This is a genomic window from Gordonia sp. DT218, assembly GCF_049847105.1.
Taxonomy (GTDB): Bacteria; Actinomycetota; Actinomycetes; order Mycobacteriales; family Mycobacteriaceae; genus Gordonia.
This window is the reverse complement of the sequence record NZ_JBNCNS010000007.1, coordinates 57,672-115,342: the sequence shown is the minus strand read 5'-3', so window position 1 is coordinate 115,342 and position 57,671 is coordinate 57,672. Positions and strand designations below refer to the sequence as shown.

General features: G+C 66.9%; 53 protein-coding genes (2 of these 53 cut by a window edge). 35 read left to right on the top strand and 18 right to left on the bottom strand.

Annotated elements, in window-relative coordinates; genetic code table 11:
- Nucleotides 1-634 carry the 5' portion of a precorrin-3B synthase gene (locus ACPXCG_RS22060; RefSeq protein ID WP_425794407.1) on the bottom strand. Its footprint begins 572 nt before the window's first position, so the window shows 634 of its 1,206 coding nt (coding positions 1-634); the start codon lies at nt 632-634; the stop codon falls past the left edge of the window.
- A gap of 235 nt (nt 635-869) precedes the next feature.
- On the opposite strand from ACPXCG_RS22060, the gene cobN reads away from it, so the two are divergent.
- The 5 genes from cobN (at nt 870) to ACPXCG_RS22035 (ending at nt 9,348) form a co-directional block, all read left to right on the top strand.
- Nucleotides 870-4,496: a cobaltochelatase subunit CobN gene (cobN, locus tag ACPXCG_RS22055; protein WP_425794406.1), complete on the top strand. Its 3,627-nt coding sequence runs from the start codon at nt 870-872 to the stop codon at nt 4,494-4,496.
- A gap of 145 nt (nt 4,497-4,641) precedes the next feature.
- Nucleotides 4,642-5,142 (top strand): FxsA family protein, encoded by a 501-nt coding sequence (locus ACPXCG_RS22050; RefSeq protein ID WP_425794526.1) that lies wholly within the window; start codon nt 4,642-4,644, stop codon nt 5,140-5,142.
- 36 nt (nt 5,143-5,178) lie between these two features.
- Nucleotides 5,179-6,819, top strand: coding sequence for an amidohydrolase (locus tag ACPXCG_RS22045; RefSeq protein ID WP_425794405.1), 1,641 nt, complete (start codon nt 5,179-5,181; stop codon nt 6,817-6,819).
- The gene (gene lnt, locus ACPXCG_RS22040) at nt 6,816-8,519 is read left to right on the top strand and encodes an apolipoprotein N-acyltransferase (RefSeq protein WP_425794404.1); all 1,704 of its coding nucleotides are present in this window, start codon (nt 6,816-6,818) and stop codon (nt 8,517-8,519) included. Before ACPXCG_RS22045 ends, lnt begins: the two co-directional genes overlap by 4 nt.
- A gap of 64 nt (nt 8,520-8,583) precedes the next feature.
- Nucleotides 8,584-9,348, top strand: coding sequence for a polyprenol monophosphomannose synthase (locus ACPXCG_RS22035; RefSeq protein WP_425794525.1), 765 nt, complete (start codon nt 8,584-8,586; stop codon nt 9,346-9,348).
- A gap of 88 nt (nt 9,349-9,436) precedes the next feature.
- Here the strand turns inward: ACPXCG_RS22035 and ACPXCG_RS22030 are convergent, their stop codons facing one another.
- Nucleotides 9,437-9,781, bottom strand: coding sequence for an RNA polymerase-binding protein RbpA (locus ACPXCG_RS22030; protein ID WP_124707309.1), 345 nt, complete (start codon nt 9,779-9,781; stop codon nt 9,437-9,439).
- A 231-nt stretch (nt 9,782-10,012) separates the two neighbouring features.
- Between ACPXCG_RS22030 and ACPXCG_RS22025 the strand changes: the two genes are divergently transcribed.
- The 8 genes from ACPXCG_RS22025 (at nt 10,013) to ACPXCG_RS21990 (ending at nt 16,898) form a co-directional block, all read left to right on the top strand.
- Nucleotides 10,013-10,294 carry a hypothetical protein gene (locus ACPXCG_RS22025; RefSeq protein WP_425794403.1) on the top strand — a complete coding sequence of 94 codons (282 nt, stop codon included), beginning with the start codon at nt 10,013-10,015 and terminating at the stop codon, nt 10,292-10,294.
- A complete protein-coding gene (locus tag ACPXCG_RS22020) occupies nt 10,291-11,439 on the top strand; it encodes a DUF475 domain-containing protein (RefSeq protein ID WP_425794402.1) in 1,149 nt (382 codons plus the stop codon). The genes ACPXCG_RS22025 and ACPXCG_RS22020 overlap by 4 nt, the downstream gene beginning before the upstream one ends.
- 80 nt (nt 11,440-11,519) lie before the next feature.
- Complete coding sequence (locus tag ACPXCG_RS22015) at nt 11,520-12,350, top strand: adenylate/guanylate cyclase domain-containing protein (RefSeq protein WP_425794400.1); 831 nt, start codon at nt 11,520-11,522, stop codon at nt 12,348-12,350.
- 210 nt (nt 12,351-12,560) lie between these two features.
- Complete coding sequence (locus ACPXCG_RS22010; RefSeq protein ID WP_425794399.1) at nt 12,561-12,782, top strand: DUF3263 domain-containing protein; 222 nt, start codon at nt 12,561-12,563, stop codon at nt 12,780-12,782.
- Between the two features lie 126 nt (nt 12,783-12,908).
- Nucleotides 12,909-13,910 (top strand): oxygenase MpaB family protein, encoded by a 1,002-nt coding sequence (locus ACPXCG_RS22005; protein ID WP_425794398.1) that lies wholly within the window; start codon nt 12,909-12,911, stop codon nt 13,908-13,910.
- Nucleotides 13,911-13,919: 9 nt separating this feature from the next.
- Nucleotides 13,920-14,189 (top strand): hypothetical protein, encoded by a 270-nt coding sequence (locus tag ACPXCG_RS22000; RefSeq protein ID WP_425794396.1) that lies wholly within the window; start codon nt 13,920-13,922, stop codon nt 14,187-14,189.
- Nucleotides 14,159-14,917, top strand: coding sequence for a VOC family protein (locus ACPXCG_RS21995; protein ID WP_425794395.1), 759 nt, complete (start codon nt 14,159-14,161; stop codon nt 14,915-14,917). The genes ACPXCG_RS22000 and ACPXCG_RS21995 overlap by 31 nt, the downstream gene beginning before the upstream one ends.
- A 142-nt stretch (nt 14,918-15,059) precedes the next feature.
- Nucleotides 15,060-16,898 (top strand): FAD-dependent oxidoreductase, encoded by a 1,839-nt coding sequence (locus tag ACPXCG_RS21990; protein WP_425794393.1) that lies wholly within the window; start codon nt 15,060-15,062, stop codon nt 16,896-16,898.
- A gap of 130 nt (nt 16,899-17,028) precedes the next feature.
- Here the strand turns inward: ACPXCG_RS21990 and ACPXCG_RS21985 are convergent, their stop codons facing one another.
- The 4 genes from ACPXCG_RS21985 to ACPXCG_RS21970 are packed head-to-tail and all read right to left on the bottom strand — an operon-like array spanning nt 17,029 to nt 21,258.
- The gene (locus tag ACPXCG_RS21985; protein WP_425794391.1) at nt 17,029-18,150 is read right to left on the bottom strand and encodes an FAD-dependent oxidoreductase; all 1,122 of its coding nucleotides are present in this window, start codon (nt 18,148-18,150) and stop codon (nt 17,029-17,031) included.
- Nucleotides 18,143-19,045 (bottom strand): DUF1295 domain-containing protein, encoded by a 903-nt coding sequence (locus ACPXCG_RS21980; protein WP_425794390.1) that lies wholly within the window; start codon nt 19,043-19,045, stop codon nt 18,143-18,145. Before ACPXCG_RS21980 ends, ACPXCG_RS21985 begins: the two co-directional genes overlap by 8 nt.
- A 17-nt stretch (nt 19,046-19,062) precedes the next feature.
- On the bottom strand, nt 19,063-20,094 hold the full coding sequence (locus ACPXCG_RS21975) for an LLM class F420-dependent oxidoreductase (protein WP_425794388.1): 1,032 nt from the start codon (nt 20,092-20,094) through the stop codon (nt 19,063-19,065).
- Between the two features lie 45 nt (nt 20,095-20,139).
- Nucleotides 20,140-21,258 carry an NAD(P)/FAD-dependent oxidoreductase gene (locus ACPXCG_RS21970; protein ID WP_425794386.1) on the bottom strand — a complete coding sequence of 373 codons (1,119 nt, stop codon included), beginning with the start codon at nt 21,256-21,258 and terminating at the stop codon, nt 20,140-20,142.
- An 81-nt stretch (nt 21,259-21,339) separates the two neighbouring features.
- Between ACPXCG_RS21970 and ACPXCG_RS21965 the strand changes: the two genes are divergently transcribed.
- Genes ACPXCG_RS21965 through ACPXCG_RS21955 form a run of 3 tightly spaced genes read left to right on the top strand, consistent with a single transcriptional unit; the run spans nt 21,340 to nt 24,148 of the window.
- Nucleotides 21,340-21,705, top strand: a complete 366-nt coding sequence (locus tag ACPXCG_RS21965; protein ID WP_425794384.1) for a nitroreductase/quinone reductase family protein — start codon at nt 21,340-21,342, stop codon at nt 21,703-21,705.
- 28 nt (nt 21,706-21,733) lie between these two features.
- Nucleotides 21,734-22,504 (top strand): cyclase family protein, encoded by a 771-nt coding sequence (locus ACPXCG_RS21960; RefSeq protein WP_425794383.1) that lies wholly within the window; start codon nt 21,734-21,736, stop codon nt 22,502-22,504.
- 21 nt (nt 22,505-22,525) lie between these two features.
- Nucleotides 22,526-24,148 (top strand): thiamine pyrophosphate-binding protein, encoded by a 1,623-nt coding sequence (locus ACPXCG_RS21955; protein ID WP_425794382.1) that lies wholly within the window; start codon nt 22,526-22,528, stop codon nt 24,146-24,148.
- Here the strand turns inward: ACPXCG_RS21955 and ACPXCG_RS21950 are convergent.
- The 4 genes from ACPXCG_RS21950 to ACPXCG_RS21935 all read right to left on the bottom strand — a co-directional run bounded on the left by ACPXCG_RS21950 (nt 24,135) and on the right by ACPXCG_RS21935 (nt 31,147).
- On the bottom strand, nt 24,135-25,412 hold the full coding sequence (locus tag ACPXCG_RS21950) for an esterase/lipase family protein (protein WP_425794381.1): 1,278 nt from the start codon (nt 25,410-25,412) through the stop codon (nt 24,135-24,137). The two genes, ACPXCG_RS21955 and ACPXCG_RS21950, sit on opposite strands and share 14 nt — an antisense overlap.
- 55 nt (nt 25,413-25,467) lie before the next feature.
- Nucleotides 25,468-28,059 (bottom strand): LuxR C-terminal-related transcriptional regulator, encoded by a 2,592-nt coding sequence (locus ACPXCG_RS21945; protein ID WP_425794380.1) that lies wholly within the window; start codon nt 28,057-28,059, stop codon nt 25,468-25,470.
- Between the two features lie 86 nt (nt 28,060-28,145).
- Nucleotides 28,146-29,255 (bottom strand): catalase family protein, encoded by a 1,110-nt coding sequence (locus ACPXCG_RS21940; RefSeq protein ID WP_425794379.1) that lies wholly within the window; start codon nt 29,253-29,255, stop codon nt 28,146-28,148.
- Nucleotides 29,256-29,275: 20 nt separating this feature from the next.
- Complete coding sequence (locus ACPXCG_RS21935) at nt 29,276-31,147, bottom strand: peroxidase family protein (RefSeq protein WP_425794378.1); 1,872 nt, start codon at nt 31,145-31,147, stop codon at nt 29,276-29,278.
- A 247-nt stretch (nt 31,148-31,394) separates the two neighbouring features.
- Here ACPXCG_RS21935 and ACPXCG_RS21930 point away from each other — a divergent pair, with 247 nt between their 5' ends.
- Nucleotides 31,395-32,129, top strand: coding sequence for a hypothetical protein (locus ACPXCG_RS21930; RefSeq protein ID WP_425794377.1), 735 nt, complete (start codon nt 31,395-31,397; stop codon nt 32,127-32,129).
- A gap of 36 nt (nt 32,130-32,165) precedes the next feature.
- Here ACPXCG_RS21930 and ACPXCG_RS21925 read toward each other — a convergent pair whose 3' ends face one another.
- Nucleotides 32,166-33,695: a catalase gene (locus tag ACPXCG_RS21925; RefSeq protein ID WP_425794376.1), complete on the bottom strand. Its 1,530-nt coding sequence runs from the start codon at nt 33,693-33,695 to the stop codon at nt 32,166-32,168.
- A 204-nt stretch (nt 33,696-33,899) separates the two neighbouring features.
- Nucleotides 33,900-34,862 carry a TIGR03557 family F420-dependent LLM class oxidoreductase gene (locus tag ACPXCG_RS21920; protein WP_425794523.1) on the bottom strand — a complete coding sequence of 321 codons (963 nt, stop codon included), beginning with the start codon at nt 34,860-34,862 and terminating at the stop codon, nt 33,900-33,902.
- Nucleotides 34,863-34,993: 131 nt separating this feature from the next.
- On the opposite strand from ACPXCG_RS21920, the gene ACPXCG_RS21915 reads away from it, so the two are divergent.
- The 6 genes from ACPXCG_RS21915 to ACPXCG_RS21890 all read left to right on the top strand — a co-directional run bounded on the left by ACPXCG_RS21915 (nt 34,994) and on the right by ACPXCG_RS21890 (nt 42,089).
- Entirely contained in the window at nt 34,994-35,680 is a 687-nt protein-coding gene (locus ACPXCG_RS21915; protein WP_425794375.1) for an HAD family hydrolase, read from the top strand.
- Between the two features lie 111 nt (nt 35,681-35,791).
- Entirely contained in the window at nt 35,792-36,241 is a 450-nt protein-coding gene (locus ACPXCG_RS21910) for a helix-turn-helix transcriptional regulator (protein ID WP_425794374.1), read from the top strand.
- 5 nt (nt 36,242-36,246) lie between these two features.
- Entirely contained in the window at nt 36,247-36,657 is a 411-nt protein-coding gene (locus ACPXCG_RS21905; RefSeq protein WP_425794373.1) for a VOC family protein, read from the top strand.
- 162 nt (nt 36,658-36,819) lie between these two features.
- Nucleotides 36,820-39,216, top strand: coding sequence for an ATP-binding cassette domain-containing protein (locus ACPXCG_RS21900; RefSeq protein ID WP_425794372.1), 2,397 nt, complete (start codon nt 36,820-36,822; stop codon nt 39,214-39,216).
- A 145-nt stretch (nt 39,217-39,361) separates the two neighbouring features.
- The gene (locus tag ACPXCG_RS21895) at nt 39,362-40,780 is read left to right on the top strand and encodes a cytochrome P450 (RefSeq protein ID WP_425794371.1); all 1,419 of its coding nucleotides are present in this window, start codon (nt 39,362-39,364) and stop codon (nt 40,778-40,780) included.
- Nucleotides 40,781-40,811: 31 nt separating this feature from the next.
- The gene (locus ACPXCG_RS21890; protein WP_425794370.1) at nt 40,812-42,089 is read left to right on the top strand and encodes an acyl-CoA dehydrogenase family protein; all 1,278 of its coding nucleotides are present in this window, start codon (nt 40,812-40,814) and stop codon (nt 42,087-42,089) included.
- Nucleotides 42,090-42,344: 255 nt separating this feature from the next.
- Here the strand turns inward: ACPXCG_RS21890 and ACPXCG_RS21885 are convergent, their stop codons facing one another.
- The gene (locus ACPXCG_RS21885; RefSeq protein WP_425794369.1) at nt 42,345-42,929 is read right to left on the bottom strand and encodes a universal stress protein; all 585 of its coding nucleotides are present in this window, start codon (nt 42,927-42,929) and stop codon (nt 42,345-42,347) included.
- 171 nt (nt 42,930-43,100) lie between these two features.
- On the opposite strand from ACPXCG_RS21885, the gene ACPXCG_RS21880 reads away from it, so the two are divergent.
- The 4 genes from ACPXCG_RS21880 (at nt 43,101) to ACPXCG_RS21865 (ending at nt 46,193) form a co-directional block, all read left to right on the top strand.
- A complete protein-coding gene (locus ACPXCG_RS21880; protein WP_425794367.1) occupies nt 43,101-44,261 on the top strand; it encodes a sensor histidine kinase in 1,161 nt (386 codons plus the stop codon).
- Nucleotides 44,261-44,953 carry a response regulator gene (locus tag ACPXCG_RS21875; protein WP_425794366.1) on the top strand — a complete coding sequence of 231 codons (693 nt, stop codon included), beginning with the start codon at nt 44,261-44,263 and terminating at the stop codon, nt 44,951-44,953. Before ACPXCG_RS21880 ends, ACPXCG_RS21875 begins: the two co-directional genes overlap by 1 nt.
- Nucleotides 44,954-45,346: 393 nt before the next feature.
- Entirely contained in the window at nt 45,347-45,709 is a 363-nt protein-coding gene (locus ACPXCG_RS21870) for a hypothetical protein (RefSeq protein ID WP_425794365.1), read from the top strand.
- Between the two features lie 13 nt (nt 45,710-45,722).
- A complete protein-coding gene (locus ACPXCG_RS21865; protein ID WP_425794364.1) occupies nt 45,723-46,193 on the top strand; it encodes a MaoC family dehydratase in 471 nt (156 codons plus the stop codon).
- Here the strand turns inward: ACPXCG_RS21865 and ACPXCG_RS21860 are convergent.
- Nucleotides 46,178-47,017, bottom strand: a complete 840-nt coding sequence (locus tag ACPXCG_RS21860; protein WP_425794363.1) for an alpha/beta fold hydrolase — start codon at nt 47,015-47,017, stop codon at nt 46,178-46,180. The two genes, ACPXCG_RS21865 and ACPXCG_RS21860, sit on opposite strands and share 16 nt — an antisense overlap.
- A 69-nt stretch (nt 47,018-47,086) precedes the next feature.
- On the opposite strand from ACPXCG_RS21860, the gene ACPXCG_RS21855 reads away from it, so the two are divergent.
- Entirely contained in the window at nt 47,087-47,725 is a 639-nt protein-coding gene (locus ACPXCG_RS21855; RefSeq protein ID WP_425794362.1) for a TetR/AcrR family transcriptional regulator, read from the top strand.
- Here ACPXCG_RS21855 and ACPXCG_RS21850 read toward each other — a convergent pair.
- The gene (locus tag ACPXCG_RS21850) at nt 47,719-48,177 is read right to left on the bottom strand and encodes an SRPBCC family protein (RefSeq protein WP_425794360.1); all 459 of its coding nucleotides are present in this window, start codon (nt 48,175-48,177) and stop codon (nt 47,719-47,721) included. The two genes, ACPXCG_RS21855 and ACPXCG_RS21850, sit on opposite strands and share 7 nt — an antisense overlap.
- Nucleotides 48,178-48,272: 95 nt before the next feature.
- On the opposite strand from ACPXCG_RS21850, the gene ACPXCG_RS21845 reads away from it, so the two are divergent.
- The 4 genes from ACPXCG_RS21845 to ACPXCG_RS21830 all read left to right on the top strand — a co-directional run bounded on the left by ACPXCG_RS21845 (nt 48,273) and on the right by ACPXCG_RS21830 (nt 52,244).
- Entirely contained in the window at nt 48,273-49,034 is a 762-nt protein-coding gene (locus ACPXCG_RS21845) for an IclR family transcriptional regulator (protein ID WP_425794358.1), read from the top strand.
- A 99-nt stretch (nt 49,035-49,133) separates the two neighbouring features.
- The gene (locus ACPXCG_RS21840) at nt 49,134-50,087 is read left to right on the top strand and encodes a PDR/VanB family oxidoreductase (protein ID WP_425794356.1); all 954 of its coding nucleotides are present in this window, start codon (nt 49,134-49,136) and stop codon (nt 50,085-50,087) included.
- 20 nt (nt 50,088-50,107) lie between these two features.
- Nucleotides 50,108-51,322 carry a cytochrome P450 gene (locus ACPXCG_RS21835; protein WP_425794355.1) on the top strand — a complete coding sequence of 405 codons (1,215 nt, stop codon included), beginning with the start codon at nt 50,108-50,110 and terminating at the stop codon, nt 51,320-51,322.
- 67 nt (nt 51,323-51,389) lie between these two features.
- Entirely contained in the window at nt 51,390-52,244 is an 855-nt protein-coding gene (locus ACPXCG_RS21830) for an SDR family oxidoreductase (protein ID WP_425794521.1), read from the top strand.
- 11 nt (nt 52,245-52,255) lie between these two features.
- Here ACPXCG_RS21830 and ACPXCG_RS21825 read toward each other — a convergent pair whose 3' ends face one another.
- From ACPXCG_RS21825 to ACPXCG_RS21815, 3 genes are all read right to left on the bottom strand, one after another.
- Complete coding sequence (locus ACPXCG_RS21825) at nt 52,256-52,585, bottom strand: rhodanese-like domain-containing protein (protein ID WP_425794519.1); 330 nt, start codon at nt 52,583-52,585, stop codon at nt 52,256-52,258.
- Nucleotides 52,586-52,687: 102 nt separating this feature from the next.
- Nucleotides 52,688-54,112, bottom strand: coding sequence for an MFS transporter (locus tag ACPXCG_RS21820; RefSeq protein WP_425794354.1), 1,425 nt, complete (start codon nt 54,110-54,112; stop codon nt 52,688-52,690).
- A 55-nt stretch (nt 54,113-54,167) separates the two neighbouring features.
- Nucleotides 54,168-55,283 (bottom strand): alpha/beta hydrolase, encoded by a 1,116-nt coding sequence (locus ACPXCG_RS21815; protein ID WP_425794352.1) that lies wholly within the window; start codon nt 55,281-55,283, stop codon nt 54,168-54,170.
- Nucleotides 55,284-55,378: 95 nt separating this feature from the next.
- Here ACPXCG_RS21815 and ACPXCG_RS21810 point away from each other — a divergent pair, with 95 nt between their 5' ends.
- The 3 genes from ACPXCG_RS21810 to ACPXCG_RS21800 all read left to right on the top strand — a co-directional run.
- A complete protein-coding gene (locus tag ACPXCG_RS21810; protein ID WP_425794350.1) occupies nt 55,379-55,663 on the top strand; it encodes an ArsR/SmtB family transcription factor in 285 nt (94 codons plus the stop codon).
- Nucleotides 55,660-56,067, top strand: a complete 408-nt coding sequence (locus ACPXCG_RS21805) for a VOC family protein (protein WP_425794348.1) — start codon at nt 55,660-55,662, stop codon at nt 56,065-56,067. The genes ACPXCG_RS21810 and ACPXCG_RS21805 overlap by 4 nt, the downstream gene beginning before the upstream one ends.
- A gap of 204 nt (nt 56,068-56,271) precedes the next feature.
- Nucleotides 56,272-57,671, top strand: the 5' portion of a protein-coding gene (locus ACPXCG_RS21800; protein ID WP_425794347.1) for a DUF3375 domain-containing protein. It continues 61 nt past the right edge of the window; the window shows 1,400 of its 1,461 coding nt (coding positions 1-1,400); its start codon is at nt 56,272-56,274; its stop codon lies off the right edge, out of view.

Below are 57,671 nucleotides of genomic sequence, written 5' to 3'. Positions count from 1 at the left end.
CGAGATCGGCGACCCGCCACGCACCGTGGCAGATATCGATCATGTCCGCCGCGACGGCCAGGAGCTCCGTGGCGACCGTCTCGTCGCCGCGGGCCGAACCGAGCACTGCGCCGCCCACCAGCACATCGGCGACGATCTCGCCCGGCACAGCGGCCGATCGGACGATTGCACAGACATCGGGTTCGCGGCGCGCGATGTCGCCGCGGCCGTCGTCGAGGCCGAACAGGAAACGGCCGGAGAGCGACGCCGACACGTCGGCGGCCTGCAGTCGGTCGTCGAGCAGATCCGCGAGCGGGCGCACGTCGGCGATACCGCCGATCCGGCCGGTCAGCGGGCTGACCTCGATGTTGCGTACCTTGTCGTGGGTCGAGCTCGGAGCGAGGCCCGCCTTGATGACCGCGTCGGCCACCGCATCGACGTCGGTGAGCCCGCGCAGCTGGAGATTGGCCCGCGCGGTCAACTCGAGATATCCGTCCCCGTGCGCGGCCGCGGCCTGCGCGAGGGTCTCGAGCTGATCGGGTCGAATCCGGCCGCCCGGGAGCCGCACCCGGGCAACCGCGCCGTCGGCCGCAACATGTGTCGTGAACACGCCGGGACAGCGGTCGGTGGCATCGCGACGTACGGGTTCGGTCACCTGTTCCAGGGTAGGCCCCCACCGCAGGCCCGCGATGCCCGCGCTGACTAGGCTGAACGCACCGAGGAGCGGCAGAAGCCGGTGCAAATCCGACGCGGTCGCGCCACTGTGACGGTGTTCGACGGTCGACGACCGAGGACATCGAAGCCAGACCTGCGCTCCGGTAACCGCGATACGGCACGACAGACGTCACCACCGACCACACACCGGGCGCGCCATCCCGGCGAGGAGAACCATGATCCTGCTGCTCTCGACTTCAGACACCGACCTCATCACGGCAGCGGCCTCCGACGCGGAGTTCTCCGGCGCCAACCCGTCGCGCATCCTCGTCGACGACATCGGATCGCTGGCCGCAGCCGCCGACATCGTCGTCGTGCGCATCCTGGGTGGCACGCGCGCCTGGGAGGACGGGCTCGCCGCGGTGGCGGCGACCGGCAAACCGCTGGTGGTCTGTTCCGGCGAGCAGCAGCCCGACCCGGACCTGATGGCGCATTCGACCGTGCCGGCCGGTGTCGTCGCCGAGGCGCACAACTATCTCGCGGCGGGCGGCGTGGAGAACCTCGTCAATCTCTACAACTTCCTGTCCGACACGGTCCTGCTCACCGGTCACGGCTTCGATCCGCCGCAGCAGACCCCTGCCTGGGGTGTGCTCGATCGCCCGGCACGGGTCGCCGCCACCTCGGCGCCCACCATCGCCGTCCTCTATTACCGCGCGCAGCACCTGGCCGGCAACACCCGCTACATCGAAGCGCTCTGCGCGGCGATCGAAGAACGCGGCGGGCGCGCCCTGCCGATCTACTGCGCGTCGCTGCGTACCGCGCCCGACGATCTCATCGAACTCCTGGGTACCACTGACGCGCTGGTGGTGACCGTCCTGGCCGCCGGCGGCGCGACGCCGGCGACCGCCTCGGCAGGCGGCGACGACGACGCGTGGAACATCGAACGTCTCGCGGCGCTCGACGTCCCGATCCTGCAGGGCTTGTGTCTCACCGGTTCCCGCGCCGACTGGGCGGCCACCGACGACGGACTCTCGCCCCTGGACGTGGCGACGCAGGTGGCCGTCCCCGAGTTCGACGGGCGCATCATCACGGTGCCGTTCTCGTTCAAGGAGTTCGACGAGAACGGCCTGCCTTGGTACCAGCCGGATCCGGAACGCTGCGCCCGGGTGGCCGGGATCGCGGTGGCACACGCGCGATTACGGCGTACACCTCCGGCGGATCGTCGTGTCGCACTGATGCTGTCGGCGTACCCGACCAAACACGCTCGGATCGGCAACGCCGTCGGGCTCGACACCCCGCGAAGTCTGCTCCACCTCCTCGTCGCGTTGCGGGCGGCCGGCTACGACATCGGACCCGATGCCGGCCCGGACGCGATACCCGGACTGGCCGAGGACGATTCCGATGCCCTCATCCACGCCATCGTCGAGACGGGTGGGCAGGACCCGGACTGGCTGACCGAGGACACACTGGCGGCCAGCCCGATCCGCGTCGCCGCCGAGGACTACCGCCGATGGTTCACCACCCTGCCGGACGATCTCCGGAGCTCCGTGGAAGAACATTGGGGGCCCGCGCCGGGTGACCTGTTCGTCGACAGGTCGTCGCGCCCCGACGGCGAGATAGTGGTGTCCGCCATGCGCTTCGGCAACATCACCCTCATGGTGCAGCCGCCGCGCGGGTTCGGCGAGAACCCGGTGGCGATCTACCACGATCCCGATCTCCCTCCGTCGCACCATTATCTGGCGTCCTATCGCTGGCTGACCGGTCGCGGTGACGGTGCCGCCGACATCGACGGGTTCGGCGCCGATGCGATCGTGCATGTCGGCAAACACGGCAACCTCGAGTGGCTGCCGGGCAAGACCCTCGGCATGTCGGCCGCATGCGGTACCGACGCCGCCCTCGGCGACGTCCCGTTGATCTACCCGTTCCTGGTGAACGATCCGGGAGAGGGCACGCAGGCCAAACGACGTGCCCACGCGGTGCTCGTCGACCATCTCATCCCGCCGATGGCGCGCGCCGAGTCCTATGGCGACATCGCCCGGCTCGAGCAGCTGCTCGACGAACACGCCAACATCTCCGCCCTCGACCCGGCCAAGCTGCCCGCGATCCGTCAGCAGATCTGGACTTTGCTGACCGCCGCCAAGATGGACCACGACCTCGGTCTGTCCGAACGTCCCGACGAGGACGTCTTCGACGACATGCTGCTACACGTCGACGGCTGGCTGTGCGAGATCAAGGACGTCCAGATCCGGGACGGACTCCACGTCCTCGGCCAGGCACCAGAAGACGAGAGCGAGATCGACCTCGTCCTGGCGATGCTGCGAGCACGTCAGCTGTGGGGCGGCACGCAGGCGCTGCCGGGCCTGCGCGAGGCTCTCGGTCTCATCGAGGACGGCAGTGCGGCCCGCATCTCGGTCGATGACGTGGAGACCACTGCCCGCGAGCTCGTCGCCGCCTGCGCAAAGGAGGGCTGGACCCCCGAGGCCGTCGCCGCGACGGCCGTCGGCCATCCGCCCGCCGTGGCCGACGTCCTCGGGTTCGCGGCGCGCGAGGTGGTGCCGCGCCTGCGGCAGACCGGCCGCGAGATCGACCAGATCCTGCACGCTCTCGACGGCGGATTCATCGAGGCCGGCCCCAGTGGGTCGCCCCTGCGCGGGCTGATCAACGTGCTGCCGACCGGACGAAACTTCTACTCCGTGGATCCCAAGGCGGTCCCGTCGCGTCTTGCCTGGGAAACCGGTCGCGCCCTGGCCGATTCGCTGGTGGAAAGGTATGTCGGCGAGCACGGCCGCCATCCGGCGTCGGTCGGCCTGTCGGTGTGGGGAACCAGCGCGATGCGCACCTCCGGCGATGACATCGCCGAGGTCCTCGCGCTTCTCGGCGTGATGCCGGTGTGGGACGAGGCGTCCCGACGGGTCGTCGATCTGGAGTTGATCGACCTCGCCGAGCTCGGACGCCCGCGCATCGACGTCACGGTGCGCATCTCCGGGTTCTTCCGCGATGCGTTCCCGCACGTGGTGACGATGCTGGACGATGCCGTCGCGCTGGCCGCCGCGGCCGACGAGCCCGACGACCAGAATTACGTCGCCGCCCATGTGCGTTCCGCGATGGCCGATCACGGTGATCGTCGCCGCGCGTCGACGCGGATCTTCGGTTCCAAGCCGGGCACCTACGGGGCCGGGCTGTTGCAACTGATCGACTCGCGCGAGTGGCGCAGCGACGCCGATCTGGCGCAGGTCTACACCGAATGGGGCGGCTATGCGTACGGCCGCGACCTCGGCGGCATCCCGGCGGTCGACGATATGCGGACGGCCTACCGACGCATCGCCGTCGCGGCGAAGAACACCGACACCCGTGAGCACGACATCGCCGATTCGGACGACTACTTCCAGTACCACGGCGGCATGGTGGCGACCGTGCGTGCCCTGACGGGGTCGTCGCCGGATGCCTACATCGGTGACAGCACCCGACCGGACTCGGTGCGTACCCGCACCTTGTCGGAGGAGACCAGCCGTGTGTTCCGGGCGCGCGTGGTCAATCCGCGCTGGATCTCCGCCATGCAGCGGCACGGTTACAAGGGCGCATTCGAGATGGCGGCCACCGTCGACTATCTGTTCGGTTACGACGCGACGACCAACGTGGTGGCCGACTGGATGTACGAGAAGCTCACCGAGTCCTACGTCCTCGACGAGGACAATCAGCGATTCATGCAGCAGTCGAATCCGTGGGCGTTGCACGGCATCGCCGAGCGCCTGCTCGAGGCGGTCGATCGGGAGATGTGGGAGGAACCGCCGGCCGACATGCTCGACCGGCTGCGGCAGGTCTATCTGCAGGCCGAAGGAGATATCGAGGGGCGCGCCGAGTGATGTGATCACGGCGACCGTGTGGTCGGAAAGAAATCCTGCGGATTCGGGAGAAAACCGGCACGCTCGATCGTTGGACTGGGCAGAGACCAGGGCGACACCGACCAGCTCGGCCGGTGGACGAGGTCTCGGAAAGGCGGAGATCCTCATGCGGATGATCTACCTTATCGCCTACTTTGCGGTCGAGATCGGTGCTTTCGTCGCGATGGCGCACTTCCTCGGATTCGGCTGGGCGGTGTTGATCACCCTCGCCGCGGTGGTGGCGGGATTCGTGCTGCTCCAGCAACAGGGTCGCAAGGTCTTCGCCGAGCTCCGACGTGCCTCGCGCAACGAAGTCGACCCGCGCGGTCCGCTCACCGACACCGCACTTCTCGCCGCGTCGAGTCTTCTGCTCGTCATCCCCGGGATCGTGTCCACGGTCGTCGGCCTGGTGCTGCTGGCGCCGCCGGTGCGTCGGATGATGCGTCCGGTGGTCGCCGCCGCCGGTGCGCGCCGGTTCGCCGCGACCATGGACCGCGCAGGCATCTATGCCAGCGGCATGTACGTCGGCCGCGGCACCGTCGTCGACGGCACGGTGGTCGATGTCGACGGGTCCGTCGTCGATCCGACACCCGGGCCTGCAGATCGCGGGTTGCCTCGGGGGCGATAGTCCGAGCGCCCGCTCGTCAGGGCACACTGGACCATCGTGACCACGGAACTGCTAGTCGGCGGCGTCGTCTATTCACCGGCCGCCCCGGATGCCACCGCCATGGCCGTGACCGACGGCACCATCGTCTGGGTGGGCAGCGACGACGTCGGCCGGGCGCTGCACCCGGATGCCCGGGTCACCGACCTGCAGGGCCGCTTCGTCGGACCGGGATTCGTCGACTCGCACGTCCATCTCACCTCTACCGGCCTGGGACTCGCAGGGCTCACCCTCAACGAGGCCACGGACCGGTCGGATTGTCTGCGCCGAGTGGCCGCGTTCGCTTCCGTCACCGACGAGGGTGAGCTGATCTGGGGTCTCGGCTGGGACGACTCCGGCTGGCAGGGCGTCGATCCCGATGACCGCCGGTTCCCGACAACTGCGGAGATCGACGCGGTGGTCGGCAATCTGCCGGTCTACCTGGCCCGTATCGACGAGCATTCCGCCGTCGCGTCGACCGCGCTGCGGCGTCTGGTGCCCGACCTCGAAGCCGCCGTCGGTCACCACCCCGATGAACCGTTGGTCGCGGAGGCGCATCACCTAGTGCGCGGGGCGGCCCGCCAACTCGTGACCGCGGCACAGCGCACCCGCGCGCAGCGCCGCGCCCTCGACACCGCGGCCGCACATGGCGTGATCGCCGTCCACGAGAACGGCGGCCCGGACATCAGCGGTCTGGACGACTTCCTCGCCCTCGCCGACCTCGATCACCCGGTCGAGGTGCGTCGCTACTGGGGTCAGGCCGTGCAGAGCGCCGAGCATGCGCGTGAACTCCTGGCGATCAGCCACGCCGACGCCCTGGCCGGCGATCTCTTCATCGACGGGGCGATCGGCTCGCACACCGCCTGGCTGACCGAGCCGTACACCGACCATCCCGGTCACACCGGCATAAGCTACCTCGACTACGAGACCATCCGCGACCACATCCGGGCTTGTACCGAGGTCGGGATCCAGGCCGGATTCCATGTGATCGGCGACGCGGCAACCGCTTCGGTGGTAGCCGCGTTCCAGGAACTCGCCGCCGAACTCGGCACACCGGCCCTGGCCCGGTGCGCCCATCGACTCGAACACGCGGAGATGGTGTCGACCGAGCAGGCCGTGACCTTGGCACGCTGCGGTGTCGTCGCGAGCATGCAGCCGCTTTTCGACGCGGAGTGGGGCGGTCCGGGTGACCTCTACGAGCAACGTCTCGGAGTCGCGCGCACCGCCGGGTTGAACAACTTCGCCGGACATGCCCGCGAGGGGGTGATCCTGGCCTTCTCGTCCGATGCGCCGGTGACACCGATCGATCCATGGTCGTCGATCCGGGCGGCCGTGCATCACCACCAACCGCGCAACGCGATCTCCGCCCGCGGCGCCTTCGCCGCGTCCACGCGCGGCGGCTGGCGGGCCGCCGGCGTCAACGACGGGCTCACCGGAACCCTCGTCCCCGGCGCTCCCGCGAGCTACGCGGTCTGGGACATCGACGATCTCGTGGTCGCCGGATCCCACGCCGGGGTGCAGCGCTGGTCCACCGACCCTCGGTCGCGGGTACCGGCCCTCCCGGACATCACCCCGGGGGCACGACTGCCCAGATGCGTCCGTACCGTCCACCGCGACACCGTCCTGTTCGACAGCGGGGCGCTCGACGGCGGCCCCGCGTGAGTTCGCCTCGGTCCGCGTGGACCGTCCTGGTGGCCCAGACGATCGTCGCCGTGGTCGCGGGCATCGCGATGTGGGCGGCCTTCCCGCCCCGCAACCTCTGGTTCCTCGCGGTCGTCGGCCTCGGCCTGATGGCGATTCTGCTGGGTGCCGGTCGCCCACGGGTTCGCACCGGGGCGTGGCTCGGCTTCGTCTTCGGGCTGGCGTTCTTCGTGCCGCTGCTCCCATGGATCGGTGTCTACGTCGGGCCGCTGCCGTGGCTGGCGCTCGCCGCGGTGCTGTCGGTGTATCTCGCGCTGTTCGGGGTGATCGCGGTGCTCACCATGCGGCTGCCGGTCCCACCCGTCTGGTTCACCCTGTCCTGGGTGGCGGTCGAGGGTTTGCGATCAGCCTTCCCGTTCGGCGGGTTTCCCTGGGGGAGGGCGGCATTCAGCCAGGTCGACGGACCGTTGCTGCCCATGGCGTCGGTGTTGGGCGCGCCCGGGCTCTCGGCGGCGGTGGCGCTCCTGGGCGCGTCGATCGCCTGGTTGTGCCAGATCGTCTTCCGTGCCGTCCGCGACGGCGAGCACCACGGTCGATCGGTGGTCCGCGGAGCCGCACTGGCTGTGGTGCTGGCCCTGATCGGCCCGGTCTCCGCCATCGCGCTGACCCCAGGCACCGTCGACCGCAACGTCGCGTCGTCGTCGGCGCAGGTGTCGGCGGTCCAGGGCAATGTGCCCCGGCTCGGACTGGAATTCAACGCACAGCGCCGCGCAGTCCTCGACAATCACGTCCGGCAGACCGAACGACTCGCCGATGCCGTTCGCAGCGGCAACGCCGTGCAACCCGACTTCGTGGCGTGGCCGGAGAACGCGTCGGACATCTCGCCGCTCACCAACCCGGACGCCGCGCAGGAGATCACCGCGGCGTCAGTCTCGGTCGGCGCGCCGATCCTGGTGGGCACCCTCGTGATGAATCCCGACGGTCGGCCGACCAACACGGTTCTGGTCTGGGATCAGGAACGCGGCCCCGTCGATCGCTACGACAAGCACATCATCCAGCCGTTCGGCGAGTATCTGCCGTGGCGCGGATTCTTCCGGAAGTTCTCGTCGTATGCGGACATGGCAGGCAATTTCCGGCCCGGCTCCGGACCGTCGACGCTGACGGTGCCCGGCCGGTCGGGATCCGTGCAGGTCGGTGTGTCGACGTGCTGGGAGGTGGCCTTCGACAGATCGGCCCGCGCGGCAGTGGACGATGGCGCCCAGATTCTCTATGTGCCGACGAACAACGCGACGTTCGGTCGTACCGAGATGAGCTATCAGCAGCTCGCGATGTCACAGGTGCGAGCAGTCGAACACGGACGCGCCGTTGTGGTCGCCGCCACCAGCGGTGTCAGCGCGATCATCGATCCCGACGGGATGATCACCGCTCAGAGCGGCATCTTCACCCCTGCAGTGCTGTCGAGCCGGTTGCCCTTGCGCAGCGACACCACGCTGGCGACCCGGCTGGGAAGCTGGCCGCAGACCGTGGCGATGATCATCGCGGCGGTGGGGCTTTTGTTCGCGGTGGGACGGCATACTAGGTTCTCACTCAGGCAACGCAGCCCACATCGCCGAGTCACAGACCGCGCCTCCGCGGACCTGGCAGAGCCCGTCGGCCAGGGAGTGGCAAAGGATCACGCGGGGCCCGACGATCAAGCGAAGGAGCTCGGTGGCATTGGGTAGTCCGACACCCGGGAATGAGCAACCGGGGAACAATCAGCCGGCGAGCAGCGACCCGCACGACGAACTGCAGGCAGTCGTCGGAGCACAGGGGGAGCGCGCCCTGGTCGTGATCCCGACGTTCAACGAGCGCGAGAACCTGCCCACGATCGTCACCCGCCTGCAAGCGGCCCTTCCGGGGACGCATGTCCTCGTCGTCGACGACTCCAGCCCGGACGGCACCGGCGACGTGGCGGACAGTATCGCCGCGCAGGACCCGGCCCAGCGCGTCCACGTCCTGCACCGCACGGACAAGGACGGTCTGGGCAAGGCCTATCTGGCCGGATTCGCCTGGGGGCTCGCCCGCGAGTACGCGGTCATCATCGAGATGGATGCGGACGGCAGTCACGCGCCCGAGCAGCTCGGACGATTGCTCGAGGCGGTCAATGCCGGTGCCGACCTGGTGATCGGGTCACGCTACGTGTCCGGCGGGAAGCTGGTGAACTGGCCGAAACGTCGGGAGTTCCTGTCCCGTGGGGCCAACACGTATGCACGACTCGCGCTCGGCGCGAAGGTGCACGACATCACCGCCGGGTTCCGCGCGTATCGACGAACCGTCCTGGAGAAGATCGATCTCGGGTCGGTCGAATCGGCCGGCTACTGCTTCCAGATCGACTTGGCGTGGCGGGCAGTCCGGGCCGGGTTCGACGTCCGTGAGGTCCCGATCACCTTCACCGAACGCGAGGTCGGCGAATCCAAGATGAGCGGCGGCGTGATGACCGAGGCGTTCCTGATGGTGGCGCGATGGGGACTCGAGAGTCGGATGGAACGGTTCGGACTCCGTAAGAACTGACGTCGGGGCATCCCCCATACCGTGCAACCCTCGCAGACGCCAAACGGCCGGACGAGACGAGGTCTCATCCGGCCGTTGTCGACAGCAATCAGTTCGTGACGCCCTTGCGGCGCTGCTTGAGCAGGTCGAGACGCTCGTTCAGGAGCACCTCGAGCTCCTCCTCGGAGCGGCGTTCGAGCAGCATGTCCCAGTGGGTGCGCGGCGGCTTGGTCTTCTTCTCCTCGGGCTCGGCGCCCTCGAGCAGAGTGCCCTCCATGCCGTTCTTGCACGGCCACTTCGACGGCACCTCGGCGTCGTCGGCGAACGGAACGTCGAAGATCTCGCCGTTGTCGGTGCGGTACTGGACGATCCGTCGTGGTGCGAGGTCGTGATCGCGATCGGTCTCGTAGCTCACCGCACCGAGGCGGCTACCCCGAAGTACTCGATCTGCCATGGACAATTCCTCTCAAACATTTCGTCGGGCGCCGGCACGTTCAAGCGGGCCCATCGCTATCGGGCACCGGGAGTGCGTGCGGCACCTCGGCACTGAACAGATTCATTCTACGCGTCAATCGCGGCTCGCCGGGCGAGCCACGAGGGGCGACCTCCTGTGGCCCCAGGTACGGTCATAGCCGTGGACGACCCTCGCCGACGCCCGTACTCGTGCGCATGGTGTGGGCGGAGCATGGTCGACTCGGATCACGGCCGGCGACGCAAATACTGCAAGCAGTCCTGCCGCCAACGCGCCTACGAACAGAGAGCGCTCACGCAGGGCACTTCTATTCCCGTCGACGCGGTGATTCTGACGGCCGCGGAGGCCGACGCCTTCGGCGACCGGATGTTCGCGCTCCGATGCGCCGCCGAGGATCTGGTCACCGCGGTCTCCGAACGGGCGGACGTGGCCACTCTCCACTCACTCGGCGACGATCTGCTGTCACTGGCTCGTGAAGCCGAGCGACTACGGTGATCCTCCGGACCTTCGGACTGTCCGCTCTGGTCACCCTCGCGGCGCTGCTGGTCGCGTTCCTCTATCAGGGTTGGACCGGTCTGGCGCTGTGCGCGATCCTCGGCATCCTCGAGGTGTCGCTCTCCTTCGACAACGCGGTCATCAACGCGACCGTGCTCGAGCGGATGAGCCGGTTCTGGCAACAGATGTTCCTGACCGTCGGGGTGATCATCGCGGTCTTCGGGATGCGACTGTTGTTCCCGTTGGCGATCGTGTGGATCACCGGTGGCCTCAATCCCGTCGAGGCCCTTCGCCTGGCCATGAACCCGCCTGCAGATGACGCCGGGTATTTCCCCGACGGCAGCCCGAGTTACGAGACGATCCTGCTCGAGGCGCATCCCCAGATCGCGGCCTTCGGAGGCATGTTCCTCCTGCTGCTGTTCCTGAATTTCGTCCTGAGCAATCGCGACATCACCTGGTTGTCGTGGATCGAGAAGCCGTTGGGCCGGCTGGGCCGGCTCGATCAGCTGTCGATCGTTCTCGCCGCCATAACGCTCGTCGTCGTCGGGGAGTACCTGGTGCCCGACGACGGTCGGTCCACTGTGCTCATCTCCGGGCTGCTGGGCATGATCACCTACATTCTCGTCGACGGCCTGAGTTCGCTGTTCCAGAGTGAACAACCGGGCAGCGACGATCACCTGCCGTCCGCGGAGGCCACCATGGCCGAGGCGGGCTCGGTGCGACGACCGAGCCCGGTGACCGTGGCCGTCGGCAAGGCGGGTTTCTTCCTGTTCCTCTATCTCGAGGTGCTCGATGCGTCGTTCTCCTTCGACGGGGTGATCGGTGCCTTCGCGATCACGCCCGACCCGATCATCATCGCCCTCGGACTCGGTTTCATCGGTGCCATGTTCGTCAGGTCCATCACGATCTATCTGGTCCGTCAGGGCACGCTCGGTCAGTACCGCTACCTCGAGCACGGGGCACACTGGGCGATCGGCGCGCTCGCGGTGATCCTGCTGCTGAGCGTGCACATCCACATCAACGAGGTCATCACCGGCCTGGTGGGCGTCGCGTTCATCGGTGCGGCGCTGGCCAGCAGTATCGGGGCCAACCGCCGTGATCGACGCCGCAGGGAACACCGGGCGCAGACCCGGGTCGCGCATTGAATCGACCGTGATGGCGTCACGCGCCGGCCGGGACGTCCGCATCCGCGATGACCGTCGGGTACCCGGCTAGACTTGCCCTCGTGACCGGTACGGACGGAGACGCGGTGGCATCGGGGGAGCAGCAGGACGATCGACCCGCGGTCGCGCGCCCGACCCGGCGGGCCGCCGACGCTCTCGCGAGATCCGATGCGAACGCCGGAGCGGTGCGTGCCGCTCGAGCCGCACGCAGCCTCATCCCGGACACCCGGTCCGCGCCACTTGGCGGCCGCGCGTCGGATCGTGTCGCCCGCCTGATCGGTGAATCCCGTCCGGACCGCCCCAGTGTGCTGCGGGAACTGGGCCTCGGCGCGGTCCAGGTGTGGCAGGCGCTCGTCTCGCGCCGCACTTTCCGCGACGACGACCCGGTGCCGGCCACGATCCTGTTCACCGACCTGGTCGGGTTCTCCACGTGGGCTCTCGATGCCGGCGACGACCAGGTCCTGCGACTGCTCGCCCAGGTGAACGACGTGACCGAATCCGTGATCACCGCTCGTGCCGGCAGCGTCGTCAAACAACTGGGCGACGGTTCGATGGCGGTCTTCCTCGACGGGACCGAGGCCATCGAGGCCGGTTACGAGGCCATCTGCGCGGTGAGCGCATTGACCATCGACGGTTATCGTCCACAGTTGCGGGCGGGCCTGCACACCGGGACACCGCGCGCCGTCGGCGACGACTTCCTCGGCGTGGACGTCAACATCGCGGCGCGGGTGGCCGACGCCGCCGGCCCCGGCGAACTCCTGGTCAGCGACGCCACCCTCGCATCCGCGGACGCCGAGAAGTACCACCGGCGCAGGCGCAGGTTCAAGGCGAAGGGCGTGCCTCGCGACCTGGAGGTCTTCGCCGTGGTACCCCGCTACGAGACCGAAGCCTGACGCCGCGGCATCGCAGCGGGCAACGAGTTGGTCATCCCGAGGTCGGGGAGCATTCGATTTCAGGTCATGTCGACGTCTGCTCATGTGGTGACACTGGTCGGTGACCCGGCGCACAATGGGGTCATCTCTGTCGGGCGACCGCGTCGAGTCGGCGGCGCAGGTCGCCGCGGGTGGCAGTGTCCGGAAGACAAATCACGGGGTGTGATGAAAATGGACAACAAGCAGCAGCAGATGCTGGCGTTCGAAACGGATTGGTACCAACTCGGCGGTGGTTCGTCGCGTGTGATCACCGAGCGGTTCGGCCTGACCGATCGAGACTTCTTCAGCGAGGTCGATCGGATCGTCGCGTCAGATCCGCCTCCCTCGCTGACGCATTCGGAGTTGGGCAGGATGCGCAGCGTGATCCGCAGCCGACTGTGGATGGCCCGCTGAACCTGCCATCGGCCCGCGTGCCGGACGGAAAAGCTCGACAAGACGCTCGACTCCTGACCTCTCGGACGCTAATCTGACAACAGCAGTCCTCAGAATGCCTGTCGTCTGAATGCGTGGAGGTCCGACATGACGATCACACAGCCGTCCCCGACCGAGTCCGCTGATGCGGTGATCTCGCACGCCGACGACGAGATCGAGCTCGTCCCGCCGGACTCGCTGACCGCCGAGCTCACCGGGCGGTTCACCTTCCTGCCGGTGAACGGCGCGGCCTTCGTGATGCAGGTGATGCACCCGACCATCGGTGACATCGTCGGGGAGTACTCGGTGTTCCGGACGGATCCGCTCGGCCGGGCCGTCCGCTCGATCGACTCCGTGCTGCGCTGGGTCTACGGTGGCACCGAGGCGATCGAAGAGGGCAAGCGACTGCGGCGGATGCACCAACCGCTCCAGATGCGGAATGCGCAGGGCGATCACATCAGTGCCCTGAATCCCGAGGCCTACCAGTGGGTCATCGCGACCGCCTTTCCCACCTCGTGCAGCGCCGCGCCACTGATCCTCGGGCGGGAGTTCACTGCGGCGGAGCGCGACGAGGTCTTCCGGGACAACCGGCGGATCGCGAAGATCGTGCAGGTACCGATGCGCGGCTATCCCGAATCGATCGAGGAGTTCGGGCCGTATTACGACGACATGGTCGAGAACACCTTGATCGCGCATCCGGTGGCCCTCGACCTGATCGCCCAGATGAAGGCGGCGCCGAGACTCGACGGTGCGGTCCCGCCTGCCGTGCTCCGGCTGGCCAACACGGTCGCGCGGGTCGCCGCCGTACCGGTCCAGAAGCTGAACTACCTGACCACCGTCGGCGTCATGGAGCCTCGCGTGCGCGAGATCCTCGGCTTGTCGTGGAGCGCCGACGAGCAGCGTGAATTGGAGCGGATCCACTCGGCCATCCGGTTGTCGTATCGGGTCCTTCCCGAGCGGCTCACCTACTTCCCGTTGGCCTACCACGCGCGCCGCCACCACGCCGCGCTGCAGGCGATGAAGCGCCGCGAGGGCGCCGGTGCCGCCTACCAAGTCGCAGACCGCGCAGGTGCCCCTGCCGCACCCCTGGGGCCGACCGCGAAGTTCTAAACTGGGCTGGTGCCGTTCTCCGACGATGACCTCGACGCTTTCTATCGGGACATCGAGGCGCGCACCGCCGCGTCACCTCCCCGGCGCCGCCGACGAATCGGTGTCGACCGGCGTGGTGTGCCCGCGTGCCCGACCCCGGAGAAAGACGCGTTTGCCGCGGAGATGCCCGCACGCGACAGCATTGCGCGGATTCGCCACCGGATCCCTCCCGACGTCACGCTGCGTTGTTATGAATGTGTCTGCGGCGCATGGCATATCACGAGCCGGTCACCGCGATGACCGGTCTCGTGCCGGCCGGCGCGATGATCGACCTGGCCACCGTCGACACGGTGGCCACTGCCGATGCATATGCGCGCCTGCTGGACAGCGTGGTGGCGACGTCGGTATCTGTGGGCAACGGGTCGGTGCGGTGGCATCCGGTGAACCCGAACGCCGAGGACGCACGGGCCACCGAGGGGGATGTGCATGACGATGATCCGGCCGGCACCCACCAGGTGTCGTTCGGCGTCACCGACAGCGTCTCGGCCAGGAGGCTGCTCGATCGTCGTGGACTGCCGCACGACGAGCCGGTCGGCGTCACCGACCACACCGGTCTCATCGAGATCGGCGACGTCGACGTCGAGGCCATCGATCATCTCGTCTTCACCGCGCCATGCCGGGATCACGCGCTGGCGATCTTCGGGGCCTGCCTGGACCTCGACTTCCGGCTCGATCGCGAGATCGGCAAGGGCGCACGCCAACTGTTCTTCCGGGCAGCGGATCTCGTGGTGGAGGTGGTGACCGGCCGCACGTCGGCGACCGGTGACCCACAGCCCTGCGCCCTGTGGGGTGTCGCCTGGCGATCGCGAGATGCCGCGGTGACACACCGTCGCCTCGGCGATCTCGGAGTGCCGACGAGCGAGGTCAGGATCGGACGAAAGCCGGGCACGCGGGTGTTCACCGTGCATGATCGCGCACTGGCCACCCGGACCGTGGTGATCGATACGGAGACGCGTCATGCGGACTAGGCACGGATGTGTGGAAGTCGGTGGATGCCCCGCCCGTGCCGCCCCGAGCCCGACAGGGTCACCCGAGGTGGACAGGGCCGAGAGAGCCACGGTGTCGTCGCCGAGCACAGACCTGTGCGAGATCTGATGGAAGACTGGCCCCATGACAACTCCGTCCGCCGAAGCGGGGCCGCGTCCCGTCGTCGTCGTGGTGTCCGCCGATCATGCCGACACCCTCATGTCCGAGTTCGAGCGATACCGGCGTGACTACGACATCACCTGCGCGAGTTCGGCGATCGAGGCGATTGCGCTGCTCGGCCGGCTCCGCAGTGAGGGTCATCAGGTGGCTCTGATCGTCACCGAATCCGAACTCTCCGACATGAATCTCCTCGAGGCGCTCTCGGCGTTCCGCAGTATCGTTCCGACCGCCCGGCGTGTTGTCGGCATCCACTGGAGTCGGTTCCTACAGCACAGTGAGACGCTGCGGCCTGCCCTGCAGAAGGGCAAGTTCGACACGTTCCTCCTCATCCCGCGCGGACCGCGCGACGAGGAGTTCCACTATGCGATCACCGAGCTGCTCTCGGACTGGGGCGCGACCGTCGCGGCGCCGGAGGTCGAGGTGCTACGCATCATCAGCCCCGCGCTCACGCCACTGACCATGTCGATCCGGGACTTCCTCGAGCGGATGGGCATGCCGTACCGGACATATTCTCCCGACAGCTCCGCGGGACGATCCGCCGTCGCCCTCTGGTCCGCCGACGGCAACCGGATCCCCGCCGACGGCAACCCGTTTCCCGCCGACGGCAACCCGTTTCCAGCCGAGAGCAACCGGATCCCCGCCGACGGCACCGTCGTCGAGGTGGCAGACGCGCCGGGCGGGGCCCACACGCCGGTACCCACCCCGCTCGTGCATTCGCTCCGAGGGACCGCCGACACGGTCATCGCGCCGGCCTCGGTGCGTGACGTCGCGGAGATGCTCTACGGCCGACCCTCCGACATCGAGCTCGAGACCATTGTCGACCTCGCGGTGGTGGGGGCGGGACCGGCCGGCCTCGCAGCCGCTGTGTACGCGGCGTCGGAGGGACTGAGCACCGTCGTCATCGAGTCGGAGGCCGTCGGCGGACAGGCGGGCACGAGTTCGATGATCCGCAACTACCTCGGCTTCCCCAGAGGTATCTCGGGCATGCGACTCGCCCAACGGGCGCGCACCCAGGCCGTTCGCTTCGGTGCGCGGTTCTTCACGGGGTGGCCGGTGGAGAGTCTCGTCGTCGAGGACTCGGCGGCGCCCTACCGCCTGCGGACCCAGGGCGGCGAGGTCTGTGCCCGCTCCGTCCTGATCAGCACCGGTGTCGCCTACCGCCGCCTCGGCATCGCCGATCTCGAGGATCTCGTCGGCCTCGGCGTCCATTACGGCGCGGCGATGAGCGCGGCCCGGGAGATGGACGGACACGATGTGTTCGTGGTCGGCGGCGGCAACTCGGCGGGCCAGGCAGCAATCCATCTCGCCAGATACGCACGGTCGGTCACGATCGTGGTCCGACGACCGGATCTCACCTCGACGATGTCGCAGTATCTGGTCGGCGAGATCGCCTTCAACCCGCGGATCACGGTGCGCGGCTCCAGTGAGGTCGTCGACGGCGGGGGTGCCGGCCATCTGGAATGGATCACGTTGCGCAACAGATCAACCGGAGCTCAGGAGCGATGTGCGGCCGCCGGCCTGTTCCTGCTTCTGGGCGCGTCGCCGCATTGCGACTGGCTGCCCGACCACGTGGAGCGCGACGACGATGGCTTCGTCCTGACCGGTCGGGATGTGTCGCACGATCGATGGACCGGCGACGTGCCACCGGCCAACCTCGCCACCAGCGAACCCGGCCTGTTCGCCGCCGGTGACATCAGGGCGGGATCGATGAAGCGGGTGGCCGCGGCCAGCGGCGAGGGGGCCAGCGTGGTACCGCTCGTGCACACCTGGCTGGAATCGTTGCGACAGATCCAGACCTCGTGATGAAGAATGCGCGCGGCCGAACTGCGGAAACGTTTCGGCGACGATGCGTCCGAGGTGCGCCGCTGAGTCCGCACGATGACGCGGACCAGTCCGATGTCGCAGATCTGGTCGCCGCGCCACGTGCGTGGGATCAGTCGCGGATCCCCCGATAGATCCCGCGTCGAACGATCCACGGCTGGAGCACCGAGTCGATCGACCACGCCGGGAACCGGAAGGGGCGGCCATTGGGCGCGAAGACCTCGAGTCCGTCGGGTTGGACACCGAGGACCGATCCCCAGCGTCGACTCCGCGGCCGGTAGCTGCGCAGCTGTCGCCCCGCGAGCGAGGCCATCACGTTGTGCGCCACCAGCCGGTCGGCGCGGTTGCGTGCGGAGTTGCGTAGCGGGTCGGTGGCGGCGACGTCCCCGACGGCGAACACCCCGTCCTGGCCGGTGACCCGGAGATCCGCATCGACCCGAACGAAGCCGTGATCGTCGAGGAGGTCGTCGGGGAGCCATTCGGTGTTGGGCCGGACAGCTCCGATCGCCCAGATCACCGCATCGGCGCGCGTCGACTGCTGTCCGGTTGACCAGCTCACCGGTTCAGCGGTGATCCGATCGATGGCTTCTCCGCCGGGGATTGTCGCGCGGTGCCCGGGGTGCACCGCCACCCCGAGTCGATCGAGCCGACGACGCACGTGACGCCAGACGCGTGGATGATGCTGGGGGAGTGCACGATCGCCGGGAAAATACAGATCAATCGTTTTTCCCGGCCATACGCCCGCGACGTTGGCTGCCGCACTGACTGCGGCGGCTCCGCCACCGATCACCGCCACCGACGACGCAGACGACAGCCGCTCGTGCGTGGACGCAAGGTCTGCGTCGACCTGCTCAGCAGACTGCAGCGTCGGCTGTCGCCAGAATCCGTTGCGCACCCCGGTCGAGATGACAAGGGCGTCATAGCTCTCGACAACCGCGTCACCGTCGGCACGACGTACGGCGACGGTGCGTGCGGCCGTGTCGAGCCCGGTGAGGGTGCCGTGGACGACGCGCACACCGTCGAGCCCGCGGAATCTGCCGAACGGGATCCAGTAATCCCGGCGCCAGGTGTCCGGCCGGGCGATCCGGCTGCCGACCTCCTGACCGCTGACGAGACCTGGTTTCACCGAGATCCCGACGACGTCGTGGTGGCGAGCCAGATGGATCGCGGTGAGGATGCCGGTGTCACCGAGCCCGGCGACGACGATCCGCCGGGCAGTGGAGCCGTCAGCCATGTGACGCCGACCGCGGCGGTCGGGGCACGAACCGTGGCACCCGATCGATGACCGTCTGGTATCCGGGACGACGCTCGAGGCTGCGCTTCTCCATCATCGGGATACTCGCTCCCTCGAACAGCGCCAACATGACCACCGCCCCGGCGAACAGCCACCATGCGTCGGCCGGTGCTGCGGCGACACCGAACAGTGCCAGCGCGAACCAGAACGAGAACTCGCCGAAGTAGTTCGGATGCCGGGACCAGCCCCACACGCCGCGGTCCATGACCTCACCAGGGTGTCGGCGGTCGGCGAACACCCGCAGTTGCCGATCGGCGACGGATTCGAGCAGAACGGCGCCGAGGCCGACCACGAACGCCACGACGACGAGCCAGAACGGGCCGTCGGAGGGGCGGGTGACCGCCACGTACACCGGGAGCATGCCGACGAACACCTGAAGGGTGGGGATGACGTGGATCGCGAACAGGTCCGCCGGCCACGACCAGCGTCCCGCGTTCTCGCGGATCAGGCCGTAACGCCAGTCCTCGTGATGGAGACCCGGAAACGTGCTCACCCAGTTGGCCGTCAGCCGGATCGCCCACACCAGCACCACCATCGTCACCATCCACGATCGGGGATCATCGATGCCGAGATCGCCTCGCCACCACCAGAAGACCAGCATCAACGGGGGTATGACACTCCAGTAGGCGTCGTAGAAACTCGAGTTCTGGTAATGGCGACTGAACCCGAAGATCACCAGCGTCGCGAGGAGGTCGGCGATCAGCGTGTCCAGCCACAGCGCCGATGTGGCGGGGCCCCAGATCAGCCACACCGCCGCGACGGCGACAGCCACCACGTAGGCGATCGTGATACGGACGAGGCCGTGAGTCCGGCTGCTCGTTTCGAGGGTCGACATGATGCGGTGCTCCGCCGTCAGCTCAGGGTCGCGAGTTGTTCGACCTCGGCGACACTGCCGGGCGACACCAGCATCGTCGTCACCCCGGCGGCCTCCCAGCGGGCGACCTGCTCGCGGACGTGCGCGATGTCGCCGACGATCGCGGAATCCTCCACCACCTCGTCCGGGATGATGCGGGCCGCCTCATCCTTGCGTCCGGCGCGGAACAGGGCGGTGACCTCGTCGACCACCTCGGCATACCCCATTCGGCGGTACACCTCGGCGTGGAAGTTGGTGTCCTCGCTACCCATGCCGCCCATGTAGAGCGCCAGGAACGGCTTGATCGCCTCGTAGCTGGCAGACCGGTCGTCGGTGATCACGATCTGGGCGGTCGCGCAGATCTCGAAATCGTCGCGGCTCCGACGTGCCCCTTCTCGTGCGAAGCCCTCGTCGAGCCATTCGTTGTAGGTGTCGGCGAGGCGCGGCGTGTAGAAGAGCGGCAACCAGCCGTCGGCGATCTCGGCGGCCAGCGCGATGTTCTTCGGCCCCTCGGCACCGAGCATCACCGGGATGTCGGCGCGTAGCGGGTGCGTGATCGGCTTGAGCGGCTTGCCGAGTCCGGTGGTGTCATCGCCGGTGAGCGGCAACGGATAGTGCGGTCCAGCGCTGGTCACGGGCGCCTCGCGGGCCCATACCTGTCGCATGATGTCGATGTACTCGCGCGTCCGGGCCAGCGGCTTGGCGAATCGCTGCCCGTACCACCCCTCGACGACCTGTGGGCCGGAGACACCGAGGCCGACGATGTGCCGCCCACCGGAGAGGTGATCGAGGGTCAGGGCCGCCATCGCGCAGGCCGTTGGCGTCCGCGCGGACAGCTGGAGCACCGATGTGCCGAGGCGTACGCGTTCGGTCGCCGAGCCCCACCAGGCCAGCGGCGTGTAGGCATCCGACCCCCAGGCCTCGGCGGTGAACACGCTGTCGAAGCCGGCAGCTTCCGCGGCAGTCACCAGTTCGGCGTGGTTCTTTGCCGGCTGCGCACCCCAATATCCCAGCTGTAGACCGAGTTTCATATCGCTCCTGTCTTGATCGTCGCCGCCCGGAGGGGCCGGATGCCCTCAGCCTAGAGTGTCGTCTCCCAGCGTCTCGCAAACAGCACTGGCCAGGGCAAGGCAGGACGTCAGACCCGGCGACTCGATGCCGAACATGTTGACCAACCCGGGCATCCCGTGCTCGGCCGGGCCCTGCAGGAGGAAATCGGCGGCGGGCTCGCCGGGACCGCTCAGCTTCGGCCGAATGCCCGCGTACGCGGGCACCAGCGCGTCGTCGCGGAGCCCGGGCCAGTACCGACGGATCTCGGCGTAGAACCGGTCGGCGCGGTCGGGATCGACCCGATAGTCCACGCGGTCGGTCCACTCGACGTCCGGGCCGAAGCGCGCTGCACCTGCCATATCCAGGGTCAGGTGAACCCCGAGTCCGCCATCTGCGGGCACCGGGTAGACGAGTCGCCGGAAGGGGGCCGAGCCCGTGGACAGCGCGTAGTAATTCCCCTTCGCCAGCCGGCGTGCCGGGATCCGGTCGGTCGGGAACCCGTCGAGCGATCCGGCGAGGTCCCATGCTCCGAGACCCGCACAGTTGACCAGCGCCCGGCACCGGAGAGACCCGGCATCGGCGACCTCGAGTGTCATCGGCGAACCTTCCCGAACCGACCCCGCGACCACGCGGCTGCCGAGCGCGACGCCTGCTCCGGCCGCCTCCGCGTCGGCCCGCAGCGACCGCATCAGGGCGTGGCTGTCGACGATGCCTGTCGACGGCGACAACAGCCCTGCGACGCCTGCGAGGTGCGGCTCGAGTGCGTGCAGCCCCGACGCATCGAGCTTCTGCAGATCCGTGACACCGTTGGCCGCCGCATGCGCCGCGATCTCGTCGAGGCGACCGATCTGGTCAGTTGCCGTTGCGACGATGATCTTGCCCAGACGGCGATGCGGCACCCCACGGTCGGCGCAGTATCGGTAGAGGAGCTCTCGTCCGCTGACGCAGGCGGTCGCCTTGCGACTGCCCGTCGGATAGTAGATGCCGGCGTGGATGACCTCGGAATTGCGGGAACTCGTCTGCGTGCCAACGGCATTCTCGGACTCGAGCACGAGCACCTCATGACCGGTGCGCGCCAGGTCGCGGGCCACGGCAAGGCCGATGACACCGGCGCCGACGACGACAGCATCGACAGTCTCCACCACGATGTCGAGGGTAGTGAGCCCGACCGGCTCTGAGAAGACTAGATTGGGCCACACCTGCCATCGTCGCTCGAGGGGATCTCTGTGAACCGGTTTCAGCAGACAGCATCGATCGTCAACAAGCTCGTGACCCCGGTGCTGCGGCTCCCGGGTCTCAGCTCGCTCCTGGGCCGGTCGATGATGGTCCTCCGGTACACCGGGCGCACATCGGGCAAGACCTTCGAGCTCCCGGTGGGCTACCGCCGCGACGGCGACCACATCGTCGTCGGGGTGGCGATGCCGGACAAGAAGAGCTGGTGGCGCAACTTCACCGGTGCGGGAGGCCGCGTCACCATGGTGACCGACGGCGTGACCCGCACGGGACACGCGATCAGTCGACGCGACGACGAGGGCCAGGTCCTGGTCCGGATCGCCGTGGACACCGACAGCGCCGTGGACACCGACCACTGAGACCACACGAACTCCCGGAGGATCTCCGATGACCGCCATCGACACACTTCTCAGCTCCCTCGCCGACGGCTCTGTGTCGGTCGTCGACCTCACCGCGCCGCTGAGCCCGACCACGCCGGTCCTGCAGCTGCCGCCGCCCTTCGCCAACACGATCTCGATGTCCCTGGAGACCGTGAGCAACTTCGACGACAACGGACCGTTCTGGGGCTGGCACAACATTCACACCGGTGAACACACGGGTACCCATGTCGATGCTCCCAGCCACTGGGCGACCGGCCGCGACGGTAGCTCCGTGGACCAGATCCCACCGGGTCGTCTCGTGGGCCCGGCCGTGCTCCTCGACTTCACCGACGAGGTGACCGCCGATCCGGACTTCCTCTTGGAGCCAGAGCATCTCGACGCCCACGTGGCCGAGAACGGACCGCTGCCGGACGGTGCCTGGCTCCTGTTCCGAACCGGATGGAGTCGGTTCAACACCGACGCCGACGGGTTTCTCAACGCCGACGACGACGGCCCGCACAGCCCGGGTGTCTCGGTGGCGGCCGCGCAGTGGCTGGCCTCGTCGCCCATCACCGGATACGGCGTGGAGACCGTGGGCATCGACGCCGGACAGGCCGCGGCGATGGACCCGATCTTCCCGGCCCATCACCACCTGCTCGGCGCTGACAAGTACGGACTGACGCAGCTCCAGAATCTCGGTGCCGTTCCTCGTTCCGGCGCGATGCTGGTCGTCTCACCATTGCCGATCGTGGGCGGAACCGGCTCGCCGGCAAGGGTTCTCGCCCTCGTCCCGGCCTGATCGGTCGACACCATGGTGTGCGTGGCGGACGTCGTCGCCCAGACCCTCGCCGACCTGGGCGTCGGGACCTGCTTCGGGGTGGTCGGTAGCGGCAACTTCGTCCTGACCAATGCCCTTCGGGAACGCGGTGTGCCGTTCGTGGCCACGCGTCATGAAGGCGGCGCCGCGTCGATGGCCGACGGGTACGGCCGCGTTGCCGACGTCCCGGCGCTGGTGTCGGTGCACCAGGGCTGTGGCCTGACGAACGCGATGACCGGCATCGCCGAGGCGGCCAAGAGCCGCACCCCGATGCTGGTGCTCGCCGCGGACACGGCGGCGGGTGCGGTGCTCTCGAACTTCACCATCGATCAGGACGCTCTGGTGCGTAGTGTCGGTGCCGTCGCCGACCGTGTCCACGGACCAGGTTCTGCGGTGGCCGACGTGACACGGGCTTATCGCACTGCCGTACAGGGCAGGCGTACCGTCGTCCTGAGTCTTCCACTCGACATCCAGGCCGCCGAGCTCGACGCGCCGGATGCCGTCGCCATCGTAGGCACTTCTGATCCGGTTCGGCCGTCCGCGGATTCCGTTGCGGCACTGCGGGAGGCGATCGAGGCGGCGGAGCGGCCGGTGTTCGTGGCCGGGCGTGGGGGCCGTGCTGCCGGAGCCCGGATCGCCGAGCTCGCGGCGCGTACCGGTGCACTCGTCGCGACCTCCGCCGTCGCCAACGGTTTGTTCCGTGGCGACGATTTCGATCTCGGCATCTCCGGCGGCTTCTCCACGCCACTCACCGCCGAGCTGATCCGTTCCGCGGATCTGATCGTGGGGTGGGGCTGCGCACTCAACATGTGGACGATGCGGCACGGAACACTCATCGGCGCCGGGACGGCCGTCGTCCAGGTCGACGACGATCAGAGCGCGCTGGGAACGCATCGTCCGATCACCATGGGAATCCACGGGGATTGCGGCGCGACCGCCGATGATCTGCTCGACACGGTGGTGCAGGAGCGCACCGGATACCGGACTGTGGAGGTCGCAGGACGCCTGGCGACCGCCCGCCGCTGGAACGACGTGACAACACCGGATCTCTCGACGGCCGACCACATCGATCCGCGGGTGTTCAGCGACCTACTCGATCGCGCGCTGCCGTTCGAGCGCGTCGTCGCGGTCGACTCCGGCAACTTCATGGGTTATCCCAGTGCCTACCTACAGGTCCCCGACGAGAACGGTTTCGTGTTCACCCAGGCCTTCCAGTCCATCGGGCTCGGCCTGTCCAGCGGGATCGGCGCCATGCTCGCACGGCCGGACCGGCTCGCTGTGGTTGCGGCAGGCGATGGCGGATTCCTGATGGGCATCGCGGAGCTGGAGACCGCTGTCCGGCTCGGTCGACCGATGCTGATCGCCGTGTACGACGACGCCGCCTACGGGGCCGAAGTGCACCACTTCGGCCCCGACGTCGACCTCGGTGCGGTGACCTTCCCGGAGACCGACATCGCCGCAGTTGCCCGCGGATTCGGCGCCTCCGCCGTGACGGTCAGAAGCCGCGCCGACATGGCAGACGTTGTCACGTGGCTCGATTCACCCTCGGGCGTACTCGTCATCGATGCGAAGATCGCGTCCGACGGCGGGGCCTGGTGGCTGGTCGAAGCCTTCACCGGACATTGATTCGGAATGCGTCGGAACGGCTCTCGAGGGCACGTCGCGGGCGCAGTTCGGAACGAAGCCACGCATAGATGCCGTCGTGGTTCAACAGCGTGAAATGATGCGCGCTCCCGATATGGAAGCCGTCCGATGATCGCAAACCGATTGTGCGGTAACGGCTCTGTCCGCGTCCGCTGCCGGCGAGGACCAGTCCATCGCCGAACAGTCGGCCCAGCGGGTGATCGGCGCTCCGGGTCACCGACGCGGTCGCGAACAGATGGCGGACGTTCGGCAGTAGAGGCGCGTCACCGGGCAGCGGCTGCCGGAGCACATCGCGCTCGACGTCGCGCCACCCCTCCTCGGTGAGCGTTCCGTGAAAGAGGTCGCGGACCCCCGCGCTACGCCTACGGAGCAGATTGCCGAACGGATTCGTCACGGGCAATCCGCCGAGGGCCGCGGTGGCCGCATGCACGCCCCTCGCCATCGGCGCGCCGAGATGCGGCGTACCGAGATACACCGTATGCCTCAGCAGGGCTGCCCAATACAGATCTTCTCGGGTGGCTCGCTCGCAGGCGCTCCGGATGATGAGCCCGCCCATGGAATGACCGATCAGCGACAGATCGGTCACCGGTACCGGCCACAGCAGAACGAGGGCCCACAGGACATCGGCGAGCAGACGGCCGTTGTCGCTCACGTGGCGACCCGAGTTGTAGCGGATTCGGATCTCGGTGCTGCCGATGTCGTCGCTCAATCGTCGGCCGTAGGTGGGACCGCCGCCGATCTCCCAGGCGTATTCGGATTCCATCAGGCCGTGGAGGAACACCGTGAGGTGTCCACCGGCAGTGGGAAACGCGGCCCGCAGTGCTTCGGCGGTCGGCGGGATCTCCCGGCCATCGACACGAATCGTCATCCCGGCTGCCAATGGTGAAGCTTCCTCGGACAATTCGTCGCCGATCAAGCCGTTGAGGATGCCGAGGGCGACGGCTCCACCGGAGGTCTCGGAGGGGGCGCGTCCGGCCGTCGGAACCTCTGCGACGATACCGGCCAGTTTCCCGACGAGATCGGCGGACCCTCCGGCGGTGCTGTAGGCCGCGAGTGCGAACGCGTTGTGGACCATGCGGACGGGGTCGGCTCGACGTCCGAACGCTATACGCAACCCGCCGAACACGCCGTCGGCAATGGACGCATGTACCTTGGCGACACCGGTGGTCGCCCGGCGGAGCTCGGTCCCCGCCAGCCCGGCGAGGGCGCTGAGCTCAGCCTGGCGACGATCGACGAAAGGGGCCACCGGCTCAGTGTACATCTGTGCACCGAGGTGCCGATGGGCTGCGTATCGTTCGCTGCTATTGGTCCCAGACGATCTTGGCCAGTGCGTCCCGATCGGCGACGTCCAGCTTGATGGACGCGCGATAGATGTGCCCCTCCACGGTCCGCACCGACACCGTCAGACGTTCGGCGATCTCGCGGTTGGTCAGCCCTTGGGCCACCAATGCCGTGATCTCCCGTTCCCGCGCGGTGACCGGCAAGGGGCGGGCCGCCAAGCGGATCGCGGGACTGGTCGCCCCGTCGCAGATCTTGGAGAGGCGCAGCGCGCGTGCGCTCGACTCCGCGCGCTTCCCACGACGCCCGGCGTGCTCGTGCAACGCCACCGCCTGGGCCGCGGCATCGGCGGCCGAGAGGAGCAGGCCGGCATGCTCGAAATCTCGACTCACCTCGTCGAGTGCCGCCGCGTCCGCGTCGGCGACCGCCACGGCGTGCCGTGCGTAGAGGCGCGCCACGACTCCTTGTAGCCCGGGTGCGATGGCGGCCAGACGGTCCGCGACGGTGCGGTCACCGAATCTCGCGGCGTGATGCAGGGCCTCGGCTTCCAGGGCGAACTGCCCACTGTCGTGGGCGACATCGGCTGCGGTACGCGCGAGTTCGACCGCTGAGCGATCGCTCCCGCCGGCGGCGGCAACCCAGGCGCGGGCGATGATGCGTTGCGGCTCATGCAGCGCCACATGCGATCCCACGTGCTCCTCGGCGTCGTCGAGCACGCGCTCGGCCGCCGCCACATCGTTGAGGGCAGCGTAGGCACGGGCCAGCAGCAGTCGCGCGGGGAGCCGCCAGGGCAGCGACGTCTCGGCGTTGAGGGCGGCGAGAGCCTGCTCGATCGACGAGATCGCGTCGCGGAAGCACCCGCGGTAGGTCGCCACCAGACCGGACATGATCTTGGCGATGGCCCATCCGAGGAACTGTCCCGATGACGAGAACTCGGTGTACCCGGCCACCCGCTGTTCGGCGGTGACGAGGTCGCCGACCATCGTCAGCGCGAGGGCGTCGCAGTACCGCACCATGACGCGGATCATCCCGTCGGTGGCCTTCTGCTCGGCTCGGCACCGCTCCGCGATCGGTTCGTAGTCGTGACCGCGACCGGCGACCGGCATGGCCAGACCGGCGGCGAACGCCGCGAAGTCGATGGCCTGCTTCGGCACGTCCGGCTGGGCCAGCACCCGTTCGGCCTCCTCGATACCGTCGGCGATCCGGTTCTCGTGCACCGCCATCGCGGCGCCGGCGGCGTCCACGACCAACATGATCGCGGGATAGTCGACCCTGTCCCGCATCAGTTCGAGCAGCCGATGGCTCTGCACGACGTCGCCGATCGACCAGAAGAGCAGACTCATGCGTGGCACGCCCCACTGCACGAGTTGCAGCTCGTCCAGATCGTCGGGGTCGAAGCCGGCCAGGATGTCGTCGGCCTCCACCGGGCGACCCTGCCAGAGGAGTGCCCGCGACAGTAGTTCACCCGCGGCGAGTCCGCCGTCACGCTCGAATGCCGCTCGGGCCAGGCGTTCTCCCAACGGGAGATTGGCCAGGAAGACTGCGTCTTTGGCGGCCGAGATCAGCAGGCCCGGGTCGATCTCCTGGTCGCTGTCGACGCACAGCCGGGCCAGCCGGATGCGGTCGGCTGCCGACCCGAACTCCCGATCGCGCAGTTGAGAGACGATGCGTGAGCGCAGCTTCCGGCCGGCCATCGTGCCGATCCGGCGGCGGATGACGTCACCGTAGAGTGGGTGGACGAACCGTACGTTGGTGGTCCGGCCGTCCCGCGTGACGCGGATCAGATTCTGCACCTCGGCGGCGTCCAGCGCGTCGGCCCCGACCAGCTCGATGAGCGTGTCGATGTCGAGGGGCTCGCACAACGCCAGCAGCTTGAGCGCCTCCATCACCGCCTCACCCGCGCGATCGAGGCGATCGTCGAGCAATGCGACGAGGCCCGAGGGCACCGCGGTCGGGCCACGGAGTTGCCAGACCCCGTTGGTCTCGGACAAGGTGCCAGCGTCCACGGCGCCTTCGACCATATTCCGCAGGAACAACGGGTTACCTCCGGAGGACTCCCAGATCACATCCGCACTCAGACCCTCGAGTGTCCCGCCGAGCACCCGTTCGACCAACGTGGTGCATTCGTCCTTGCCGAGCGGCTGCAGTTCGATCCGCGTCAGATAGCCGTCCTTCCACAGGGACGTCACCGCATCGGGAACCGGCTCGCCGCTGCGCACCGTCGCGACGATGCGGGCCGATCGCTCGATGGCGATCTGGTGGAGCAATGTGGCCGAGAGCTGGTCGAGCAGATGTGCATCGTCGACACCGACGATGGTGCCGGGTTCGGCCAGGAGAGCTTCCCGTGCCGACACGAGGGCCGCGATCGGGTCTCGTGATGCGATCGGTTGCACCCAGGGCGCGAACGCGCCGAGTGGGATCGCGTGCGACGATTCCGTGCAGGCAGCCCACTGAACAGGCACGCCCAGGGCTCCGGCCACGGTCCGCGCCAACGTTGTCTTACCCACGCCTGCGGCGCCCACGAGCACCACACCGCGGCCATCGGAACTCGTCAGCGCGGTTCGAATGGCATGGTCTTCGGTCGGTCGACCGAGCAGCTGCCAGCGGCCTCCCATGGGGGCCGAGTATAGATCGGACGACCGGTCAGGTGTGACTGTTCGGCGCAGTCCCTCGTCCTCGTCGGGCATACCGCTGAGGGTGCTCATTCGGGCAGATCGCCCGCGTCGGCGGGTTCACTCATCGGCGCGTTGTTGACCTGGTGGCGAAACTGACTCGACGCGTCATAGACCTTCCGCTTCAGCCGGTTGATCGACCCCAGCGGCCGGTGCGCGTCGAGCCCGCGCCAGGAATTGAACGACAACACGTCATCGCCGTAGGCCCGTCGCTCGGGTGTGTAGGGGTCCTGCTGGGCGAATCGAATGGTCGCGACCGTCCGGTGTGGCGACAAGTCCTCCGGCCAGTCGAAGGTCGCATCCTCGATCCACCGGCGGTCGCTGCTTGCGCAGAGTTGGACTCGCAGTTCGTATTCGGCGCCGTGGCAGGAGAAGAAGTCGACCACCATGTCCTGGAACGCGTTGACTCCGGTGCCGTCGTCCACGGGCATCCCCGCCAGCGCATGCACCTCCGGCGACGACGGGACGAACGCCATCCGGGCCACGTACTCGCCGTAGCGAAGGGGAGCCGACGAATAGAAGGTGTCGCCCAGGATGTGGGTGTTCGGTCGGACGAAGACGGCAAGACTCTCCGGGAGCGGCCGGCCGATGGGGCATAGCAGACGCTTGTCGACGCCTGCCAGGAGTTCGCTGCCGATCTTGAGTGCTGGGTCCGGGAGACGAGCCAGAGCCCAGGCGGTGGGCATGCCCCGTTTGTAGTACGCCTCGGCATCGGCGAACAGGAAGTCCCGGTGGGTCACCATGATGAAGTCCTGAGTCGTCGCGGTGTCGTCCGGGAGTGCCCGTTCGCCCTCCACACCGAGGACCTTGATGCCGAGACCGCGCACACCTCGCATCTGATCACTGCGAATGGCACCCGACGTGCTCGACAACCTCGTGATGATCTCGAAACTCCGACCGCGATGGGCGAAGAGTCCTTGTGCCAGTTCATCGTCCAGCTCGTCGTGGACCTCGAGTGTGCCGCGAAGTATTCCGTGGCTCTTGGCATGGGCATCGCGCAGACCGCGTTTGGTCTTGCGATACGCGCGTTCGTTGTTCCCACGCAGGCTGCCGACGATCTTGTCGATGTAGGTGTCCTCGTCGGGTTTCGGGCGCTCCAGGTCGGGGTCGTAGGGCACGTACGTCGTCGTGCTGGTCATCGTGCTGCTGTCCTCTCGGGTCATCGGCCCGGCCAGGGTGCGAACGGATTGTCGACACCTACGAGAGCCGGCGCCAGGGTGGGGAAGTGGCGCAACAGGACCGAACGCATCGAATTGTCCCGCACCCAGGCCATGCCCACCTCGGTGTAGATCTCCTGACGAAAGTCGGTGGTGAAGAAGCGGTCGCTGGACAACCGCCGGGACGCCATCAGCACGAACACCCGAAAGGCGGTGTCACTGAAGCCGAATCCCGGGGGTTTACGTTCCGCGTGCAGGCCGACCATCAGGTCGAGGTTGTCGATGTCGCCATAGATGTCCTCGAGTTCTTCGGCCCACTCGGTGTTGTCCGTCAGGGCGGCGAACGAGGTGATGCGAGGGAGGCGGAACAGGCGGCGGAACTCGTTGTAGCGCGGCACCCCTCGTTCCCGATCTCGCAAGATGTCGACGGTCGCCAGGTCGATCGGCCGTCCATCCGGCCGGGCGAGCTGCTGCAGCGCGGCAGGGTAGTTGTGCAGGGTCAGCTCGCCCGCTTTCGCACGGCCGAAGGAATAGAGGAGATCCGGCATCGACGTCTCCGCCAGACGATCGCGGACGTGCTCGGCGAGCAATTCGTCCAGTGCGTGAACCGCTTGCGGCCGGTTGCCGTCGATGTCGCGGATCTTCACCTCGTCGGGGAGCAGTGAGTGCATCCGGTAGACGGCGACGAACTCCTCGGTCAACGAGTAGGGGACGCCGTGGTGGTCGGTCGTGCTGCCGGGGATGCCGCACAGCACCTCGCTCTCGGCCACCCGGCCGAACCTGCGGGCGAACCGCTCGCCGAGCAGGCCGAACCAGTTGCCGCGCATGGCGGAAACCGTGGTCGGGTGCGAGATGATCGCCGGAGTCCAGTCGATGGTGTGGATCTTGGCCATCAACGCCGTGTTGACCAGCCGCGCGGTGTCGTAGAGCTGCTGATCGGTCATGAACGGGTAGGTGGCGGCCAGCCGTCGGCAGATCGCGTTGTGTTCGCGCAGGAACAACGAATGCAGCAGGGCCAGGCCGACCCAGAAGTTCGCGACCGGCCCGTCGGGATCGAGCAGGGTGTCGGCCTCGGCGGGCGGGAGTCCGTTGTCCGCCAGGAGGATCTGACCCCGATCGCCTGACCGGATCGCGTCCGCATAGTCCTGTCGACTTCCGTAGATCTGTGAGCCGTCCCACCAGTGGGTGTCGCGGTTCGCAAAGGTCGGTGGGGCATCGGGATCCGCACCGGGCGCGAGCGCCGACCGGTGGACGCTCATGGGACGGTGCTCTTCGGGCCAGTCATCCGAGGCGGGCAGGGGGATCTCCCGGCGCGGCGCCTGCTCGTCGTCCGGGTGACTGAACCAGTCGTGCACCTCGAACTGAATCCATGCCGCGGCAAGGAGGTTCAGCGAATCAACCGGACGGAACTCGTCGCGGGTGAACAGGCGCTGACTGATCTCCCGCGGATTCGGATCCAGGAGTCGTGCGGGGTCGGGAGACGAGTTCGCCGGGGGCACGTTGCGCCCGAATCTGCTCGACGCCGCCCCCATCAGCGGTGCGTCGAGGTCGTTGTGGGTCCCGCCGGGCAGGCGGGCCCGCAGCGCTCGGGAATCCCAGTGCGGTGGGGGCTCGTCAGGATCTCGGCCGCTGTCGTACAGGTTCAGGGCACGCAGTTGGCTGCGGAGGCCGACGAGGACGGCCAGACCGACCGGGCGCCACAGGGTCGGCCATCCGACTGCCCGATCCACCACTTCGGCGGCATGGGCCAGATTTCGGGTGATCGGACCTCGCCGGTCCGGTGACGGTTCTCGATCTACACCACTCGACGCCATCAACAGCGCCAACCACACCCACCGGGGCACGCCCACCTCCGCTTCGCGTCGCGACGACATCCGGACACCCGGAATGTTCTGCGACCAGTATGTGGTCCGATCACGAACTCGGCATGAGTAATCGACTACTCGTTGCCGACGACAGAGCGACCCGGGGGAGCGGCGCGACCACTGGAGAGGCGTGCGTTTCGGTACCTGAAATGAGGTAGTCGCCTACTCGCGTCCGCCACGATCAGGGCAGACAGGATGGTCACGTGCCCGGGTCGATCATCACCCGTCGCGCTTCTGGCAGAGAAAGGCGGCAGGTGTGATCGCACCGATCGACATCAAGGTGAACCTCGACGACCCATCCCGGGCACTATCCGCGCTGGACCTGACACATCAACAGGGCCGGCATCGCGAGATCTGGTTCGCCGAGGTCCGCCCAGGGGTCACAGAGTCGCCGTTTCCGCTGCTCAGCAACCACCTGATCATCCGTATCCGCAGCGGCGATGTCGATGATCTGACCGTGAAGCTCCGGCCGTGCCGTCAGGGTCAGCTCGCCAAACCCTGGACTCATCCGTTCGACACCGACGCAGTGAGCTACCGCCTGGGTTGGGACTGGAGCGGAACACACCGCGTGCTCGCGGCATCGGCGGTCTGCGGACGGCCGCCGGGATCACTCGCCGCCGAGATGGCCGTCGGAACGGACCCGTTGTCGGTGCTCGACCCTGCACAGCGTCAATTCGTCGTCACCTGTACGCCGGTCGGGGTACCCATCGACCACCTGCGTGCCTTGGGGCCCATCTCCTCGACCACCTGGTCGGACATCACCATCGACCGATGCACGGTGGACATCGAGAGGTGGACCGTCGGCGATGTGGATCTCCTCGAGCTGTGTGAACAAATCAGCCCGCACGACGGCGAGAGCCTCGAAGAGTTCGAGGCTCGCGCCGCCGCGCGACAACAGTCCTTGGAACGCTCGATCCGCGCCCGCGGCCTTCAGCCGGCCGACACCGAGGTGAAGACCGAACGGGTGCTCGCCAGCCTCACCGGTGAGTGATACGTGGCGACGCGCAGGCCCTGGCGGGCCTCACGATCAGCCCGCCCGCACCTTCTCCTGCATCGATGTCCGCGCCGGATTGCCCTGCTCGTCGACCTTCGGGTCCGGCTCGTCGCGCTTCTCGGTGACGCCCGACTTGATCCGCGCACCGATGTCGGGGTCGACTCGCGACCAGTACTCGAACGCCCGCTCCAAGACCGGTTCGGAGACGCCGTTGAGCAGGTGCCCGACCACGTTGTCGACGAACCGCTCGCGGGCAGCGTCGTCGAATATCTCACGGACCATCGTGCCCGCCTGACCCCAGTCGTCGTCCTCCGGGTGGTCGACGTAAGCGCTGCGGACGATGTCACCATCAGCCGCCCACTGCGGTTCGGGCTGGCCTGCGTACACCGCCGCCGGGCCACCCTTCGAGTTCGGCGCGTACACCGGGTCGGTCACCGGGTCGATCCGCATGTGACCGTCCTTGGTGTAGCTGTGCACCTCGTTGCGCGGAGCGTTCACCGGGATCTGCTTGTAGTTGCCACCCAAACGCGCACGGTGGGCATCGGCGTAGGCAAAGACCCGACCGAGCAGCATGCGGTCGGGACTGAACCCGATGCCGGGGACCACGTTGTTGGGTTCGAACGCCGCCTGCTCGATCTGGGCGTGATTGTCGGTCGGGTTGGTGTGCAGGGTCATCTTCCCGACCTCGTGCAGCGGATAGTCGCCATGTGGCCACACCTTGGTCAGGTCGAACGGATTGAACCGATAGCCGACCGCGTCGTCGTACGGCATGAGCTGCACCTTCAGCGTCCAACTCGGGTGATTGCCGCGCTCGATCGACTCGAAGAGATCGCGCGTGTGGAAGTCGGTGTCGGCGGCCGCCATCTGGTCGGCTTCGTGCTGGGTGAAGCATTCGACGCCCTGATCGGTGATGAAGTGGTACTTCACCCAGTGCTTGACTCCTTGGGCGTTGACCCAGAGGTACGTGTGCGACGTGTAACCGTTCATGTGCCGCCACGTCTTCGGGATCCCGCGGTCACCCATCAGCCACGTTACCTGGTGGGCACTCTCTGGTGAGAGGGTCCAGAAGTCCCACTGCATGTCGTGATCACGAAGATTGTTGTCGGCACGACGCTTCTGCGAACGGATGAAGTGCTGGAACTTCATCGGGTCCTTGACGAAGAAGACCGGCGTGTTGTTGCCGACCATGTCGTAGATGCCCTCGGAGGTGTAGAACTTCAGGGCGAACCCACGAGGGTCGCGCCAGGTGTCCGGACTGCCCCGTTCGCCGGCGACGGTGGAGAACCGCGCCACCATCTCCGTCTTGGTGCCGGGCTGGAACAGTGCGGCACTGGTGAACTCGGAGATGTCGTGGGTGGTCTCGAACGTGCCGAAGGCGCCACTGCCCTTGGCATGTGGCTGTCGTTCCGGAATCCTCTCCCGGTTGAACTGCGCCATCTGCTCGATCAGATAGTGATCGTGCAGGACGATGGGACCGCCTGCCCCGACGGTGAGCGAATGCTCATCGCTCCCGGCCGGCGCCCCTGAATCATGCGTCGTGTACACGGAATTTTTGTCGGACATTTCGCCTCCGAAAAGGTCGATCCGTTGTGGGCTGTGGCACCCGAACTGCTTCAGGTCCTGCGGTGAGCCTACGCCAGCTCCGCGTCAGGCGAAGCCGAATCGCGCCGTCTACGTCGTGACGGAAAGTATAAGTCATTGTTGCACAGCACTATTCGAGAAGTAGGAATCAGGCGACCATCTTGGGGCCGCCATCACCGCGGGTTTCTACCCGGCGGCGGTGCGGAGCTTCTCGAGCAGGGGGCCAGCTGCCTGCGCCAGGAACGCGTCCTGCGACTCTCCACCGATCTGGATGAGTGCGATATCGGTGAAACCGGCTTCCCAATACGGCCGGACGGCGTCGACGATCGCATCGAGATCGGGCCCGCACGGGATCGCATCCGCAACGTTCTCAGGGGTCACGAATTGCGTTGCCGCAGCGAATCCGGCAGTGGTGGGAAGATCGGCGTTGACCTCCCAGCCGCCACTGAACCATCTGAACTGGTCGTGGGCGCGGGTGACCGCAGCATCACGGTCGGGGTCCCAGCAGATGGGGATCTGCCCGATCGCCCGGCTGTCCACACCGATTGTGTCGGTGGATCCGTATCCGTTCCATTGCTCGACGATGCCGGCGTCGGGTTCGACGGCGATAAGATGGTCGGCCAGCGGGCGGAACTCGCCGATTCCACGTTCCCCGGACACGGCGACGCCGATCGGCACCCGGTCGTCCGGAAGATCCCAGATCCTCGCCGAATCGACCTGGAAATGCTCTCCACGAAAATCCACGAGTCCGCCGTCATGCAGGTCCCGAATGATCTCAAGGGCCTCGACCAGCATGGATTGTCGATCGACGATGCCCGGCCACCCCATGCCGACGACGTGTTCGTTCAGGTTTTCCCCGCTTCCGAGCCCCAGGGTGAAGCGTCCGTCGGCGAGAATCTGCAGAGTGGCGGACTTCTGCGCGATGATCGCCGGGTGATAGCGGATGGTCGGGCACGTCACGTAGGTCATCAATCCGACTCTCTCGGTCGCGTGGGCGACCGCGCCGAGCACACTCCACGCGTACGGCGCGTGGCCCTGAGACGACAACCAGGGAAAGAAGTGATCGCTCGACACCTCAAAATCGAATCCGACGCGCTCCGCGTCGATCGCGTACCGAACGAGGTCCTTGGGTCCTGCCTGCTCGGTCATCAAGGTGTATCCGAATTGTGTTGCCGAAGGCGTAGCGGTCACGGTCTCGCTCCTTTGCTTGGGCGGTTGTCCGAGATTCCTGAGACGCTGGACGACGAGTACGTGATCGGCGGCCAAACCAGGAGGCTCACATGGACGGTTCGGACACTGCTTCACCGATCGGCACCGGTGCCGCTGTCGACACCGTGCTACTCGATGTCGACGGTACCCTCGTCGATTCGACATATCTGCATGCTCTGGCATGGATGCGGGCCTTCGCCGCCCACGACCTCGTGCCGCCCTGGTGGCGGGTGCATCGCACCATCGGCATGGGAGGCGACCTCCTGGTTGGGGAGGTCTGCGGTGACGATGTGGAGCGCCGCCTCGGCAGCGCTCTGCGCGCGGAATGGGCGGACAGATACCGCGAGTTGCTGCCCGAGGTCCGGCCACTTCCGGGTGCCCGACAACTGGTCCACGCGCTCACCGACCGTGGCCTCAAGGTGGCCTTGGCCTCATCGGGCGCCGCCGAGTTCACCGATGCCGCGATCGATTCCCTTGGGATGACCCGCGGCGAATTCGCGGCGGTGACGTCGGCCGAGGACGTGGACAACTCGAAGCCCGAGCCCGACATCCTCGCCACCGCACTCGAACTCGCGGACGGGCGTCACGCAGTGGTCGTGGGGGACACGATCTGGGACATCGAGTCGGCGCGTCGTCTGCAGGCGGCTTGCGTGGCGGTCCGCACCGGGGGGTTCTCCGAGTCAGAGCTGGCCGATGCCGGCGCGACGCTGGTCGTCGATTCGATTCATACCCTCGCTGAACAGGGTTGGATACCTTGACAACTCGCATCGACCCCACAGCCGATCTCGCGACTCGGGCGATCGTCCGCGGCACCTCATGCAGACCGAGTGTGCTGGGCATTCGCACTCCGACGTGGCACGATCGTATACGTGACCAGCACGTCTTCTGACGATCAGCGCCTACGTGACCTCGCCCGACTCCGCCGGGTCCGGGATCGCATCGATCGGGAGTATGCGCAGCCGCTGGACGTGGAGTCCCTTGCCCGCGGAGCGCATATGTCCGCCGGTCACCTCAGCCGCGAGTTCCGCCGGGTGTACGGGGAGTCGCCCTATTCGTATCTGATGACCCGCCGGATCGAGCGTGCGATGGCGCTGCTGCGCCGAGGCGACCTCAGTGTCACCGAGATCTGTTTCGCGGTCGGATGTTCGTCCCTCGGTACCTTCAGTACGCGGTTCACCGAACTGGTGGGGATGTCGCCGAGCGCTTACAAGCGTCACGACGGCGACATCACCGACGGCATACCGGCGTGCCTGGCGAAACAGGTCACGAGACCGATCAGGAATCGAGAAGCACAGGCCACCGAGTCGCGCTTACGGTGATCTCCATGAACATCACCATTCAGTACACCTTCCTGCCGCAGACCGATCCGGACGCGACGTTGGCCTTCTATCGGGACGTCCTCGGCTTCGAACTCCGTAAGGATGTCGGTTACGAGGGGATGCGGTGGCTCACCGTCGGGCCTCCGAATCAGCCGGGCACGTCGATCGTGCTCCATCCGCCTGCCGCGGATCCGGGCATCAGCGACGAGGAGCGTCGGACGATCCTGGAACTGATCGCCAAGGGCAGCTACGGCGCGATCACGTTGGCCACCGACGACCTCGACGGGCTGTTCGAGCGACTCGAGGCCAGCGGCGCCGAGGTCCTCCAGGAACCGACGGATCAGCCATATGGTGTGCGCGACTGCGCATTCCGAGATCCGTCCGGTAATCTGATCAGGATCAACCAACTCAGCTGATCGGCGGGAATCCTATGTGCAGGTTCCGCGAGGGACGCCTGACCGACGACGAGTTCGGGACACTCGTCCCGACATATCCGACAAATCCGTCTGGCATGGTTGGATCGACGCCGAGCCCGTCACCCGGAGATGTGCAGACCGCAGCGACCAGATGGAGGCACGATGAGCACGGCCACGAAGGCGAAGAACAGGTCGCCTGAGGAACATGTCGCCGACACCCACGACCTGATCCGGGTGCACGGCGCGCGTGAGAACAACCTCAAAGATGTCAGTCTCGACATCCCCAAGCGCAGGCTCACCGTGTTCACCGGAGTGTCCGGTTCGGGGAAGAGTTCGTTGGTGTTCAGTACGATCGCCGCCGAGTCACAGCGGATGATCAACGAGACCTACAGCGCGTTCGTGCAGGGGTTCATGCCGAACCTCGGCCGTCCCGATGTCGACGTCCTCGAGGGATTGACGACGGCGATCATCGTCGACCAGGAGCGGATGGGCGCCAATCCGCGCTCCACGGTCGGTACCGCCACCGATGCCAACGCGATGTTGCGCATCCTGTTCAGCAGGCTCGGCAAGCCGTACATCGGTTCGCCGCAGGCATTCTCGTTCAACGTGGCGTCCATCAGCGGTGCGGGCGCGGTGAGTATCGAGAAGGCCGGTCGTACGGTCAAGGAGCGCCGCAGCTTCTCGATCACCGGCGGCATGTGCCCGCGATGCGAGGGCCGCGGTGCGGTCTCCGACTTCGACCTGACGGCGCTCTACGACGAGTCCAAGTCGCTCAACGAGGGCGCCCTCACCATCCCCGGCTACAGCATGGAGGGCTGGTATGGCCGGATCTACCGGGGGTGCGGATGGTTCGATCCCGACAAGCCGATCAAGAAGTTCACCAAGCGTGAACTCGATGATCTGCTCTACAAGGAGTCGACGAAGATCAAGGTCGAGGGCATCAACCTGACCTACCTGGGCCTCATCCCGCAGATCCAGAAGTCGTTCCTGTCCAAGGATCGCGAGGCGATGCAACCGCACATCCGGGCCTTCGTGGATCGCGCGATCACGTTCACGACCTGTCCTGAGTGCGACGGCACACGCCTCGCAGAGAGCGCACGGTCGTCGAAGATCAAGGGCAAGAACATCGCCGACCTCTGCGCGATGCAGATCAGCGACCTCGCCGACTGGGTCCGAGACCTCGACGAGCCATCGGTGGGACCGTTGCTGACCAGTCTGCGGGAGACCCTCGACTCGTTCGTGGACATCGGGCTCGGCTACCTGTCCCTCGAGCGTCCGGCCGGCACCCTGTCCGGCGGCGAAGCCCAACGCACGAAGCTGATACGACACCTCGGTTCGTCGCTCACCGACGTCACGTATGTGTTCGACGAGCCCACGATCGGCCTTCACCCGCATGACATCGACCGGATGAACGACCTGCTGCGGCAACTCCGGGACAAGGGCAACACCGTACTGGTCGTCGAGCACAAACCGGAGGTGATCACCATTGCCGATCACGTCGTCGATCTCGGCCCTCGGGCCGGCCGGGACGGCGGCGAGGTGGTCTTCGAGGGCACCGTGGTGGACCTGCGGAAGAGCGACACACTCACCGGCAGACATCTCGACGATCGGGCCACGCTGAAGGAGTCCGTGCGTACCTCGACCGGAGCCATGGAGATCCGCGCGGCGTCGACCCACAATCTGCAGGACGTGGACGTCGACATCCCCCTCGGCGTACTCGTCGTGGTAACCGGCGTCGCCGGCTCGGGGAAGAGTTCCCTGATCGACGGCTCGGTGGCGAAACGCGACGACGTCGTGTCGATCGACCAGGCGGCCATCAAAGGCTCGCGCCGCAGCAACCCCGCCACCTACACGGGTCTGCTCGATCCGATCCGGAAGGCCTTCGCCAAGGCGAATGGCGTGAAACCTGCACTGTTCAGCGCAAATTCGGAAGGGGCATGCCCCAACTGCAAAGGGGCGGGGGTCATCTACTCCGATCTCGCGATGATGGCCGGTGTCGCCACCCCGTGTGAGGTCTGCGAGGGCAAGCGCTTTTCCGCAGATGTGCTCGAGTACACCTTCGGCGGTCGGGACATCAGTGACGTCCTCACGATGTCGGTGGCCCAGGCCGAGGAGTTCTTCGGTTCCGGTGACGGGAGAATTCCTGCGGCGCACAAGATCCTGGTCAGGCTGCGGGACGTGGGGCTCGGCTATCTCACCATCGGCCAGCCGCTGACCACATTGTCCGGCGGTGAACGTCAACGGCTGAAGCTCGCATCGCAGATGGGGGACAAGGGCGACGTCTACGTGCTCGACGAGCCGACCACCGGACTTCACCTCGCCGACGTCGAGCAATTGCTGGAGCTTCTCGACCGGCTGGTCGACTCCGGGAAGTCCGTCATCGTGATCGAGCACCACCAGGCCGTGATGGCACACGCCGACTGGATCATCGACCTGGGTCCCGGCGCCGGGCACGATGGCGGGCGCGTCGTGTTCGAGGGGACACCGACCGACCTCGTGGGCGATCGGTCGACACTCACCGGCCGCCATCTCGCCGACTATGTGGGGGCGCCTTCCTGATCCGACGGACCGAAACGAGATTTCCGGGGACATGGGGGCCGGGCGGACCTAGACTCCGGTTGGAACAGATGCAAGAATCCGTTCCAAGAGTGCACGGGCAGCCCATCGTCCGTGTCGACGTCGATCAGACGAGGAGTGGACGTCGGTGCAATCCGCGAAGAAGAGTTTCCAGGCCGGCCTCGGCGCGCTGTCCAAGGCGTACCCGAGCACACCCAGAGCGCTGGCCGAGCCACCCGCCGGGTCGGACCTGAAGCCTGTGATGGGCGACGCCGGGATGCCGTTCCTGGGCAACACCCTGGAAGCGCTCGCCGACCCGCTGGGCAGTGCGATGGCCCGCTACGACAGGTTCGGCCCGGTCTCCTGGTCGGGTTCATTGAACATGAACATCGTCACGCTGGTCGGGCCGGAGGCGATCGAATGCGCCTGGATGAACCGGCAGAAGGCCTTCTCCAGCGAAGAGGGCTGGGAACCCATGATCGGCCCGTTCTTCCGCCGGGGCATCATGCTGATGGATTTCGACGAGCACATGCATCACCGCCGAATCCTGCAGCAGGCGTTCACGCGTCCGCGGCTCAACGGCTACCTCGACATCATGACGCCCCACATCGAGAAGACGCTGTCCAACTGGCAGGTCGGCACGGGCTTCCCGATGTACTCCCGCACCAAGGACCTGACCTTGTCGCTCGCCACCGAGGTCTTCGTCGGTGCGTCGCTCACCGAGGGCGAGGCGCACCGACTCGAGAGTGCGTTCGAGGCGGCCGTCCGCGGCGGGCAGGCACTCGTGCGTGCCGACGTGCGGGACTGGACCTGGGCGCGGGGTCTGCGCGGGCGCGAGGACCTGCAGCACTACTTCCGATCGGAGATTGCCGCTCGGCGGGCCGGCGACGGCGACGACCTGTTCAGCGTCCTCTGCCACAGCGAGGACGAGGACGGTAACACCTTCAGCGACGAGGACGTCGTCAATCACATGATCTTCGTGATGATGGCCGCGCATGACACCAGCACCATCGCGTTTTCGATGCTCACGTACTTCCTCGGTCGGTACCCGCAATGGCAGGACAGGCTCCGGGAGGAGTCCCTCGCGTTGGGGAAGTCGACGCTCGGCTACGACGACATCGATTCGTTGCCGAGCCTCGACCTCGCGTTCAAGGAGACGCTGCGGATCAATGCCCCGGTGGGCATGCTCTTCCGGAAGACCATCGCGGACACCGACATCCTCGGTCACTACGTACCCAAGGACACGCTCGTCGCCATCCACCCCTGGGCCTCGATGTTGCGTGAGGAATGGTGGCCGAACCCCACGCACTGGGACCCTGACCGGTTCTCACCTGATCGTCGTGAGGACAAGGTGCACCGTTTCGCGTGGGCGCCGTTCGGCGGGGGCGCACACAAGTGCATCGGCCTCTACTTCGGTGGGATGGAGGTCAAGTCGATCATGCACCAGATGCTGCAGCGTTTCGAATGGTCGGTGCCCGCCGACTATCGGCTCGACCTCACCTACGGAACGGGCCCGACACCCGCTGACGGCCTGCCGATCGACATGCGACGGCGCGTGAGTCCCTGACCCACCGCAGTCCATCCCGGAGGATTCACGCATGGATTTCGCGCTGCCCGAATCATTGACCGACTACCTGGCCGAACTCGATGCGTTCATCGACGACGAGATAGTCCCCTTGGAGCAGGCCGACGACAACGTCCGCTTCTTCGATCATCGACGTGAGGACTCCAGAACCGATTGGGAACGGGACGGACTCCCGAGCGCCGACTGGGAAGCGCTGCTCGGTGAAGTGCGTCGACGCGCCGACGCCGCGGGGCATTTTCGCTACCCGTTCCCCCCGGAGTTCGGCGGACGCGACGGTTCCAACCTGGCCATGGCCGTCATCCGGGAGCATCTCGCGGGCAAGGGGCTCGGCCTGCACTGCGACCTCCAGAACGAACACAGCATCGTGGGTAACAACATCGGCCTGCTGCTGATGCTGGAGTACGGCTCACCCGAGCAGCGCGCGGAGTGGGTGGAAGATCTGGCGGCCGGCCAGAAGTTCTTCGCTTTCGGCATCACCGAACCCGACCACGGTTCGGACGCCACGCACATGGAGACCACCGCGGTCCGCGACGGTGACACCTGGGTGATCCGCGGCGAGAAGACGTGGAACACCGGCATCCACGCCGCCCATCGGGACATCGTCTTCGCCCGCACCAGCGGCGACGCCGGCGACGCCCGTGGCATCACGGCATTTCTGGTGGATCCGAAGTCCGAGGGCTTCACGGTCGAGGAGTACCTGTGGACCTTCAACATGCCCACCGACCACGCACACATCAGCCTGCACGACGTCCGTGTGCCGCACTCGGCAGTCCTCGGCGAGGAGGGCCGCGGACTGCAGATCGTGCAGCACTTCTTCAACGAGAACCGGATTCGTCAAGCGGCCTCGAGCCTCGGCGCCGCGCAATATTGCATCAACCGGGCGGTCGCGTATGCCAACGAACGCTCGCCTTTCGGCCGGAAACTGTCCACGAACCAGGCGATCCAGTTTCCCCTCGTCGACCTCCACACGCGTGCTGCGATGCTTCGGGCCCTCGTTCGGGAAACGGCGTGGAAGATGGACACCCAGGGACCGTTCGCGGCCTCCCAGGAGGTCTCCATGTGCAACTATCAGGCCAACCGGTTGTGTTGCGACGCAGCAGATCAGGCCATGCAGACCTTCGGCGGACGTGGTTACTCACGCCATGAACCGTTCGAACACATCTACCGCCATCACCGCCGGTACCGCATCACCGAGGGGGCCGACGAGATCCAGATGCGCCGGGTCGCCGGATACCTGTTCGGTTTCATGTCGGCAGGCGCGCCCAAAGGGGTCGGCCCGACTCAGGCCTGACGCGACGAGGACGGAGTCTGCTCGCCCAGCTGTGAGCGCACCCAGGCGAGCGCGTGGTCGACGACCGCCTCCCATCCCGGCTCGGCGCACGTCCAGTGCGAGCGGCTGGCAGGTGACGGGTACAGGTCTGCAGGACTACATCATCGGCCGGCGCCTCGACCAGGCGCGCTACTCACTACTCGACAGCCACATCTGACGATCGCTGCGGTCGCCCGACGACACGGATCAACCGGTGAGCGGGTGGGTTCGGAACGTTCACGCACCGACGACCCGACCGATGGGGTTCGGTGCGAGCGTTCGCGCACGGCCGCGGACGCGCCGGGACCCCATCAATCGGAGGTGGGCATCTCCGGAGGTCACGAACAACGCGATGTCGTCCGGAAGCGCCCTCGCGATCCGACGTACTTGACCCGTCGGCTGCTCATCTCGCATTCCCACCACCAGGTGCGCCGCCCCGAACTCTCGTGCGGCCCGGGAGAGGACTCTGACCGGATCACCCTCGATCGCGACCGCGGTTTCCGGCTCCAGCGAATGTGCGTGCAGCGCTTCGACGCCGCGGCGGAGCTGTTCGTCGATGGACGCCCGATCCGATAGTAGATACGCCTCCGATTTCAGGGCGTCGTGCAGGAATGACGTCGATCGCGGCGGGCGGACCGGGTTGATCGCGCAGACCAGCGCTATGCGTACACCTGCGTCGGCCGCACGCAACACGGACTCCAATGCCCGGGCCGACACCGCGGAGCCGGTGTAGCCCACGACGATCCTGCCGCCGGCCGGCAGCCGGTCGATCGATGCTGCCGTGCGCGCCTGGTGCGGGTGGAAGATCTCAGATATGGTCACGGCTCTCACCTCTTGTCTTCACGGACCTGCTCTGACCTCTGTATTCGACGGTAGGGATTCGAGTCCGGGGGGTCCGCATGCCGCAGACGGACCTGTCCTCCATCCGTGGGTGGAGTCACGGTTCCAACCGGAGACAGATGACTGCACGGCCACGCGGCCTATCCTTTTGTTGTGTCGGTGACGTCAGTGGTCGCGGTGGTCCGCCGCCGCGTCGAACTCGCGGGTGATGGCTACCCGCCGCTCTATCCGGCCGTGACCCTCGCGGCCTCGGCCGGGCTGACCATCGGCGCAGTCGTTCAACGACTGCCACTGGAACCCCCGTGGTGGGCACTCCTCGGAGCCGCGATCGCCACACTGTCGCTGGTCGTGGACCTGTGGATCCCGAGCAAGGTGGTCTGCGCCGTCCTTGCTGCGGTTGCCGTCGCGGTGATGTTGATGGACCCGGTACCGGTGGACGTGGCCCCGCTGCTCCTCGCCCTGACGACCGCGATAGCCGCGGCCATGGAGTCGCTGCGCCGCGGACTGGCCGTGGCGGCACTGTCGGTGGCTGTCGTCCTGGTCGGCAGCCAGGCCGGGCACCTGCAGTCTCCGGCGGTCTATGTCCTCGCGATCCTGTGCGGATGGCTCGTCGGTTATATGATTCTTTATCAGAAGCTGCTGTCCCAGAATGAATTACGTGACCAGCGGGCCCGGTCGGAACAAGCCGCCAACGAGGAGCGCCGCCGGATCGCCCGCGAGGTCCACGACGTCATCGCGCATTCGCTGTCGATCACGATGTTGAACGTCACGGGCGCGCGCCGCGCGCTTCAGCAGGGTGCCGATGACGAGGCGCTCGAGGCACTCGAAGATGCCGAGCGACTCGGACGCCAGGCCATGACCGAGATTCGCTACATCGTGAAAGTCCTGGGTTCGTCGGACGATTCGGCGGCCCCGACGCCCAGTGCCCGCGACATCGATCGACTGGTCGACGATTACCGAAAGGCGGGCGTCGCAGTGAGCTTCGACGTGGACGTGGACCTCGAGGCGATCCCGGCTCCTCTCGGGGCGGCGCTCTATCGGATCACCCAGGAGTCTCTGACCAACGTGGTGAAGCATTCGCGCACCCCCACCGCGACAGTCACCTTGACCGCGGATGCGGACATCGTCCTGTGTGTCCGCAATCCGCATTCACCGGTGACGGGTCGCGCGTCATCGGACGGTTCGGGCATCGACGGCATGAAGCAGCGGGCGCAGTTGCTCGGCGGAGTCGTCGACGCCGGCGGTCACCAGAAGGCATGGGTGGTCCGTGCGGCGTTTCCCGGCGCCGCCGCCGCCGTCCGGCGGGCCGGCTGATGACGTCAACGCGATCGGTTCCGGTGAGCCCGTTCGGTATCCGCGTACTCCTCGTCGACGACCAGGAACTCGTGCGGACCGGACTGCGTCGTATCCTGCGGGCCCGCGACGGATTCGACATCGTCGGTGAATGCGGCGACGGCAACGAGGTGATCGAGAAGGTTGCCTCGTGCGCGCCGGACGTCATCCTGATGGATCTGCGGATGCGTCATGTCGACGGCATCACCGCCACCGCCACCGTGCGGACGCTACGCGAGCCTCCGCCGGTGCTCGTGTTGACCACCTTCGACGACGATGAACTGCTGTCGGGCGCTCTGCGCGCGGGTGCTGCCGGTTTCATCCTCAAGGATTCACCTGCCGAGGCGTTGATCTGGGCGGTGCGGGCGGTGGTCCGCGACGGCGCGTTTCTCGACCCGGCCGTGACCGAACGGGTGCTCCGCGGATTCCGTCGGGCGGTACCCGAGCCGCGTGAACCCGCCGACAGCGGATTGACCGACCGTGAACTCGATGTCCTGCGCCTGATGGCGCGCGGACTCACCAACGCCGAGATCGGCGCCCGTCTGTTCATCTCCGAGGTGACCGTGAAGAGCCACGTGAATCACATCTTCACCAAACTCGACCTGCGGGACCGGGCGGCGGCGATCATCTACGCCTTCGAGAACTCGCTTGTGACGCCCTTCGGCAACCAGTGACCGCGGCGGCGAGCGAGGCAGGCCGCCATGCCGACGCGATCATCGGAATGGGTCCGCTCCGCTAGCGGGGACCGACGAGTGGCAGGCAGAGCAGGGGACGGCCGTTCCCCGCCAGCGCACCCTCGCGTGGCATTTGGTGAGTCTTCGGATCCAGCTCGGCGCGGGTCTCGACGGATTCGAGACCCGCGCTCTGTGTTGCGAACCGAGGGTGCGACGTGCACGACGATCCGCGATGACCGGCCCGCGGCCGTCACCTTCGCCGATCTCGTCGAGTGGCCTGCCCCGGCGGGGCCCGGGCGACAGCACAGACGTCGAGCGTTCGTCTGTCCCGAGGATTGGCAAGCTGTCGTCGGTTCGCTAGCGTGAAGCATGGCAAGAGAGCTGGTAGAGGGCATGACCTTCACGACGCCGGACGTTGTCGTCGTCGACGGCGAGCTCTTGGCCGGCTTCGCCGACGCCCTCGGCTCGGACTCGGACGACTTCGGCTTACCGGTGGTGTTCCGTGTCACGACCGAGTTGGCCCATCAGGCAATGCATTCCGGGACCGTGCCCAGTGACGGCATCGTCCACACATCCGAATCACTACTGCTGCGCCGCGAGCCCCGGCTCGGTGACCACCTGAGCGGGCTGTTGACGGTGGAGGAAATCCATCGACGTGGGGGCGCCACGCAGCTCCTCGTCCGCAGCGACATCGTGGCGGCCGGGGAGAGCTCACCGATCGCGGTGACGACGTCCACCCTCACCTTCAGAAGTTAGGCGGCGATCTACGATGCCGCAGGTTCCCACGCCCGTCGAGCCGGTGGTGCCCGGTCAGCAACTCTGGGACGTGACCGAGGAGATCACCAGGGACCGCGTCCGCCGCTACGCGCGAGTGTCCGGAGACAACAACGCCATTCACATCGACGCCGACGCCGCCGAGGCGGCGGGTTTGTCCGCGCCGGTGGCACACGGCCTGCTCATACTGGGAATCGTGGTCCGCCATGCCGACGATTGGGTGCGCAACCGCGGCGGCCGGATCACGGGCTGCGACACGCGATTCGTCCGTCCGGTGTACCTCGTCGACCACTCGGTCACGCTCTTCGTGACCGCGCACCTCGTCGGGACCGGCCACATCGCCGCCACCGCATCCGTCCTGTCCGACGACGGATCGACACACCGAGCGATCCTCCGCCCGATCCGGATCTCGTACTCGGACGGTCGCCCGGACGATGTCGGAGCGACCGATCACACCCGCCGCTGATCCGTGGTGAGGGTGGATCGGCTCCAGAAGTCGACGATTGCCGACGCCGTCGCCACGGGTTGTTCGAGCGCGGGTATCACTCGCGCGCCGTGCACTGTGACCTCTTGAGCGTCAGTCATTCTCGATGCCATCGCACCAGCCTCGGCCGGCGTCCACTCACCCCGGTCGTCGGTACTCACGAACAGTGTCGGACACGTGGTGCGCAATGCCGCCCATTCGAGATCGGTGCGATTCATGATCCCCGAGCGGATTGCCGCGATCATCGAACGACCGGATGTACGCAACGAATCGTTCAGGAGCCCGAGGGCTTCGGCATCGTGGGCGCGGGTGGCGTCGGTGAAGATCGCCGTCTCGATCGCGGCGCGCACGGGCCCCCGTGGGCCGACGAGGCGATAGAGCGGTAGCAGCATCCCGACCTGCCGGCGTAACGCGGGGTCGATGGGAAATGTCGGGGCACTGATCGCAACGAGGCTGCGGACCATCGAGGGCTGCGTGGCCGCGAGATGGAGACCGACGTGACCACCCCAGGCGCAGCCGACCCAGTCGACACCGGTTTGATCAAATCTCGTACACAGGTCCGTCACGAGTGCTGCGGCGGCATCCGCGCAGGCGGCGATGTCGACAGCGCGATCGAGTCGGTCGCTGCGCCCGGACGACGGCCCGTCGACGAGAACCAGCGTTCGGTGTTCGGCGAGCGTCGGTACCACCCGCTGCCACGATCGGGCGTCGACGAACATGCTGTGCCAGAGCACGGTCACCGGCCCTTCGCCGAAGATGGTGGCATGCAGCTGTCCGAGATCGGTTCTCACGGTGTGATCACGCATCAGGTCTCCTCGGTAGGGATTTCAATTCCCATTACACAGCGTAATCTCAATTATGTCTAGACTGTGTTCGTGGCACGCACCTACAACTCCGAGCTCCGTGCCCGACGCGCGCTGGAGAACCGTGGCCGGGCACTCGCGGCTGCCACCGAGATGTTCTGCGGCCGTGGCTGGGTCTCCACCACGATGGCCGACGTCGCCAGCGCCGCGGGCGTCACGCGGCAGACCGTCTATCAGCAGTTCCCCAACAAGTTGGCCCTGCTCGACGCGTGCATCGACCACGCGCTGTCCGCAGGAGAGGGGATCCCGGTCCGCGAGCTCGCGGAGTATCGGGCGATGGGGAACGGACGGCCCGACGAGCGTCTCGCCGCGGGCGCTCGATGGCTGTGTGCCGCGCACATCAGGTCGGCGGCCATTCAGAACGTGCTGGACGACGCTGCGGTGACCGATCCCGCTGCCGCGCAGCGTCTCCGAGTGCGTGAGGCCAACCGTTGGGACGAGGTGCAATGGGCACTGACCGTGATCACCGGTGAACGTCCCGACGACGTGATCGTCGACGCTGTCTGGTTGTTGGCTGCCCGACGCAATTGGCTCCGGCTGATCGGCGAACGCGGCTGGACGCCCGGACAATGGACCGAATGGTTCATCGACCACGCCCGGGTCGATTTGTCGGGTGGCGGGTCGACTGCCCCCGGTTCGTCGACTCAGTAGCCTCCGACTATCGACGCCGCCGAACGCAGATCGGCACGTAATGCGCACGGCGACAGTATTTTCAGTGCCAAGGTGGGCGGTAGCAGGATCAGTGGGACGGTGAGGTACGCGCGAGCTCGCACATCGGTGCGGCCATCCGGCAGCGCCTCGGCCGCAAGGCTCAGACTCGCGTCGACGAACCACCATCGACCGATCTCCCGCCAGCGCACGGGGTCCGCATACTCGGCGACCTCGAGAAGAGGCCGAACCCACGGCACGAAGGTGATGTCCGTCCACGACGTACCGGTGTCTCCGGGACGATTGCCCACCGGTGACAGATCCTCGATCCGACGCAGACTGGATTGCCAGTGCGGACGGTTCTCGGGATCGACCAGATAATCGAATGTCGTCGCCGGCGGCGCTGCGAAAGGCACCGTCACATCTGCTATCAACACGCGGCGGGTCGGTGACATCTGGGCTCCTGATCGGTCCCGCCAGTGTAGTAGGGGGGCGAGCGTGGTGCGCTCGATCCCACGACGCCGCCGGCCGCGCATGACAGGATCGAGCCATGTCGCGCGTGGCCACCGGAGAGTCCGTCATCGCCCGTGCCGTCCGCATCGTGGAGGCCTTCGGTCTCGATGAACCCTCGCTCACGATCGGCGAGATCGCGCGACGAGCGGAGCTGCACGTGGCGACCGCGTCACGCATGGTCGAGGAGCTGGTACGGGCCGGCTGGCTCGAGCGCTCCGGCCGGGAGGTCCGAATCGGGATACGGTTGTGGGAGTTGTCGACTCGCGCATCACCCGTGATGGGACTGCGCGCGGCCGCGTTGCCGTTCATGGAGGATCTCCACCAGGTCATCGGGAACGACACACAGCTGGCGGTTCTCGAAGGGACCGAGGTGTTGTTCCTGGAGCGCCTGTGGTCGCCGGGGCCGGTCGTGAACTACTCCCGGATCGCCGGCCGATTGCCGGTGCATGCGTCATCGTCGGGCCTCGTCTTGCTCGCGCATGCTGCGCCTGACATCCAGCAGTCGGTGATGGACACGCCCATGAAGGTGTACACCGACCAGACGATCCACTCAGCTGCGGAGCTGCGCACGATGCTCGCCCACATCCGCCGCGAGGGTTACGCACTCTGCGCAGGACACATCTACCCGGACACCACCGGCATCGCTGCGCCGGTCCGTGACGGTCGAGGCACCGTGGTCGCCGCCCTCGGGATCATCGCACCCAACGACACCTCTGCGTACAGCAAGATCCCGGCGGTCCAGGCGGCAGCGCGCGGGATATCGAGGGTGATGACCCACGTCCGTTCGCCTCACCAGTGATCCAGACCACGATTATTCTCTCACTCATTGAGAGAGCCCTGGGGCGGCACCAGACCAGAGCGCGACCCTTGATCCACGCGTCACATGAGGAGAGTGGACATGGTTCAGGAGGGACACCCGGCACACGTGTTGCGGGTCCGCACAAAAGAGGTCGTGGCAGATGGTGTCGTCGTCCTCACGCTCGAGCATCCCGACGGTCGACGACTTCCGGACTGGGCTCCGGGCGCCCACATCGACCTGACGTTGCCGGGCGGCCTCACCCGCCAATACTCACTCTGTGGGGATCGCTGGGACGCGCACACCTATCGGGTCGCGATCCGACGCGAGGCCAACGGCTCGGGCGGGTCGGCGTACATCCACGACACGCTGCAGGTGGGTGCACAGGTTCAGATCGGCGGACCACGCAACAACTTCGCGATGGCACCCGCAGCGCGCTATCTGTTCGTCGCGGGCGGGATCGGTATCACACCGATCGTCCCGATGATCGTGCAAGCCGAGATGCTGGGTGCGGCATGGCATCTGCTCTATCTGGGACGCAGCCGATCGGCGATGCCGTTCCTCGACGCTCTCGCCGTGCACGCGGAACGTGTCACGGTGTGTGCGCGTGACGAGAGCGCCAGGCTCGACGTGATCGGCCACCTGGGCGACCTGGAGGCCGGCACGCAGGTCTATGCGTGCGGCCCGCGGCCACTGCTGGACGACCTGGCGGCCTCGACGTCCCACTGGGCGCCCGGGCGGCTGCGCATCGAACGCTTCTCCGCGACGACGGTGGCGCCCGCACGTACCGCGCCATTTGAACTACACCTCGCGCGCTCGCGACGCACGGTGACGGTCCGGCCGGAGCGCAGCGTCCTCGACACACTCTCCGATGTCGGGATCACCGTTCTCTCGTCGTGCCGGGAGGGGCTTTGTGGCACATGCGAAACCGCCGTGATCGCCGGCGAACCGGACCATCGCGATTCTCTGCTCGACGATGACGAACGTGCGGTCGGCGACTGCATGTTCGTCTGCGTATCCCGCTCGCGTTCCGATCACCTGGTCATCGACCTGTGATCCCCACCCAAGGACGAATCATGACGACCACGATCTCCCCGCGCACCGCGATCCCGGTCTCGGACCTCGACCCGTTCGCGCTCAATGTGCTCTCCGACCCGCTGCCGAGTCAGCAGGAGTTGCGCGACATCGGACCGGTTGTCCTCCTCGAGAGGTACGGCGTCTACGGAATGGCCCGATACGAGCAGGTGCATGCTGCCCTGACCGACTGGCAGTCCTTCCAGTCGGCCGCCGGGGTGGGACTGACCAATTTCCGTCACGAGAAACCGTGGCGCCCGCCCAGCGTGCTCCTCGAGGCCGATCCTCCCCATCACGACGCCCCGCGGGCGGTCCTGAGCAAGATCCTCGGTCCGCGCGCGTTGCGCCGGTTACGCGATGACTGGATGGCCGATGCCGACGATCTGGTCGAGTCCGTCTTGTCACGGTCGACCGAGTTCGATGCGGCGATCGAACTCGCCCAGGCCTTTCCGCTCCGCGTCTTCCCGGACGCGGTGGGCATCTCGACCACCGGGCGAGAGAATCTGCTCCCATACGGCAACCACGCGTTCAACGCCTTCGGTCCGTCGAACAGCCTGGTGGCCGACGGCGCGCCCCGCGTCGCCGGATTGTCCGCGTGGGTGAGTACGCAGTGCACACGAGAGGCACTGACCGACAACGGTTTCGGTGCACAGATCTGGGCGGCGAGCGACCGCGGCGACATCACCGTGGAACAAGCCCCGCTGGTGGTGCGGTCATTGCTGACCGCGGGCGTGGACACCACCGTCAACGGTCTCGCCGCAGTCCTCTACGCGTTCGCCACCAACCCGGCGCAATGGCAGCAACTTCGCACCGATCCGGCATCGATACGCAATGCTTTCGACGAGGCCGTGCGTTGGGAGTCGCCGGTGCAGACGTTCTTCCGCACCACGACACGTGCCGTGGACTTCGCCGGCGTCACCATCCCGGACGGGTCGAAGATCCTGATGTTCCTCGGGGCCGCGAACCGCGATCCGCGACGTTGGGAACGCCCCGATGCGTTCGATCTCGATCGTGATCCGTCCGGTCACGTCGGATACGGGATGGGACTCCATCAGTGCGTCGGCCAGCACGTCGCACGATTGGAGTCCGAGGCCCTCCTCACGGCACTCGTCCGCCGAGTCGAGAGCATCGAGCTCGCCGGTCCGGCTCGTCGTCACCTCAACAACACATTGAGATCGTGGGCGTCGGTGCCGATCCGGGTCAGGCGGGCACGCTGAGCGCACCTCGGGACGCGGCCCCGCCAGATCCCAAGATTAGAACGTGTTCTAGTCTTGGGTCGTGACGATGACAGGGAAATCTGTACTCATAACCGGTGGCGGCAGCGGAATCGGCGAGGGCATCGCCACCGTTCTGGTCGGCCTCGGTGCCAAGGTGACGATCGTCGGCCGGACCGCCGACCGACTGACAGCAGTGCAAGAACGGCTCAACCTGGATGCACCGGCGGGCGCCGGCGCGCACGCGCACGCCGCCGATGTCACCGACGAGGACCAGGTCGTCGCTGCCGTGGCTGCCGCGACCGAGTTCGGCGGCGGCCTCGACGGAGTGGTGGCCTGCGCGGGCGGCAGCGAGACCATCGGCCCGCTGACGCAGATGGACAGCGAGGCCTGGAAACGTACCGTCGATCTGAACGTCAACGGGACAATGTTCACTCTGAAGCACTCGGCACGGGAGTTGGTGCGCGCCGGTGGGGGATCGTTTGTCGCGATCTCCTCGATCGCGGCCAGCAATACGCACCGCTGGTTCGGCGCATACGGGGTGACCAAGTCCGCGGTCGATCACATGGTCGCGCTCGCGGCCGACGAACTCGGACCGAGCCGGGTACGGGTCAACGGCATCCGGCCGGGTCTGATCCGGACGGATCTGGTGACCGCCGTGCTGGATGATCCGCAGCTGACCGAGGACTATCGAGTGTCCACACCGATACCCCGGATCGGCGAGGTCCAGGACATCGGCCACCTGGCGGCATTCCTGTTGGGCGAGGACTCCACCTGGATCACCGGCCAGGTGATCAACGTGGACGGTGGCCAGATGCTGCGCCGTGGACCCGATTTCAGCTCTATGCTCGAGCCGCTGTTCGGGGCCGACGGACTCCGGGGTGTCGTCGCGACCGACGAGAATCCCGCGGCGCCGGAGGTCTGATCGGCGGCACGTCACCGAGGTGCGTGCTTCGCCCCCTGCAATGATCCTCCGGCGGCTCGCCAGTCGATGAGTCCCTTCGTCATGTTCCTCGCCTCGAAACCCAACTCGATCAACATGTTCGCGGCACCGCCTGAACGCAGGCCACCGGTGCAGAAGGTGATCAGGAGTCGGTCGTCGGGCAATTCCACGTAGCGATCGGGCAGTTCTTCGAGCGGAATGTGGACTGACCCGGGAATGTGGTTGCGGTTCCACTCGAAATGACGGCGCACATCGACGATCAGTGCGCCGTCGGCCACCATGCCGATCGCTTCCGCCGCGGTGACCGCTGGGGCGTGGCGCAGCTAGTGACGAATACCCATGGGTGGAAACCTCTTTCGAGACCTCGGTCGGAATTGTCCAGAAGTCGCCGTGAACGACGGTATCAGCCAGCCTGAAGGTGACGATCAGGGGTTGTCCAGATGACCGATGCCGTCGCTGTCCGCCCGCACGCTCGGGGGAGCGGTCGCCCGGTCGTAACAGCCTGCGGCGGCGCGGAGGGGGACGCCCCCCTCACGGTGCTCACTGTTGCGGATCCCGAGGGCCGAAACCATGCCGCCGGCGATGAACAGCACGGCCGTGATGAGCACGGTGCGATGAAAGCCGGCGGTGTCGAGCACTCCGCCCACGATGATGCCGGTGCACGCGACTGCCACCAGCCCGGACACCCGTGAGATCGCGTTGTTGATCGCCGAACCGATGCCACTCTGCTCCCGGCTCACGGCCGCGAGCACCGCAGACGTCAATGGCGTGACGGTCACCGACAACCCGAGACCGAAGAGCACGAGCCCTGGCAACATCTGCCACCAGAAGTTGAAATCGTCGTCGGTGGTGAGCATCAGCAGGTAGCCGCACCCGGCGAGGATCGGACCGCATGCCATGAACAGGCGTGGACCGTATCGCGCCGACAGAGCGCCCACGGGGCGCGCGATGAAGAACGACAGGACCGGGACGGGCAATGTCGCGAGTCCGGCAGCAAGCGCCGAGAAACCCGCGACCTCCTGCAGGAAGAGCGCGGTGATCAGCGAACCCATCGACAGGCCGGCGTACATGAAGGTCGTCGCGAGGTTGCCGACGCCGAAGTTGCGCACCCGGAACATCCGGAGCGGGATCATCGGATTGTCGGTGTGCAGTTCCCGCCAGCCGAGTCCCGCCAGACTCAGCACGCCGACGATGAGCGACACCGCCACAGCGGGATTCGACAATCCCAGACGTTGCTCCTCGATCAGCGCATACACCGTCCCGGCGAGACCGGCGGCGGTCAGCACCGCACCGGGCACGTCGATCCTGGTTCGTGTCGGTGGCCGCGGCGCTTCGACGAGACGCATCGACAGCACCAAGGTGACGACCACGGGCAGAACGTTCACGGCAAAGATCCAACGCCAGTTCAGTGCGTCCACGAGGACGCCGCCGAGCAGCGGCCCGACCACGAATGCGGTGCCGGTCCACGCCGTCCAGGTGCCGATCGCCTTGGGCTGATCGTCGGGAGAGAACGCCGAATTGATCAGGGCCAGCGAACTGGGGACCAGAAATGCCGCGCCGGCGCCTTGGACGCCACGGCCGATGATCAGGATCAGGTCGGTGGGAGCGAGCGCACACACCACCGACGACACTCCGAAGATCACCAATCCGGCTCGCAGAACAGGTAACCGGCCGAACGCGTCCGAGATGGAGCCGGCGACCAGGATCAGCGCACCCAACGTCAGCAGGTACGCATCCACGACCCATTGCTGGGTGGTCAGACCGCCGCCGAGGTCGCCGGAGATCGCCGGGAGTGCCAGATTGACCACGGACCCGTCGAGAAACGCGACGAAGGACGCAAGAATCGCCACGGCCACAACAGGTCCCATGGAGGATCGAGCTGTCGGCACGCCGGCGTCGGTCACGTCAGTGGGTCTGTTCCGCGTCGGGGTCGGGGGTGACGTAGCCGCCTGCCAGTTCGTGGAGGGCGCGGAACACGCGACGCGACGATTCCGCCCACGGCATGAGGATGGGGAACACGTGGAACATCCCGCGTTCCTCCATCGCATGCACCCTCACTCCGGCGGCCTGCAGTTCCTGGGCGAACTCCCGGATTCCGTCCCGGAACATCTCGTCGGCACCCCAGCAGACGAACGTCGGGGGAAACCACTCGGGATCGGGCGCCGCGTGCACCGCCGAGACACGTTCGTCGTTCGGCTGCACGCCATGCAGGTATGGCGTGACCGGGACGTTCCACGGGAGGATGTCGTATTGGGCGTTCTCGGTGATCGACGGATGGTCCAGATCGAGGTCGACCTCCGGTGAGAAAAGAGCCAGCGCCGCGGGCTTGGGCTTCGACTGGCTGTGCAGGTAGGACACCAGCGACGTTGCCAATCCGCCGCCTCCGGAGTCGCCTGCGATCGCGAGGTGCTTCGGGTCGACCCCACGATCGAGCAGGCCTTGGTAGACGTCGGCGGCGTCCAGCACACCTGCGGGGAAGGGGAATTCGGGCGCCATCCGGTAGTCGGCGATGAAGACCTCGTATCCCGTGATCCCGACGAGAGACGCAGCGAATGCGGCGTACATGATCGGCGACGTGCCGATGTAGCCACCGCCGTGCAAGTAGAGGATGGTGGCGCCGATCGTCTCCTTGTCGTCGGCATCGTCGACGAAGGCATCTGAGCTGGCCTTCGCGCGACACCAGATCCCCGGCACGCCTCCGATCGTGTCGTCGGTGATCTCCACCCCGTCGATGGCGCCGACGAACGGCGGGATCACGGCCAGGCAGATGTCGTCGAGGATCTTCTCCATCGAGCGGAACTCCTCGATCGGGAGTCCCATCGAATAGCCCATGAACGACCTCACGACCTGGCGCGTGACCGACTGGCCCACGTTGTCGAGCAGCCCGCCCGGTCCGTCCCACGGCCGCCGGAACGGCACCCGCGCCAGTCCGTTGAGCATGCTCTCGGCAAGTCCCATCACGGTCAGGGCGGTCACCGGTCCGGACGCCGTCTGCACCTCCGGACGATCAGCCATCACCATGACGCCCATGCTAGTGGCCGCACGTGGTCGGCTGCCGTGGACAACATGCCGCTTGCGCTTGATAGGCAAGTAGATACTTGCCTATAGTGACGGGCATGGTCGACGTGTTCCGAGCTCTCGACGACGAGACCAGGCGTCTCATCCTCGACGAACTCGCCGCGAGCGACGGCCAAACGCTGTTCGAGATCTGTGCACTGCTGACCACGCGACACGCTCGCGGGCTCACCCGGCAGGCGATCTCACAACATCTCGCGGTGCTGGAATCCGCGGGGTTGGTCGCCACCGAGCGGCGCGGAAGGGCCAAGTTCCACTACTTCACCCCGGAGCCACTCGCGCAGATCACGCGTCGGTGGCCCACCACAGAGAGGCATGATCGATGAGAATCAACCTGACCAGCGTGTTCGTCGACGACCAGCGAGCCGCCCTGGCCTTCTACACCGACGTGCTCGGCTTCACGAAGCATCACGACATCCCGCTGGGTGGCGACGACTCGTGGCTCACGGTGGTGTCACCCGAATCCCCTGACGGACCCGAGCTGCTGCTGGAACCGTGCGGTCACCCCGCCGTCCAACCGTATCGGAACGCATTGGCGGAGGACGGAATCCCGCTCATCCAGTTCGCCGTCGACGATGTCGAGGCCGAACATGCGCGACTCACCGCCAAGGGAGTGGTGTTCACCCAGCCACCGACCGACATCGGGACCGCCGTCATCGCAGTCTTCGACGACACCTGCGGGAACCTGGTGCAACTGGTGGCGGAGAAACGCGGCGCGAACGACATGTGATCGCCACCCGACTCGCACCGGCCCGCGTGGCGACGATCCAGGTGGTGAGCCGTCGCCGTCCACAGCCCACCCCATCCGCTGACGGCGCGACCTGCAACGACTTCCCGATGCATCGGGTCGACCGCCCCGCAGCATCAGCGAGGGCGGTCGGACGTGGCACACTACCTCGGGTCCACCAGTCCCTGTGAAACCCGTGAGGCGGCGATGGAGAGTGCTGAGCAGCCGACACTGGCTGACGCGTGGGATGCCAATCGAGGGATCCAGAGGTCCGCAGGGGTCCGGCTCTTCGCGGCGAACAACTCGGCTCTCTACGTGACGTTGATGGAACGTCACCTGGATTTCGGCACGCGATTGTCGGAGACCGATCTGGCCGTGCGACTCGAACGCGACATGGCCACTCTCGGCGTCGCCGACCAACCGAGCGGCCTCGAGCTGGTCAAACTATGGGCCAGGCAGGGGTGGCTGCACCGGGTGACGGACACGAGTGTCCGGACGGCCCAAAACCTCTGTTTTCTGACCTCGGAGGCACGCTCTGTGGTCGATTACGTCCGGCGCCTGAGGCGCGAGGACAGCGTCGCCACCGGCGGCTCGATCAGCGGCGTCGCGGCCGGGTTGCATCGCGTTGCCGGCCAGGTGACCAACGATCCGCGTCAGATACGGGAGGAGATCGAGCATCAGATCTCCGAACTCGACGCCGAACTCGCCGACCTCGACGCGGGGCGACGGCCGGAGCCCGACCTACGTGTCGCCGAGGACGAGGCGCGGGCGATCGCCTATCAGATGGAACAGATCATCTCCGATATCGGGCAGTACGGCAGCATGCTGGATCGGATCACGACGGCGCTGCTGGACGACCCGCACGACTCGGACCTGGCGTACCGGGATCGTCAGCGACAGATGTTCGACGACTACGAAGCCCTGCTCGAGTCCTCCCAGAGTGCGTCTTACCACGCCTTCACCCATATGATCCAGGATCCGCAGCAGCGAGCTCGGCTCGTCGCCGACATCGCCACGGTGACACGGCAACTCCCCGGCATCGACCGCGGCCTCCGATCGGTGATGGACGACTTCTTCGGCCTCGTCACCCAGCAGATGGCAGAGGTCGGACGGACGCGCCAGCGCTGTGCCCGACGCATCCGCAGATTCGTCGCCGCGGGAACACTCGAGCAGAGCCGGGGGATAGCGCGCCAACTCAACGACGCACTGGCCACGGCAAACGACCTGCTGAAGACCTCACTCGCGGATCGCCGCATCGGTTACGAGTTGCCCTTGGCGACACCATCGATCACGTCCGCAGGCCGCCTGACCTTCGAGATCCGCGACCCCGCCCCTCCCGCCGCGGCGCTGCCGGCGATCGGAAGCGCCGATCTCACGACGTTCGCGTCGCTGTCCGGTCAGGTCGACACGGTCGAACTCACGGAAGTCGTCAACGCAGCGGTCGACGCCGGTCCGATCGCCTTGTCGGATGTGATTGCACGCATCGACGAGCCCTACCTCGCCCACGTCATCGTGCTGTGGTCCTGGGCTCTGAAGCAGTCCGGCACCGGCAACCCCGAGTCGGCCTTCGTCCGATTCCGATCGCTCGAAGGCGAGGATCGCATCAT

Bases quoted from the DNA above. Each gene is read 5' to 3' on its own strand.
- cobN (WP_425794406.1), top strand. From the start codon at position 870: ATGATCCTGCTGCTCTCGACTTCAGACACCGACCTCATCACGGCAGCG.
- ACPXCG_RS22050 (WP_425794526.1), top strand. From the start codon at position 4,642: ATGCGGATGATCTACCTTATCGCCTACTTTGCGGTCGAGATCGGTGCT.
- ACPXCG_RS22030 (WP_124707309.1), bottom strand. From the start codon at position 9,781: ATGGCAGATCGAGTACTTCGGGGTAGCCGCCTCGGTGCGGTGAGCTAC.
- ACPXCG_RS22025 (WP_425794403.1), top strand. From the start codon at position 10,013: ATGGTCGACTCGGATCACGGCCGGCGACGCAAATACTGCAAGCAGTCC.
- ACPXCG_RS22010 (WP_425794399.1), top strand. From the start codon at position 12,561: ATGGACAACAAGCAGCAGCAGATGCTGGCGTTCGAAACGGATTGGTAC.
- ACPXCG_RS22005 (WP_425794398.1), top strand. From the start codon at position 12,909: ATGACGATCACACAGCCGTCCCCGACCGAGTCCGCTGATGCGGTGATC.
- ACPXCG_RS21995 (WP_425794395.1), top strand. From the start codon at position 14,159: ATGGCATATCACGAGCCGGTCACCGCGATGACCGGTCTCGTGCCGGCC.
- ACPXCG_RS21990 (WP_425794393.1), top strand. From the start codon at position 15,060: ATGACAACTCCGTCCGCCGAAGCGGGGCCGCGTCCCGTCGTCGTCGTG.
- ACPXCG_RS21985 (WP_425794391.1), bottom strand. From the start codon at position 18,150: ATGGCTGACGGCTCCACTGCCCGGCGGATCGTCGTCGCCGGGCTCGGT.
- ACPXCG_RS21980 (WP_425794390.1), bottom strand. From the start codon at position 19,045: ATGTCGACCCTCGAAACGAGCAGCCGGACTCACGGCCTCGTCCGTATC.
- ACPXCG_RS21975 (WP_425794388.1), bottom strand. From the start codon at position 20,094: ATGAAACTCGGTCTACAGCTGGGATATTGGGGTGCGCAGCCGGCAAAG.
- ACPXCG_RS21960 (WP_425794383.1), top strand. From the start codon at position 21,734: ATGACCGCCATCGACACACTTCTCAGCTCCCTCGCCGACGGCTCTGTG.
- ACPXCG_RS21945 (WP_425794380.1), bottom strand. From the start codon at position 28,059: ATGGGAGGCCGCTGGCAGCTGCTCGGTCGACCGACCGAAGACCATGCC.
- ACPXCG_RS21940 (WP_425794379.1), bottom strand. From the start codon at position 29,255: ATGACCAGCACGACGACGTACGTGCCCTACGACCCCGACCTGGAGCGC.
- ACPXCG_RS21935 (WP_425794378.1), bottom strand. From the start codon at position 31,147: ATGTCGTCGCGACGCGAAGCGGAGGTGGGCGTGCCCCGGTGGGTGTGG.
- ACPXCG_RS21925 (WP_425794376.1), bottom strand. From the start codon at position 33,695: ATGTCCGACAAAAATTCCGTGTACACGACGCATGATTCAGGGGCGCCG.
- ACPXCG_RS21920 (WP_425794523.1), bottom strand. From the start codon at position 34,862: ATGACCGAGCAGGCAGGACCCAAGGACCTCGTTCGGTACGCGATCGAC.
- ACPXCG_RS21915 (WP_425794375.1), top strand. From the start codon at position 34,994: ATGGACGGTTCGGACACTGCTTCACCGATCGGCACCGGTGCCGCTGTC.
- ACPXCG_RS21905 (WP_425794373.1), top strand. From the start codon at position 36,247: ATGAACATCACCATTCAGTACACCTTCCTGCCGCAGACCGATCCGGAC.
- ACPXCG_RS21900 (WP_425794372.1), top strand. From the start codon at position 36,820: ATGAGCACGGCCACGAAGGCGAAGAACAGGTCGCCTGAGGAACATGTC.
- ACPXCG_RS21890 (WP_425794370.1), top strand. From the start codon at position 40,812: ATGGATTTCGCGCTGCCCGAATCATTGACCGACTACCTGGCCGAACTC.
- ACPXCG_RS21875 (WP_425794366.1), top strand. From the start codon at position 44,261: ATGACGTCAACGCGATCGGTTCCGGTGAGCCCGTTCGGTATCCGCGTA.
- ACPXCG_RS21870 (WP_425794365.1), top strand. From the start codon at position 45,347: ATGACCTTCACGACGCCGGACGTTGTCGTCGTCGACGGCGAGCTCTTG.
- ACPXCG_RS21865 (WP_425794364.1), top strand. From the start codon at position 45,723: ATGCCGCAGGTTCCCACGCCCGTCGAGCCGGTGGTGCCCGGTCAGCAA.
- ACPXCG_RS21860 (WP_425794363.1), bottom strand. From the start codon at position 47,017: ATGCGTGATCACACCGTGAGAACCGATCTCGGACAGCTGCATGCCACC.
- ACPXCG_RS21850 (WP_425794360.1), bottom strand. From the start codon at position 48,177: ATGTCACCGACCCGCCGCGTGTTGATAGCAGATGTGACGGTGCCTTTC.
- ACPXCG_RS21845 (WP_425794358.1), top strand. From the start codon at position 48,273: ATGTCGCGCGTGGCCACCGGAGAGTCCGTCATCGCCCGTGCCGTCCGC.
- ACPXCG_RS21840 (WP_425794356.1), top strand. From the start codon at position 49,134: ATGGTTCAGGAGGGACACCCGGCACACGTGTTGCGGGTCCGCACAAAA.
- ACPXCG_RS21835 (WP_425794355.1), top strand. From the start codon at position 50,108: ATGACGACCACGATCTCCCCGCGCACCGCGATCCCGGTCTCGGACCTC.
- ACPXCG_RS21830 (WP_425794521.1), top strand. From the start codon at position 51,390: ATGACAGGGAAATCTGTACTCATAACCGGTGGCGGCAGCGGAATCGGC.
- ACPXCG_RS21815 (WP_425794352.1), bottom strand. From the start codon at position 55,283: ATGGTGATGGCTGATCGTCCGGAGGTGCAGACGGCGTCCGGACCGGTG.
- ACPXCG_RS21810 (WP_425794350.1), top strand. From the start codon at position 55,379: ATGGTCGACGTGTTCCGAGCTCTCGACGACGAGACCAGGCGTCTCATC.
- ACPXCG_RS21805 (WP_425794348.1), top strand. From the start codon at position 55,660: ATGAGAATCAACCTGACCAGCGTGTTCGTCGACGACCAGCGAGCCGCC.